Annotated in this window: 56 protein-coding genes and 1 other RNA gene (1 of these 57 running past the window's edge); 22 read left to right on the top strand and 35 right to left on the bottom strand. The window is 62.4% G+C overall.

Going from position 1 to position 56,294, the window contains the following annotated elements; genetic code table 11:
- An RNA gene (gene rnpB / locus PSOLE_RS07975) (RNase P RNA component class A) lies at positions 1-103 on the bottom strand; it reaches 245 nt to the left of the window's first position.
- Positions 104-358: 255 nt separating this feature from the next.
- Entirely contained in the window at positions 359-1,258 is a 900-nt protein-coding gene (rsmI, locus tag PSOLE_RS07970) for a 16S rRNA (cytidine(1402)-2'-O)-methyltransferase (protein ID WP_074855482.1), read from the bottom strand.
- A gap of 161 nt (positions 1,259-1,419) precedes the next feature.
- Here rsmI and PSOLE_RS07965 point away from each other — a divergent pair, with 161 nt between their 5' ends.
- The 4 genes from PSOLE_RS07965 to PSOLE_RS07950 are packed head-to-tail and all read left to right on the top strand — an operon-like array spanning position 1,420 to position 4,733.
- Positions 1,420-3,228, top strand: a complete 1,809-nt coding sequence (locus PSOLE_RS07965) for a penicillin-binding protein activator (protein ID WP_074855480.1) — start codon at positions 1,420-1,422, stop codon at positions 3,226-3,228.
- Complete coding sequence (locus PSOLE_RS07960) at positions 3,225-3,584, top strand: YraN family protein (protein ID WP_074855477.1); 360 nt, start codon at positions 3,225-3,227, stop codon at positions 3,582-3,584. Before PSOLE_RS07965 ends, PSOLE_RS07960 begins: the two co-directional genes overlap by 4 nt.
- A 25-nt stretch (positions 3,585-3,609) precedes the next feature.
- Positions 3,610-4,203 carry a phosphoheptose isomerase gene (locus PSOLE_RS07955; protein ID WP_074855474.1) on the top strand — a complete coding sequence of 198 codons (594 nt, stop codon included), beginning with the start codon at positions 3,610-3,612 and terminating at the stop codon, positions 4,201-4,203.
- Positions 4,200-4,733: a BON domain-containing protein gene (locus PSOLE_RS07950; RefSeq protein ID WP_003459305.1), complete on the top strand. Its 534-nt coding sequence runs from the start codon at positions 4,200-4,202 to the stop codon at positions 4,731-4,733. The genes PSOLE_RS07955 and PSOLE_RS07950 overlap by 4 nt, the downstream gene beginning before the upstream one ends.
- A 64-nt stretch (positions 4,734-4,797) precedes the next feature.
- Here the strand turns inward: PSOLE_RS07950 and PSOLE_RS07945 are convergent, their stop codons facing one another.
- The 7 genes from PSOLE_RS07945 to rplM all read right to left on the bottom strand — a co-directional run bounded on the left by PSOLE_RS07945 (position 4,798) and on the right by rplM (position 9,675).
- Positions 4,798-5,211, bottom strand: coding sequence for a ClpXP protease specificity-enhancing factor (locus PSOLE_RS07945; protein ID WP_003459302.1), 414 nt, complete (start codon positions 5,209-5,211; stop codon positions 4,798-4,800).
- A gap of 13 nt (positions 5,212-5,224) precedes the next feature.
- Positions 5,225-5,842, bottom strand: coding sequence for a glutathione S-transferase N-terminal domain-containing protein (locus tag PSOLE_RS07940; protein WP_003459301.1), 618 nt, complete (start codon positions 5,840-5,842; stop codon positions 5,225-5,227).
- Positions 5,843-6,001: 159 nt separating this feature from the next.
- A complete protein-coding gene (locus PSOLE_RS07935) occupies positions 6,002-6,781 on the bottom strand; it encodes a cytochrome c1 (RefSeq protein WP_074855472.1) in 780 nt (259 codons plus the stop codon).
- Positions 6,781-7,992, bottom strand: a complete 1,212-nt coding sequence (locus PSOLE_RS07930) for a cytochrome b (RefSeq protein WP_074855470.1) — start codon at positions 7,990-7,992, stop codon at positions 6,781-6,783. The genes PSOLE_RS07935 and PSOLE_RS07930 overlap by 1 nt, the downstream gene beginning before the upstream one ends.
- Positions 7,992-8,585: a ubiquinol-cytochrome c reductase iron-sulfur subunit gene (gene petA / locus PSOLE_RS07925; RefSeq protein WP_074855467.1), complete on the bottom strand. Its 594-nt coding sequence runs from the start codon at positions 8,583-8,585 to the stop codon at positions 7,992-7,994. The genes PSOLE_RS07930 and petA overlap by 1 nt, the downstream gene beginning before the upstream one ends.
- A gap of 254 nt (positions 8,586-8,839) precedes the next feature.
- Positions 8,840-9,232 (bottom strand): 30S ribosomal protein S9, encoded by a 393-nt coding sequence (rpsI, locus tag PSOLE_RS07920; RefSeq protein ID WP_003459292.1) that lies wholly within the window; start codon positions 9,230-9,232, stop codon positions 8,840-8,842.
- A 14-nt stretch (positions 9,233-9,246) separates the two neighbouring features.
- Entirely contained in the window at positions 9,247-9,675 is a 429-nt protein-coding gene (gene rplM / locus PSOLE_RS07915; RefSeq protein WP_017678951.1) for a 50S ribosomal protein L13, read from the bottom strand.
- Positions 9,676-9,922: 247 nt separating this feature from the next.
- On the opposite strand from rplM, the gene PSOLE_RS07910 reads away from it, so the two are divergent.
- Positions 9,923-10,960, top strand: coding sequence for an NADP(H)-dependent aldo-keto reductase (locus PSOLE_RS07910; protein ID WP_074855462.1), 1,038 nt, complete (start codon positions 9,923-9,925; stop codon positions 10,958-10,960).
- Positions 10,961-11,207: 247 nt separating this feature from the next.
- Here PSOLE_RS07910 and PSOLE_RS07905 read toward each other — a convergent pair whose 3' ends face one another.
- Positions 11,208-12,347, bottom strand: coding sequence for an acyl-CoA dehydrogenase family protein (locus PSOLE_RS07905; protein WP_074855457.1), 1,140 nt, complete (start codon positions 12,345-12,347; stop codon positions 11,208-11,210).
- Positions 12,348-12,489: 142 nt separating this feature from the next.
- Here PSOLE_RS07905 and PSOLE_RS07900 point away from each other — a divergent pair, with 142 nt between their 5' ends.
- Positions 12,490-13,497 (top strand): GlxA family transcriptional regulator, encoded by a 1,008-nt coding sequence (locus PSOLE_RS07900; protein WP_003459287.1) that lies wholly within the window; start codon positions 12,490-12,492, stop codon positions 13,495-13,497.
- 78 nt (positions 13,498-13,575) lie between these two features.
- Here the strand turns inward: PSOLE_RS07900 and zapE are convergent, their stop codons facing one another.
- The 3 genes from zapE to PSOLE_RS07885 all read right to left on the bottom strand — a co-directional run bounded on the left by zapE (position 13,576) and on the right by PSOLE_RS07885 (position 16,967).
- On the bottom strand, positions 13,576-14,670 hold the full coding sequence (gene zapE, locus PSOLE_RS07895) for a cell division protein ZapE (RefSeq protein WP_003459286.1): 1,095 nt from the start codon (positions 14,668-14,670) through the stop codon (positions 13,576-13,578).
- A 201-nt stretch (positions 14,671-14,871) separates the two neighbouring features.
- Entirely contained in the window at positions 14,872-16,218 is a 1,347-nt protein-coding gene (locus PSOLE_RS07890; protein ID WP_003459285.1) for a tryptophan--tRNA ligase, read from the bottom strand.
- Between the two features lie 119 nt (positions 16,219-16,337).
- Positions 16,338-16,967, bottom strand: a complete 630-nt coding sequence (locus PSOLE_RS07885; RefSeq protein ID WP_074855454.1) for an alpha/beta hydrolase — start codon at positions 16,965-16,967, stop codon at positions 16,338-16,340.
- A 121-nt stretch (positions 16,968-17,088) separates the two neighbouring features.
- On the opposite strand from PSOLE_RS07885, the gene PSOLE_RS07880 reads away from it, so the two are divergent.
- Complete coding sequence (locus PSOLE_RS07880; protein ID WP_074855452.1) at positions 17,089-17,520, top strand: YhcB family protein; 432 nt, start codon at positions 17,089-17,091, stop codon at positions 17,518-17,520.
- Between the two features lie 892 nt (positions 17,521-18,412).
- Here the strand turns inward: PSOLE_RS07880 and cysN are convergent.
- The 3 genes from cysN to PSOLE_RS07865 form a co-directional block, all read right to left on the bottom strand.
- On the bottom strand, positions 18,413-20,308 hold the full coding sequence (gene cysN, locus PSOLE_RS07875) for a sulfate adenylyltransferase subunit CysN (RefSeq protein WP_074855449.1): 1,896 nt from the start codon (positions 20,306-20,308) through the stop codon (positions 18,413-18,415).
- Between the two features lie 12 nt (positions 20,309-20,320).
- A complete protein-coding gene (cysD, locus tag PSOLE_RS07870) occupies positions 20,321-21,238 on the bottom strand; it encodes a sulfate adenylyltransferase subunit CysD (RefSeq protein WP_074855447.1) in 918 nt (305 codons plus the stop codon).
- A 132-nt stretch (positions 21,239-21,370) separates the two neighbouring features.
- The gene (locus tag PSOLE_RS07865) at positions 21,371-22,129 is read right to left on the bottom strand and encodes a Nif3-like dinuclear metal center hexameric protein (protein ID WP_084344014.1); all 759 of its coding nucleotides are present in this window, start codon (positions 22,127-22,129) and stop codon (positions 21,371-21,373) included.
- 110 nt (positions 22,130-22,239) lie between these two features.
- On the opposite strand from PSOLE_RS07865, the gene algW reads away from it, so the two are divergent.
- A complete protein-coding gene (algW, locus tag PSOLE_RS07860; protein ID WP_074855444.1) occupies positions 22,240-23,382 on the top strand; it encodes a Do family serine endopeptidase AlgW in 1,143 nt (380 codons plus the stop codon).
- A 324-nt stretch (positions 23,383-23,706) separates the two neighbouring features.
- On the opposite strand, the gene hisC is transcribed toward algW, so the two are convergent.
- From hisC to PSOLE_RS07810, 10 genes are all read right to left on the bottom strand, one after another.
- A complete protein-coding gene (hisC, locus tag PSOLE_RS07855; protein ID WP_074855443.1) occupies positions 23,707-24,759 on the bottom strand; it encodes a histidinol-phosphate transaminase in 1,053 nt (350 codons plus the stop codon).
- A 112-nt stretch (positions 24,760-24,871) separates the two neighbouring features.
- Positions 24,872-26,182: a histidinol dehydrogenase gene (gene hisD, locus PSOLE_RS07850; protein WP_074855442.1), complete on the bottom strand. Its 1,311-nt coding sequence runs from the start codon at positions 26,180-26,182 to the stop codon at positions 24,872-24,874.
- A 209-nt stretch (positions 26,183-26,391) separates the two neighbouring features.
- Complete coding sequence (gene hisG, locus PSOLE_RS07845) at positions 26,392-27,027, bottom strand: ATP phosphoribosyltransferase (protein ID WP_003459272.1); 636 nt, start codon at positions 27,025-27,027, stop codon at positions 26,392-26,394.
- Between the two features lie 191 nt (positions 27,028-27,218).
- Positions 27,219-28,484 carry a UDP-N-acetylglucosamine 1-carboxyvinyltransferase gene (murA, locus tag PSOLE_RS07840; RefSeq protein WP_003459269.1) on the bottom strand — a complete coding sequence of 422 codons (1,266 nt, stop codon included), beginning with the start codon at positions 28,482-28,484 and terminating at the stop codon, positions 27,219-27,221.
- A 22-nt stretch (positions 28,485-28,506) separates the two neighbouring features.
- Positions 28,507-28,746: a BolA family protein gene (locus tag PSOLE_RS07835; protein ID WP_003459267.1), complete on the bottom strand. Its 240-nt coding sequence runs from the start codon at positions 28,744-28,746 to the stop codon at positions 28,507-28,509.
- Between the two features lie 118 nt (positions 28,747-28,864).
- Positions 28,865-29,173 (bottom strand): STAS domain-containing protein, encoded by a 309-nt coding sequence (locus PSOLE_RS07830; protein ID WP_003459265.1) that lies wholly within the window; start codon positions 29,171-29,173, stop codon positions 28,865-28,867.
- Entirely contained in the window at positions 29,170-29,802 is a 633-nt protein-coding gene (locus PSOLE_RS07825) for an MlaC/ttg2D family ABC transporter substrate-binding protein (protein WP_039964321.1), read from the bottom strand. The genes PSOLE_RS07830 and PSOLE_RS07825 overlap by 4 nt, the downstream gene beginning before the upstream one ends.
- A gap of 14 nt (positions 29,803-29,816) precedes the next feature.
- Positions 29,817-30,287, bottom strand: coding sequence for an outer membrane lipid asymmetry maintenance protein MlaD (mlaD, locus tag PSOLE_RS07820; RefSeq protein ID WP_017678927.1), 471 nt, complete (start codon positions 30,285-30,287; stop codon positions 29,817-29,819).
- Positions 30,287-31,084, bottom strand: coding sequence for a lipid asymmetry maintenance ABC transporter permease subunit MlaE (gene mlaE, locus PSOLE_RS07815; protein ID WP_074855441.1), 798 nt, complete (start codon positions 31,082-31,084; stop codon positions 30,287-30,289). The genes mlaD and mlaE overlap by 1 nt, the downstream gene beginning before the upstream one ends.
- Positions 31,084-31,893 (bottom strand): ATP-binding cassette domain-containing protein, encoded by an 810-nt coding sequence (locus tag PSOLE_RS07810; protein ID WP_003459253.1) that lies wholly within the window; start codon positions 31,891-31,893, stop codon positions 31,084-31,086. The genes mlaE and PSOLE_RS07810 overlap by 1 nt, the downstream gene beginning before the upstream one ends.
- A 246-nt stretch (positions 31,894-32,139) precedes the next feature.
- Here PSOLE_RS07810 and PSOLE_RS07805 point away from each other — a divergent pair, with 246 nt between their 5' ends.
- The 10 genes from PSOLE_RS07805 (at position 32,140) to PSOLE_RS07760 (ending at position 39,265) form a co-directional block, all read left to right on the top strand.
- Positions 32,140-33,114: a KpsF/GutQ family sugar-phosphate isomerase gene (locus PSOLE_RS07805; RefSeq protein ID WP_074855440.1), complete on the top strand. Its 975-nt coding sequence runs from the start codon at positions 32,140-32,142 to the stop codon at positions 33,112-33,114.
- Positions 33,114-33,635: a KdsC family phosphatase gene (locus PSOLE_RS07800; protein ID WP_021488072.1), complete on the top strand. Its 522-nt coding sequence runs from the start codon at positions 33,114-33,116 to the stop codon at positions 33,633-33,635. Before PSOLE_RS07805 ends, PSOLE_RS07800 begins: the two co-directional genes overlap by 1 nt.
- 8 nt (positions 33,636-33,643) lie before the next feature.
- Entirely contained in the window at positions 33,644-34,210 is a 567-nt protein-coding gene (gene lptC, locus PSOLE_RS07795) for an LPS export ABC transporter periplasmic protein LptC (RefSeq protein ID WP_003459241.1), read from the top strand.
- Positions 34,197-34,736: a lipopolysaccharide transport periplasmic protein LptA gene (lptA, locus tag PSOLE_RS07790; protein ID WP_003459239.1), complete on the top strand. Its 540-nt coding sequence runs from the start codon at positions 34,197-34,199 to the stop codon at positions 34,734-34,736. The genes lptC and lptA overlap by 14 nt, the downstream gene beginning before the upstream one ends.
- Positions 34,736-35,461, top strand: coding sequence for an LPS export ABC transporter ATP-binding protein (gene lptB / locus PSOLE_RS07785; protein WP_003459236.1), 726 nt, complete (start codon positions 34,736-34,738; stop codon positions 35,459-35,461). The genes lptA and lptB overlap by 1 nt, the downstream gene beginning before the upstream one ends.
- Positions 35,462-35,739: 278 nt before the next feature.
- The gene (locus tag PSOLE_RS07780) at positions 35,740-37,233 is read left to right on the top strand and encodes an RNA polymerase factor sigma-54 (RefSeq protein WP_074855439.1); all 1,494 of its coding nucleotides are present in this window, start codon (positions 35,740-35,742) and stop codon (positions 37,231-37,233) included.
- 99 nt (positions 37,234-37,332) lie between these two features.
- Positions 37,333-37,641, top strand: coding sequence for a ribosome hibernation-promoting factor, HPF/YfiA family (hpf, locus tag PSOLE_RS07775; protein WP_003459233.1), 309 nt, complete (start codon positions 37,333-37,335; stop codon positions 37,639-37,641).
- A 12-nt stretch (positions 37,642-37,653) separates the two neighbouring features.
- Entirely contained in the window at positions 37,654-38,118 is a 465-nt protein-coding gene (ptsN, locus tag PSOLE_RS07770; RefSeq protein ID WP_003459232.1) for a PTS IIA-like nitrogen regulatory protein PtsN, read from the top strand.
- A 2-nt stretch (positions 38,119-38,120) separates the two neighbouring features.
- The gene (gene rapZ, locus PSOLE_RS07765) at positions 38,121-38,978 is read left to right on the top strand and encodes an RNase adapter RapZ (RefSeq protein WP_003459231.1); all 858 of its coding nucleotides are present in this window, start codon (positions 38,121-38,123) and stop codon (positions 38,976-38,978) included.
- A gap of 14 nt (positions 38,979-38,992) precedes the next feature.
- On the top strand, positions 38,993-39,265 hold the full coding sequence (locus PSOLE_RS07760) for an HPr family phosphocarrier protein (protein WP_003459230.1): 273 nt from the start codon (positions 38,993-38,995) through the stop codon (positions 39,263-39,265).
- 55 nt (positions 39,266-39,320) lie between these two features.
- Here the strand turns inward: PSOLE_RS07760 and pmbA are convergent, their stop codons facing one another.
- Positions 39,321-40,667, bottom strand: coding sequence for a metalloprotease PmbA (pmbA, locus tag PSOLE_RS07755; protein WP_074855438.1), 1,347 nt, complete (start codon positions 40,665-40,667; stop codon positions 39,321-39,323).
- A 129-nt stretch (positions 40,668-40,796) separates the two neighbouring features.
- On the opposite strand from pmbA, the gene yjgA reads away from it, so the two are divergent.
- Positions 40,797-41,315, top strand: coding sequence for a ribosome biogenesis factor YjgA (yjgA, locus tag PSOLE_RS07750; protein ID WP_074855437.1), 519 nt, complete (start codon positions 40,797-40,799; stop codon positions 41,313-41,315).
- Positions 41,316-41,327: 12 nt separating this feature from the next.
- On the opposite strand, the gene tldD is transcribed toward yjgA, so the two are convergent.
- From tldD to mreB, 8 genes are all read right to left on the bottom strand, one after another.
- Positions 41,328-42,770, bottom strand: coding sequence for a metalloprotease TldD (tldD, locus tag PSOLE_RS07745; RefSeq protein WP_074855436.1), 1,443 nt, complete (start codon positions 42,768-42,770; stop codon positions 41,328-41,330).
- A 2-nt stretch (positions 42,771-42,772) separates the two neighbouring features.
- Positions 42,773-43,621, bottom strand: coding sequence for a carbon-nitrogen hydrolase family protein (locus PSOLE_RS07740; protein WP_074855435.1), 849 nt, complete (start codon positions 43,619-43,621; stop codon positions 42,773-42,775).
- 49 nt (positions 43,622-43,670) lie between these two features.
- Positions 43,671-47,492: a YhdP family protein gene (locus PSOLE_RS07735; RefSeq protein ID WP_074855434.1), complete on the bottom strand. Its 3,822-nt coding sequence runs from the start codon at positions 47,490-47,492 to the stop codon at positions 43,671-43,673.
- A 17-nt stretch (positions 47,493-47,509) separates the two neighbouring features.
- Complete coding sequence (rng, locus tag PSOLE_RS07730) at positions 47,510-48,967, bottom strand: ribonuclease G (protein WP_004424804.1); 1,458 nt, start codon at positions 48,965-48,967, stop codon at positions 47,510-47,512.
- Positions 48,968-49,071: 104 nt separating this feature from the next.
- Entirely contained in the window at positions 49,072-49,674 is a 603-nt protein-coding gene (locus tag PSOLE_RS07725; RefSeq protein WP_017678912.1) for a Maf family protein, read from the bottom strand.
- A 48-nt stretch (positions 49,675-49,722) separates the two neighbouring features.
- Positions 49,723-50,211 carry a rod shape-determining protein MreD gene (gene mreD / locus PSOLE_RS07720; protein ID WP_004424808.1) on the bottom strand — a complete coding sequence of 163 codons (489 nt, stop codon included), beginning with the start codon at positions 50,209-50,211 and terminating at the stop codon, positions 49,723-49,725.
- Complete coding sequence (mreC, locus tag PSOLE_RS07715; protein WP_004424811.1) at positions 50,211-51,185, bottom strand: rod shape-determining protein MreC; 975 nt, start codon at positions 51,183-51,185, stop codon at positions 50,211-50,213. The genes mreD and mreC overlap by 1 nt, the downstream gene beginning before the upstream one ends.
- A gap of 131 nt (positions 51,186-51,316) precedes the next feature.
- A complete protein-coding gene (gene mreB, locus PSOLE_RS07710) occupies positions 51,317-52,354 on the bottom strand; it encodes a rod shape-determining protein MreB (protein ID WP_074855433.1) in 1,038 nt (345 codons plus the stop codon).
- Positions 52,355-52,581: 227 nt separating this feature from the next.
- On the opposite strand from mreB, the gene gatC reads away from it, so the two are divergent.
- From gatC to gatB, 3 genes are all read left to right on the top strand, one after another.
- Complete coding sequence (gatC, locus tag PSOLE_RS07705) at positions 52,582-52,869, top strand: Asp-tRNA(Asn)/Glu-tRNA(Gln) amidotransferase subunit GatC (protein ID WP_004424815.1); 288 nt, start codon at positions 52,582-52,584, stop codon at positions 52,867-52,869.
- A 15-nt stretch (positions 52,870-52,884) separates the two neighbouring features.
- Positions 52,885-54,336 carry an Asp-tRNA(Asn)/Glu-tRNA(Gln) amidotransferase subunit GatA gene (gene gatA, locus PSOLE_RS07700; protein WP_074855432.1) on the top strand — a complete coding sequence of 484 codons (1,452 nt, stop codon included), beginning with the start codon at positions 52,885-52,887 and terminating at the stop codon, positions 54,334-54,336.
- Positions 54,337-54,456: 120 nt separating this feature from the next.
- A complete protein-coding gene (gene gatB / locus PSOLE_RS07695) occupies positions 54,457-55,905 on the top strand; it encodes an Asp-tRNA(Asn)/Glu-tRNA(Gln) amidotransferase subunit GatB (protein ID WP_074855431.1) in 1,449 nt (482 codons plus the stop codon).
- Positions 55,906-56,294 lie beyond the last annotated feature (389 nt).

Raw genomic sequence — 56,294 nt, 5'->3', positions numbered from 1 at the left:
TTCCGTAGGCTCACGCCTCCCAGGCGTTACCTGGCACTCCGCCCTATGGAGCCCGGACTTTCCTCCCCCTTCTTGCGAAGGCAGCGACTGTCCGATCGACTCTCCGCCAGCAAGGTTAACAAAGCCGCAAGCCGCAAGCTACCGGCGGCAAGAAAAAGCAGCCTGGCGCGCCTAATGCCGATCAGATAAGGCCACCAAAGCGGCCTTTCGTGGGAGCCCCGCCCCGGGGCGAAGCTTTTCAATTGCGCATCGCCCTGGTTCGCGGCGGGGCGCCGCTCCTACGCACTGACAGCGTCGACGCTTAACTGGCTGGCATTAGCCTAGCGCGCCCTCTGCAGGGCTCGCTCCTGCGACAACCTCATCCCTTGCGTTCCAGAGCCACCTGATAAAGCACATTCTTGCGCACCCCAGTGATCTCTGCAGCCAAGGCTGCCGCACGCCTGAGCGGCATTTCCGACAGCAACAGATCGAGTACGCGCAACGCCTCGGCGCTGACCGCCTCCTCACCTTCCGGCGCCTGCCAGCCTGCCACCAGCACCACGCACTCGCCGCGCTGCTGATTACTGTCTGCCGCGACCCACTCGCACAGCTCGGCCAACGGTAACCCTTGCAGGGTCTCGAAGGTCTTGGTCAGCTCACGCGCCAACAAGGCAGGGCGATCATCGCCAAAGACTTCGCGCATGTCCTGCAGGCATTCGAGAATCCGGTGCGGCGCTTCGTAGAAAATCAGCGTGCGCGGCTCTTCGCGCACCTGCTCCAGACGCGCACGGCGCCCCGCCGCCTTGGCCGGCAGAAAACCTTCGAAGATGAATCGATCCGATGGCAAGCCAGCAGCCGAGAGCGCCGCGATCAGTGCGCAGGCCCCCGGCACCGGCACCACGGCGAAGCCGGCCGCACGCGCCTGGCGCACCAGGTGGTAACCCGGGTCGGAAATCAGCGGCGTGCCCGCATCGGAAATCAGCGCAACATCCTCTCCGGCCTGAAGGCGCGCCAGAAAGCGCCCGCCCTGATCGCGCTCATTGTGTTCGTGACAGGCAGCCAGCGGCGTCTGGATGCCAAAGTGCTGCAGCAGTCGCGCCGAATGCCGGGTGTCTTCAGCGGCGATCAGCGCCACCTCGCGCAGAATCCGCAAGGCCCGCGCGCTGATGTCATCCAGGTTGCCAATGGGCGTAGCGACCACATAAAGGCTGCCTGGCTGGACACTTGCGACGGCGGGCTGACTCACTGGAAACACCTCGTTAATTGAAAGAGTGCTCATTCTAGCCGGTTCCGCCCCGGCGGCATCGCACGGATGTCGCCCCTTGGGTACAATCGCCGCTCGTTTTGCTCAAGTATCAGGATGATAATTGCCGACAATACGTTCTTTGCGTGATATGGGTACAATCGCCGCTCGTTTTGCTCAAGTATCAGGATGACCCGATGATCGCTAGCCTGCGCCCTCTTTCCGCTCTGTTTCTGGCCGGCCTGCTCGCTGCCTGCGCCAGCTCGCCCTCCAACAACCTGGGCCAGCTGCCACGCACGCCACAAGCCAGCATCGAACAGATGCTCCAGCAGGCTGCCGAGAGCAAACCGGAACAGGCCGCCCTGCTGCGCCTCTCTGCCGCCGACCAGAGCTACCAGCAAAATGACGTGGCCCGCGCCACCCGCATTCTCGAGCAGATCGACATTGCCAGCCTGCAACCCGCCCAACAGATCTTCGCCAGCACCCTGAAGGCCGAGCTGGCAATGGCCCGCAAGCAACCCAAGAGCGCCCTGAAAGCGTTGCAGCACCCCAGCTTCGAACGCCTGGCTGAGCTGCCGATCGAGCAGCAGATCCGCACCCAACTGGTCCGCGCGCGCGCCCTGGAGGCCGACGGCCAGACCCTGGCCGCCGCACGCGAGCGCGTATTCATCGCCCCACTGCTGAGCGGCCAGGTCGCGGCCGACAACCACGAAAACATCTGGGCACTGGTATCCAGCCTGCCCGCGCAAACCTCGGCAGGCGCCGACAGCGACCTGGCCGGCTGGCTGGATTTGGCCCGCCGGACCAAAAGCAGCGCCACACTCGAACAGCAGCAGGCCGCCATCGATCAATGGATTGCGCAAAATCCGCAGCATCCGGCCGCCGAACAACTGCCGGAGGCACTGGGAAAACTGCGCGAACTGGCCAGCCAGCCGCTGACCCGCGTCGCCCTGCTGCTCCCCCAGGAAGGTCAGCTGGCCAGCGTGGCCCGCGCCCTGCGTGACGGCTTCCTCGCCGCTCATTACGAAGCTCAGCAAGCCGGGCAGAACCCGCCGGACATCAAGCTGTATGACAGCTCGCGCATCGGCTCGCTGGACGCCTTCTACCAGCAAGCGCAGGCCGACGGCGTGCAACTGGTGGTCGGGCCGCTGGAGAAACCACTGGTCAAGCAGCTCAGCGAGCGCGAGCAACTGCCTATCACCACCCTGGCCCTGAACTACAGCGACGCTGGCCAGGAAGGCCCGGCGCAACTGTTCCAGTTCGGCCTCGCCGCCGAGGACGAAGCGCGCGAAGTGGCACGTCGCGCCTGGAACGATGGCATGCGTCGCGCCGTGGCCCTGGTGCCGCGCGGCGACTGGGGCGACCGCGTACTGGACGCCTTCCGTCAGAGCTGGCAGGCCCAGGGCGGCACCCTGATCGCGGCCGAGCATGTCGACCAGCCGGTGGAGCTGGCGCGGCAGATCGCCGACTTGTTCCAACTGCGCGAAAGCGAGGCCCGCGCGCGCCGCCTGCAAAACACCCTGGGCACCAGCCTGGACGCACAACCGGCGCGGCGTCAGGACGTCGACTTCATCTTCCTCGCCGCCACCCCACAACAGGCCCAGCAGATCAAGCCAACCCTGGCCTTCCAGTACGCTGGCGACGTGCCCGTTTACGCCACCTCGCATCTGTTCACCGGCACCCACAGCCAGGCCCAGTACCAGGACCTCGAAGGTATTCGTTTCTGCGAAACCCCCTGGCTGCTCGACACCCACGCGCCGCTGCGCCAGGAAGTCAGCAACCAATGGCCGCAAGCGGGCGGCAGCCTCGGTCGCCTGTATGCGATGGGCGTCGACGCCTACCGCCTGGCACCACGCCTGGCCCAGCTCAAGGCGCTGCCGGAGTCACGCATCGACGGTCTGTCCGGCAGCCTCAGCCTCAACGCCAAGCAGCGCATCGAACGCCAACTGCCCTGGGCCGAGTTCCGCGGCGGCCAGGTTCAACGCCTCCCCGACAGCATCAATTGAGCGCACACAATGATCTGGGCCGTGCCGCCGAACAGGCGGCACGGCAACACCTGGAACGGAATGGCCTGCGCCTGATCGAACAGAACTGGAGCTGTCGCCGTGGCGAGCTCGATCTGGTCATGCTCGACGGCGATACAGTAGTATTCGTCGAAGTCCGCGCCCGTCGCCACAGCGCCTGGGGCGGTGCCCTGGAGAGCATCGATGCACGCAAGCGTGGCAAGCTGGTGATCGCCGCCGAGCTCTTCCTCCAGCAGCACTCGCGCTGGACCCGCCACCCCTGCCGCTTCGATGTGGTCGCCATCAGCACTGACGGCGCCGCTCGCCTCGACTGGATCAAGAACGCCTTCGATGCCTGACGGCCGTACATTCAAGGTTTAACCGATGGACATGCAATCCCGAATCCACCAGCTGTTCCAAGCCAGCATCGACACCAAGCAGCAGGCCATGGAAGTTCTGGCCCCCTACATCGAGCACGCCAGCCTGGTGATGGTGCAGGCCCTGCTCAACGAGGGCAAGATTCTTTCCTGCGGCAACGGTGGCTCCGCCGGGGATGCCCAGCACTTCTCCTCCGAACTGCTCAACCGCTTCGAGCGCGAGCGCCCGAGCCTGCCGGCCATCGCCCTGACCACCGACAGCTCGACCATTACCTCGATTGCCAACGACTACAGCTACAACGAGATCTTCTCCAAGCAGATCCGCGCACTGGGTCAGCCAGGCGACGTACTGCTGGCCATTTCCACCAGCGGCAACTCAGCGAATATCATCCAGGCCATTCAGGCTGCACATGATCGCGAAATGACCGTGGTTGCCCTAAGCGGCCGAGACGGCGGCGGCATGGCCTCGCTGCTGCTACCGGAAGATGTCGAGATCCGCGTTCCAGCCAAAGTTACCGCACGCATTCAGGAGGTCCACCTGCTGACCATCCACTGCCTGTGCGACCTGATCGACAGTCAATTGTTTGGGAGTGAAGAATGAAGCGTTCCGCCCTGATTCTGGCCGCCCTGGCCGTTACCCTGACTCTGGCAGGCTGCGGCAGCCGCAGCATCGGCAACAAGATCGATGACCAGTTCCTTGGCCCGGAGGTTGCGTCGCGCATCAGTAATGCGCACGCCGACCTGTCCAGCCCGACTTCGCGCATCGTGGTCACCAGCTATAACGGTGTGATCCTGCTCGCCGGACAGACCCCGCGCAGCGAGCTCAAGGATCTCGCGGCGCAAACCGCGCGCGCGGTACAGGGCGTAAAGAAGGTCTACAACGAACTGCAGGTGCAACGGCCGGCGTCCCTGCTGGCACGCAGCAACGACTCGCTACTGACCACCAAGATCAAGACACAGATGATTGCCGATAGCAGCGTACCGAGCGCACGGATCAAGGTCGTCACCGAAAACGGTATCGTCTACCTGCTCGGCCTGGTCACCCGCGAGGAAGCCAACGCTGCCACTCGCGTGGTACAGAGTGTATCGGGGGTACAGAAGGTCATACGCCTGTTCGAATACACGAACTAAGCCACAAGCTATAAGCAAAACGGGCGCCCTGGGCGCCCGTTTTCTTTTGTGCTGCTGCCGATGCCTATTTGACCACTTTCAGACTCGGCCGACCGCTGGGTCGCGACGACTCACCGCCGCCAGGCCCGTCATCATCCGGCCCCGGTTCTTCAGGGCCGCTGGCCACGGAAGGCTCCATGTCAAAAACCATGCCCTGGCCATTTTCCCGCGCGTAGATCGCCAGGATAGCCGCGACCGGAATGTACAGGCTGTGCGCGACGCCACCGAAGCGCCCTTCGAAGCTCACCGCCTGGTTATCCATATGCAGGTGACGCACGGCGCTGGGCGAGGTATTGAGCACGATCTGGCCGTCACTGGCGAAACCCGGCGGCACCTGCACCCCGGGATACTCGGCATTGACCAGCAAATGCGGGGTGCAGTCGTTGTCGACGATCCATTCGTAAAGGGCACGCACCAGGTAGGGACGACTGGAATTCATGACTTCCTCCTTCTCAGCGCATCGCGCGCTCGGCAGCGGAAAGACTGGCCTGAAAGGCCTCTCGGGCGAACTGGCGTTCCATGTAGTCGATCAGGGGCTTGGCCGGACGCGGCAGCTCGATAGCCAATACCGGCAAACGCCAGAGTATGGGCAATAGACAGCAATCGACCAGGCTCAATTCATCGCTGAGAAAGAATGCCTTGTCAGCGAACAGCGGCGACACACCCGTCAGGCTTTCGCGCAGCTCCTTGCGCGCCAGCTGACGCTCGGCTTCCTTGCTGCGCTTGTCGAGTATGCGATCAACCAGCGCGCACCAGTCACGCTGAATACGGTGCATCAGCAGACGGCTGTTGGCACGCGCCACCGGATACACGGGCAACAGGGGCGGATGCGGATAGCGCTCATCCAGGTACTCCATGACCACGGTCGATTCGTACAACGCCAGATCGCGATCAACCAGCGTCGGCACGCTGCCATAGGGATTGGCTTCGGCCAGCTTGGGCGGACAACGCCCCTGCTCGACATCGACGATCTCGACGCTGACACCTTTCTCGGCGAGCACCAGACGCACGCGATGGGAATAGTGGTCGGCGGGGTCGGAGTAGCAGGTCAACCGGTTGGTCACCGCCATGGCGATCCTCCTCGCTTTTTTGATTATCCGGAAACAGGAAAAATTGCCGGAGCAATTCTTTCGTCACAGACGACGACGCTCAGGGCAATCGCCGGAAATGGCAGGCCTGAAGCACCTGCGCGCCCCTCAGGGCGCGCAGGTTGCAGCAGCGTTGACGACTTAGTGAACGTCCTTCCAGTACTCACGTTTGAGCAGGTAGGCGAACACGAAGAAGAACGCCAGGTACAGCAGCACGTAGGTGCCGATGCGCTGGGACTTCAGCTTGACCGGGTTGGCCGAGTAGGCCAGGAAGGTCACCAGGTTCTTGATCTTCTCGTCGAACTCGGCCTCGCTCAGCGTGCCGGTGTTCGGTTCGATGGTCAGCTGATCACAGGCTTCATGCGTGATCGGCGTGCCAGTGAGCGGATCGAACTGCTTCTTGCCGTTCTCCACCACCTGGACCTGCTTGCAGCCGATAACCTGCTTACCCTGCAGAGCGACCAGCACGTTCGGCATACCCACGTTGGGGAAGACCTTGTTGTTGGCCCCCAGCGGACGCGAAGGATCATCGTAGAAGGTACGCAGATAGGTATACAGCCAGTCGTTACCACGCACACGAGCAACCAGGGTCAGATCGGGCGGAGCCGCACCGAACCAGGCCTTGGCGTCGTCAGGACGCATGCCGATCTTCATGTGATCGCCAATCTTGGCGTCGTTGAACACCAGATTGTCGAGCATGATTTCGTGCGGGATGCCGAGGTCATCGGCAACACGCTCGTAACGCTGGTACTGGGCGGCATGGCAGCCCATGCAGTAGTTGGCGAACGTACGCGCGCCGTCCTGCAGAGCAGCCTGGTCACGTAGATCGATGTCCACCTTGTCCAGCGGATAGTTACTGGCAGCGCCCATGGCCAGAGCCGGCAGCGCAGCGAAAACAAATGCAGCGAAGAGCTTTTTCATCAGCCAGTCACCCTTTCCGGAACCGGTTTGGTCTTCTCCATCCTGGTGTAGAACGGCATCAGGATGAAGTACGCGAAGTACAGGAAGGTGCACACCTGCGACAGCAGGGTACGACCCGGAGTCGGAGCCAGCACGCCCAGCACGCCGAGGATGACGAAGGAGATGCAGAACACCAGCAGCCAGATCTTGCTCATCCAACCCTTGTAGCGCATGGATTTGACCGGGCTACGGTCGAGCCAGGGCAGCACGAACAGAACGGCGATGGCTGCGCCCATGGCGATGACGCCGAGCAGCTTGTCCGGCACCGCACGCAGAATCGCGTAGAACGGCGTGAAGTACCAAACCGGGGCGATGTGCACAGGGGTCTTGAACGGGTTCGCCGCTTCGAAGTTCGGCTTCTCGAGGAAGTAACCGCCCATTTCCGGGAAGAAGAACACCACGAAGCAGAACACGAACAGGAACACCACTACGCCGACGATATCTTTCACGGTGTAGTAAGGGTGGAAGGCGATGCCATCGAGCGGTACGCCGTTTTCGTCCTTGTACTTCTTGATATCGACGCCGTCCGGGTTGTTCGAACCGACTTCGTGCAACGCCAGGATGTGCAGTACGACCAGGCCAAGCAGAACGATCGGCAGTGCGATCACGTGCAGGGCGAAGAAGCGGTTCAGGGTGATACCGGAGATCAGGTAGTCACCACGGATCCACTGGGTCAGGTCGTCGCCGATGACCGGAATGGCACCGAACAGCGAGATGATCACCTGGGCGCCCCAGTAGGACATCTGGCCCCAGGGCAGCAGGTAGCCCATGAAGGCTTCGGCCATCAGCACCAGGTAGATCAGCATGCCGAAGATCCACACCAGCTCGCGCGGCTTCTGGTAGGAGCCGTAGAGCAGACCGCGGAACATGTGCAGGTAGACCACCACGAAGAACGCAGAGGCGCCGGTGGAGTGCAGGTAGCGCAGGATCCAGCCGTACTCGACGTCACGCATGATGTATTCGACGGAGGCGAACGCGCCTTCAGCCGAAGGTTCGAAGCTCATGGTCAGCCAGATACCGGTAACGATCTGGTTGACCAGCACCAGCAGAGCCAGCGAGCCGAAGAAATAGAAGAAGTTGAAGTTCTTCGGGGCGTAGTACTTGGAGAGATGGTCTTCCCACATCTTGGTGGCGGGGAAGCGCGCATCCACCCATTCCATGAATTTGCTCATCAGGCGTTCTCCTGGTCCACACCGATGATGATCACATCATCCGTCTCGTAGGTGTGCGGCGGCACTGGCAGGTTCAGCGGCGCCGGCTGGGCCTTGTAGACACGCCCTGCCATGTCGTAGCGCGAACCGTGGCAAGGGCAGAAGTAGCCACCTACCCAGTCCGGCCCCAGATCGGCAGGCGCCACTTCCGGACGGAAGGACGGCGCACAACCCAGGTGGGTACACAGGCCTACCAGTACCAGCAACTCGGGCTTGATCGAGCGAGTTTTCTTGTCCACGTACTCCGGCTGCACCGAGGCAGCAGACTCAGGATCGGCAACACTGCCTTCGATCTTGGCCAGATTGGCAAGAATTTCCTCAGTACGGCGCACGATGAACACCGGCTGACCGCGCCACTCAGCAACCATCTGCTGACCTGCTTCGATCTTGCTGACGTTCACCTTCACCGGTGCACCGGCCGCCTTGGCCCTGGCACTGGGGAACCATGACCCCACGAACGGAGTCGCAGCACCTACCGCCCCTGCTGCACCCACCACGGAGGTGGCTGCAACCAGGAAGCGACGCCGGCCTGCATTCACGCCGTCATTGCTCATTCAGTCGTCTCCCATCAGCTTTGTGGCCTGTTGTTCAGGCCTCTACTAAGTAAAAATCGGGCCGCGCAAAAAATTCGCCAAATGGTAAAGAAAAGCCCCTTTTCTGACAAGGTAATTACCCTCGAAGAGACTGGCGAAAGCCTTGACACGTGCAGCTTGCGCGTCTGCGGCACGTTGTCGCAGCACTTTGCCACGCCCATAAAAAACGCCCAGCTCCGTAAGGAAACTGGGCGCTTTGGCAAGCGTAGTCGCGATTAACGCTTCGAGTACTGCGGACGCTTACGCGCTTTACGCAGACCGACTTTCTTACGCTCGACTTCACGGGCGTCGCGAGTGACGTAACCGGCTTTACGCAGCGGGCTGCGCAGGGTTTCGTCGTACTCGATCAGAGCGCGAGTGATGCCGTGACGGATGGCACCAGCTTGACCACTGACACCACCACCAGCAACGGTGACGAAGATGTCGAACTTCTCGACGGTCTCGGTCAGCTCCAGCGGCTGACGCACGACCATGCGAGCAGTTTCGCGACCGAAGAAGGTATCCAGGGTGCGATTGTTGATCGAGATGTTACCAGTACCCGGGCGCAGGAAAACGCGCGCGGTTGCGGTCTTGCGACGGCCAGTGCCGTAGTTTTGAGTCGCCGACATAATGAACTATTCCGTTAAATCTTCAGTTCTTGGGGCTGCTGAGCAGTGTGCGGGTGAACTGCACCCTTGTACACCTTCAGCTTACGGTACATGTCGCGACCCAGCGGGTTCTTCGGCAGCATGCCTTTGACCGCAGTCTCGATCACGCGCTCAGGAGCACGAGCGATCAGCTTCTCGAAGTTGATCTCTTTGATGCCGCCCGGGAAACCGGAGTGGGAGTAGTACTTCTTGTCGCTGGCTTTGGCACCAGTTACACGCACCTGCTCGGCATTGATCACGACGATATAGTCGCCGGTATCAACGTGCGGGGTGTACTCAGGCTTGTGCTTGCCACGCAGACGGCTCGCGATTTCGGTGGCCAGACGACCCAGGGTCTTGCCAGCAGCATCAACGACGAACCAGTCGCGTTTTACTGTTTCCGGTTTAGCAGTAAAAGTTTTCATTCTTTATAGCCTCAGGGGCCGCCCAGCAAAAATAGACGGCGGATCTTACTGGATAGTGCGTACTTTGACAAGTCAAAGGCAGCCGCATACGGACGCTATCGGGGGCTCGGGTCAGCGCGTCCACAATACGGCAAGATTCTTCGGCGGGCGGCGCATCACTTCCACCGCAGAAAGAGGTGCCGGATTATCCTGATTGCGAAAAAAAATTCAACCTGCTTGTATGACTCTTTTGCCAAGGGAGTACTCCATGGAATACCGCAAGCTGGGCCTAACCGATCTCAATGTCAGCGCACTGTGCCTGGGCACCATGACCTGGGGCGAGCAGAACAGCGAGAGCGAAGGCCATGCTCAGATCGAACGAGCCAAGGCCAGCGGCATCAACTTCATCGATACCGCCGAGATGTACCCGGTGCCGCCGCGCGCCGAAACCTACAGCCAGACCGAGCAGATCATCGGCAGCTATTTCAAGCAGCGCGGCGACCGCGTCGACTGGATTCTGGCCAGCAAGATCGCCGGCCCCGGCAACGGCATCAGCCACATCCGCGACGGCCAGCTGAAATTCAATCGCCAGCACATCGTCGCCGCCCTGGATGCCAGCCTCAAACGCCTGCAAACCGACTGGATCGACCTGTACCAACTGCACTGGCCGGAACGCCCGACCAACTTCTTTGGCCAGCTCGACTACAAGCACCAGGACGTTGAGTTCACGCCGCTGGAAGAAACCCTGGAAGTGCTCGACGAGCAGGTCAAGGCCGGCAAGATCCGCCATATCGGCCTGTCCAACGAAACCCCGTGGGGCACCATGAAATTCCTGCAGCTGGCCGAAAGCCGTAGCTGGCCGCGCGCCGTGTCGATCCAGAACCCTTACAACCTGCTCAACCGCAGCTTCGAAGTGGGCCTGGCGGAAGTGGCGATTCGCGAGCAGTGTGGCCTGCTGGCCTACTCACCGCTGGCCTTCGGCATGCTCAGCGGCAAATACGAAGGTGGTGCCCGCCCGGCCGGCGCGCGCATCAGCCTGTTCAGCCGCTTCGCCCGCTACACCAATCCGCAAGCCGAAGCCGCCTGTTCACGCTACGTGGCCCTGGCCCGCGAACACGGCCTGGATCCCGCGCAGATGGCCCTGGCCTTCGTCACCGCGCAGCCTTTCGTGACCAGCAACATCATCGGCGCCACTAGCCTGGAGCAACTGGACAGCAACCTGGCCAGCGCCGAGCTGAAGCTTTCCGAAGAAGTGCTCGCGGGTATCGAAGCGATCCACAAGGGGCAGCCCAACCCGGCCCCTTGACCCGCCACGCAACGAGAAAGCCCGGCAATGCCGGAATGCTGTTCACTTAAGGTTGCACACGCTTGGCTCCCCTCTCCCATTTATGGGAGAGGGGCTGGGGGAGAGGGCTGAAAACACCGCAAAACTGCCAGTTTTCCCCTCTCCCTAACCCTCTCCCCAAAGGGGCGAGGGGACTAATCGCGTCCGACCATTGCTTATGTGAACAGCATTACGGCAATGCCGGGCTTTTTCTTGCCATCAGCCGCCCTCAGACCAGGGAGCGAGCGATGATCTCCTTCATGATCTCGTTGGTGCCGGCGTAGATGCGTTGCACCCGCGCATCGGCCCAGGCCCGCGCCACCGGATATTCCCACATGTAGCCGTAGCCGCCATGCAGCTGCACGCACTCGTCGAGCACCCTGCACTGCAGATCGGTGCTCCAGTACTTGAGCATCGCCGCCGTCGGCACATCCAGCTTGCCTTGCAGGTGCAGCGCCAGGCAGCGGTCGATGAACACCCGACCGACCTGAATCTCCGTCGCCATCTCGGCGAGCTTGAAGCGGGTGTTCTGGAAGTCCGCCACGGCCTTGCTGAAAGCCTTGCGCTCACGGGTGTAATCCAACGTCCACTGCAGCGCGGCCTCCGCCGAAGCCAGAGCGCCGATGCCCACGGTCAGGCGCTCTTGCGGCAACTCCTGCATCAGGTAGGCGAAGCCCATCCCTGGCTGCCCCAGCAGATTTTCTTTGGGCACGCGCACGTCCTGGAAAAACAGCTCGGAGGTGTCCTGCGCCTTCATGCCGACCTTTTCCAGGCGCTTGCCCTTGGAAAATCCGGGGGTATTGGCCTCGACCAGGAACAAGCTGGTGCCCTTGGCACCCGCCTTGGGATCGGTCTTGGCCACCACGATCACCAGATCGGCCAGCCAACCATTGGTGATGAAGGTCTTCGAGCCATTGATCACGTATTCGTCGCCATCGAGCACGGCGGTGGTTTTCACGCCCTGCAGGTCGGAGCCGGCGCCCGGTTCGGTCATGGCGATGGCCGCGACCATTTCACCGCTGACCAGCTTGGGCAGGTAGTGCTGCTTCTGCGCCTCGCTGCCGTAATGCAGGATGTAGGGCGCGACGATGTCCGAATGCAGCGAGAAACCGATGCCGGTCAGCCCCAGGCGCCCGATCTCTTCGATCACCACGGTGCTGTAGAGAAAGTCGGCCGCCATGCCGCCGTACTCTTCGGGGATATGCGAACACAACATTCCCGCCTCGCCTGCCTTGTTCCATAGCGTGCGATCGATATGCCCGTCCTTTTCCCACTGATGGTGATGAGGCACAGCTTCCTGCTCGAGAAACTTGCGCACGCTGTCGCGAAACAGTTCATGGTCGGAGCTGAATAGGGTCCTGGGAATCATGGCGCTACCTGTGTCTGATGGTCGAAAAAGCAGACTCCGACTTTAGCCAAGCAAACGCTTGGTCGCACTGGACACAAGCGCCAAAAAATAAGACGATCCAGCCGCTGCATGACCACTTAGCCTTGAACAAGAATAAATACTTATGGTTATTCCTGAGCCGCGCACGGCGTTGCGCCGCGTCAGCATTCTCGCCACCGATGGCGTGTTCGCATCCACCCTGCTGCAGGCCAAGGACTTCTTCCACATGGCCGGCATTCGCTATGCCAAACAGCAGGGCCTGGACCTTGAGCCGCCGTTCGAGATCCACCTGGTCAGCCCCAACGGCCAGCCAGTCAACAGCTTCAGCAATGTACGCCTGCCGGTAGACGGCGGGCTGGATAGCTGCGACGTAATCATCCTGCCGGCTTTCTGGGACGACTTCGATGCCCTCAGCCGCCGCTATCCACAAGTACTGGACTGGCTCAGGCGCCAGCACGCCAGCGGTACGGCGATCTGCGGCGAGGCCAGCGGCGTATTCTGGATGGCCGAAGCCGGCCTGCTCGACGGCAAGGAAGCGACCACCTACTGGCGCTTCTTCCGCGAGTTTGCCGAGCGCTTCCCCAAGGTACTGCTCAATCAGGACAAGCACCTGTCCGATGCCGACAATCTGTACTGCGCAGGCGGCGTCACCTCGGCCTGCGACCTCTATATCTATCTGATCGAGCGTTATTGCGGCACTGGCGTAGCCCAGGGCGTGGCACGCGACATTCTCTACGAAGTGCAGCGCAGCTATACGCCGGGGCGCATCGGCTTCGGCGGCCAGAAACTGCATCAGGACGTTACCGTGCTGCAGATCCAGCATTGGCTGGAGGAGCACTATGCCGACAAGTTCCGTTTCGAGGACGTGGCGCGCGAACATGGCATGAGCATTCGCAATTTCATGCGCCGTTTCCAGGGGGCGACCGGCGACAAACCGCTGCACTATCTGCAGCGCCTGCGCATCGAGACGGCAAAGAGCCTGCTCTCCTCCACGCGCAAGAGCATCAAGACCATCAGCTACGAAGTCGGTTACGACGACGCCAGCTTCTTCGCCCGCCTGTTCCGCCAGCACACCGAGCTGTCGCCGAACCAGTACCGCCGGCAGTTCCAGCAGAAGGATTACCAGGGCTGAGCGCAACGCGCCGGGCTGACTCCCCCCGGAAACGCACAAGGCGACCTCGCAGGTCAACTTGTGCGTATCACTGCACCGTCAAGGCCGGTGTGGGCGCGAGAGGAACTCGTGTGATTGCATCTCCAGCAGACGGCTTAGCGTACGCTGGAACTCAAAGCTCAGACGACCGCCGGTATACAGATCCTTGAGCTCCACCTCAGCGGAGATGATCAGCTTGACGTTACGATCGTAGAACTCGTCCACCAGATTGATGAAGCGCCGCGCCATGTCGTCCTTGGCCACACTCATCTGCTCGACATTGGCCAGGATCACCGCATGGAAGATCTTGCCCAGCTCGATGTAGTCGTTCTGGCTGCGCGGGCCATCGCAGAGTTCACGGAACTCAAACCAGGCCACGTCCTCGCACACCCGCACGGCGTGAATCGCGCGGTTCTCGATCATCAGCGCCTCGTTCTCCACCATGTGGGTGCAGTCGGGCAGCAGGCTGCGGAAGCTGGTCAGCAGACTCTCCTCGGCAGCCGGGCCGAGCGGGAAGTGGAACAACTCAGCCTGCTCCAGCGCGCGAAGACGGTAGTCGACGCCGCTGTCGACGTTGACGATATCGGTGTGCTCCTTGAGCAAGGCGATAGCCGGCAGGAAGCGCGCGCGCTGCAGACCGTCCTTGTACAGGCCGTCCGGCACGATGTTGGAAGTAGCCACCAGAGAAACGCCGTTCTTGAACAGCTCTTCCATCAGCGTGGCGAGAATCATGGCATCGGTGATATCGCTGACGAAAAACTCATCAAAGCAGATCACCCGCGCCTCGTCGGCGAAGCGCTTGCCGATGATGGTCAGCGGGTTCTTCTCGCCCTTGAGGGTCTTCATTTCCTCGTGCACGCGCTTCATGAAGCGGTGGAAGTGGGTGCGCATCTTCTGCTCGAACGGCAGCGCATCGAAGAAGGTGTCGACCAGGTAGGTCTTGCCGCGCCCGACACCACCCCAGAAATACAGGCCCTTGACCGGCCCCTGCGGCTTCTTGCCGAACAGCTTGCCCATCAGCCCGGATTTGCCCTGCTCACGCGCGATCAGATCGTCGTACAGACGCTGCAGATGGCGGACGGCATTTTCCTGGGCCGCATCATGGAAGAAGTCGGGCCGCTTGAGATCGGCCTGATAACGCTCTAAGGGGGTCATGATTCGTTAGCCGGGCAAGTAAAAACGGGGGCGTCACTTTAGCGACGCCCCCGTTGATTGGCAATCGGTGCAAGCTAGGCACACTCCCTCTCCCATTTATGGGAGAGGGTCGGGGAGAGGGCAGGCCGACGACGCGGTGCACCGGACAACCCTCTCCCCCAGCCCCTCTCCCGCAAGCGGGAGAGGGGAGCAAAAGCCTCTTCATTCCTGCGGCGCCAGCGCCTCACGCAGACGGGCGATGGCATCTTCCAGCGCCTGACCGTCAGCGAACTCGGGGCTGCTGGCTACGCTCTCGCCATCGATCCATACCGCGAACACCTGGCCTTCGACGCGCACATCCAGCGGCTCGCCGGATTGCAGGCGTTTATTGATCATGCCGGCCGACTTGCCATCGGCGAAGGATTTCGACAGCAGCAGCTGCTCACCATCGGCATCGAGCAGACGGAAGCGGAAGCTGCCGTCTTCATCGCGGAAGCTGACGAAGCGTGCGCTCTTGGCGGCTTTCTTCTTTTCGCCAGTAGCGACTTGCACCTGTGCACGGAACGAGCGCAGGCCCACGGCCTCGCGCAACTCGCCGAGGAACGGCGTGGCGATCTTGCGTGCCTTGGCTGCACCAGCGAGGAGAATGTCTTCCAGATCGGCCGGCCGAGCGATCAGCGCGTTGTAGCGCTCGCGCGCCTCGCCCAGGGTATCTTCGAGCAACTGGTACAGACGGTTCTTCGCCTCGCCCCAGGCCAGGCCACCTTCCAGCTCGGCACGGAACTCGGCCTGCTGCGTGTGGCTGGCGAAGGCCTGGTACAGGGTGAACAGGTGCGAACCCTCGGCATCCTTGGGCTCACCCGGCAGCCTGGAGTCGGTGACGATGCGCGCCACGGCCTCCTTGAGCTGCTTGGCAGTGCCGAACAGCGGGATGGTGTTGTCGTAGCTCTTGCTCATCTTGCGTCCGTCGAGGCCTGGCAGCGTAGCCACCTCTTCCTCGATCACCACCTCGGGCAGGACGAACAGATCCTTGCCCTTGCCGAACAGGTGGTTGAAGCGCTGGCCGATATCGCGCGCCATCTCCACGTGCTGGATCTGGTCACGACCGACCGGCACCTTCTGCGCGTTGAACATCAGGATGTCCGCCGCCATTAGCACCGGGTAGCTGAACAGGCCCATGGTCACGCCGGCATCCGGGTCTTCGCCCTGTTCGACGTTCTTGTCCACCGAAGCCTTGTAGGCGTGGGCGCGGTTGAGCAGGCCCTTGCCGGCGACGCAGGTGAGCAGCCAGCACAGCTCGGGAATTTCGGGGATGTCGGACTGGCGGTAGAAGGTCGCCTTGTCGGTATCCAGGCCCAGCGCCAGCCAGGTGGCGGCGATCTCCAGACGTGAGCGCTGAATGCGCGCCGGGTCGTCGCACTTGATCAGCGCATGGTAGTCGGCAAGGAAGTAGAACGAGTCCATCTGCGGATCGCGACTAGCCGCGATGGCCGGACGGATGGCGCCGGCGTAGTTGCCCAGGTGCGGCGTGCCGGTGGTGGTGATACCAGTAAGAATACGGGTGGTCATAGTAATTCGCTTGTCTTGCTGCAATGACGTGGCAGGCCTTCATTTGCCGTCACTCCCGCGAAGGCGGGAGCCTAGGTGCTGCGGCCCTCTGGGTTCCCGCCTGCGCGGGAATGACGGTTTTATAGACGCGGCAGAAGAAGTTCCTTCAGGTCCGTCAGCTTGCCGTGAAAAAAGTGACCGCATTCTGCCACTTTCAGCAGCTCGTGGGCACGCCCGAGATTGGCCGACCAGTCGTACACGCCCTGCGGCTCGACCACTTCGTCGGTATCGGGCTGGATCATCACCAGCGGACACTGGCTGGCCGGCGGCGTATCGGCCGTAAGGCGATGCACCGCCGGGGCCACCATAAACAGCTTGCTCGGCACCTGTCCCTGCGCTTCCAGGCGCGCCCCCAGCGCCGCGGCGACGAAGCCGCCGAAGGAAAAGCCCAGCAGCGTGATGGGCAGGTTCGGATATTCCTCCTTGAGCCAGGCGGCGACGGCTTCGGCGTCGTCCACCTCGCCGGTGCCCATGTCATGGCTGCCGGCGCTGGCACCGACGCCGCGATAATTGAAACGCAATGTGTGATATCCACAGTCACGCGCGGTGCGCTGCAAGGTGCTCACCACCTTGTTGAGCATGGTGCCGCCCTGCACCGGATTGGGATGGCAAAGCAGCGCCACGCCTCGGGGGTCAGGCACTTCCAGCAGAAGGGCTTCGAGTTGACCCACCGGGCCTTGAATGAAAAGAGGGGTTTCGCGACTGAGCAACACTGAACTCCGTGACCCCGCAACGGGTCGACTCGTCTAGCAAACTGCCTGCGAGGTAAACGTATACAGCGCAGGTTCGAGCCGCTAACGTAAAGCAAAGCCGTTTTGAGAGGAAGGACTCGTGGAACAGACCGTTACAGCCTGGTTGATACCCGCCCTGACCCTGGTGGTCGGCATCGCCGTGGGCTTTCTGCTCGCCCGCCTGGCCCCTAATGCTGCACCGGGCCGTACGCAGCGGCAGATGGATGAAATGCAGGCACGCTTCGAGGCCTACCAGAACGAAGTGGTGACCCACTTCAACACCACCGCCAGCCTGGTGAAGAAACTCACCCAGAGCTACCAGGACGTGCAGGAGCACCTGTCCGACGGTGCCAACCGCCTGGCCCTGGATGAGCTGAGCCGTCAGCGCCTGCTGGCCACCCTGAACAGCACAGAAGCCGGCGAAAAGCGCGAGCGCCTGACCCCGCCGAAGAACTACGAAATGCCCAAGGACTACGCGCCGAAGAGTGACGGTCCCGGCATGCTGGACGAGAGCTACGGGCTGAAGAAGTAACCCGCCAGCCAGAAATACCGAGCCCCGCGATTGCGGGGCTTTTTTATGGTTCTTCGCATAGTTTGGAGAAAGTGCGGGTTGACACACCAGACTGGCAATTACGTGTGAGCTTTCGATGACTTGGCACTCTCCATTCACACGCCGCCTAGCCTGATAGGTTTCGCCCCTTACGGGCGACTTACTTTCTTTGCTTGTGCAAAGAAAGTAAGCAAAGAAACACACCCCTACATACGGCCCCGGCTGCGCCGGGGTTCCCTCGCTCCATCACCACTCCAGGGGCACGCTGCGAAGGGCCATCCATGGCCCATCGCAGCTCTCGCGACATCCATGTCGCTCAACCCCTTCCACGGCGATTCCACTCGGCCTCCTGAAGGGGACTTGGGTGTCGTCTGTGAGATCGCGGTGAAAGAGCAAAAGCCAGACGCCGCTGAGGTTAATTACGTGGAGATTACGCAAGCTCGCGACCTGGTCCCCTTCAGGAGGCCGAGTGGAGGTGTTGCGTAGGGGAGCGAGCCGCATGGATGCGGCGAGAGGCTTAATGGGCCAAGGATGGCCCATGTAAGCCGGCCTCCGGAGCGGCGCCGGAACGAGGGAAGTTTCGCGCAGCGAAACCCGGATGTCGGGGTGCCCTTCTTTGGCACACCTTTCTTGGGCAAGCAAGAAAGGTGTGGCGCCCGTAAGGGGCGCAACCCAAACGTTCAGGCGACGCGGAAATGGATAGTGCTAAGTCAGTAAGTGATACGCACACAAACTTGCCAGCCTGGTGTCAAGCGTATCCTCCTCGCGAAAATGCGAAGAACCTTTTTATTAGGTAAAGATCGCCGGCTCCGCGCGTGGCCAGGAATGAAAAAGCCCCGCATCACTGCAGGGCTTCTCGTTCAGCGCAAGAACATCAGATCGCGCCGCGGCTGCGCAGCAGGTCCAGAACCGCCTTGACGCCCTCCTCGACCGACTGCGTCTGGGTGTCGATCACCAGATCGGCATCCAGCGGCACGTCGTAGGGGAAGCCTTCGCCGGGAATATTGTCCCCCCCTGCGGCATACAGCCCCTGCGGATCACGCTCGGCGCAAATCTGCGGCGAAGCCTGAACGTAGACGGTTACCAGACGCTCGCTGCCGATCAGCGCCCTGGCCTGCTCGCGACCTTCGGCATCCGGGGCGACGAAGGCCGCCAGGGCGATCAGCCCGGCCTCGTTGAACTGACGCGCGACGTGCGCGGCACGACGCCAGTTCTCGGCGCGGCCGGCACGATCCTGCGGCAGGCCCTTGTTCAGGTCGTGGCGCAGATTCTGGCCATCGAGCACGTAAACCGCACGCCCCATGTCAAACAGCTTGCGCTCGACCGCATAGGCCAGGGTGCTCTTGCCGGCGCCGGACAGGCCGCTGAACAGCACGGTGGCCGGCTGCTGGCCGAAGCGCGAGGCACGCTCCTCGGTCGATACGTGCGCCAGACGGCCATGCTGACCGCCGCCATGGCTAACCGGATCGGCGATGATCATACCGGCGCCAACGGTGCCATTGGTCAGGCGGTCGATGACGATAAAGGCGCCGGTGGTGCGGTTGTACTCGTAGCCATCCAGAGCAATCGGCGCATCCAGGGCGACCTTGACCCGGCCAATTTCGTTGAGTTTCAACTCACTGGCAGCACCCTGTTCCAGGGTATTCACGTCGACGCGATGGACGATGCTCGGGATCGACCCCGGTACATAGCTGGTGGCGCGTTTGATGTCGTACTTCTTGCCCGGCAGCATCGGCTCTTCGCCCATCCACACCAGCATGGCCTCGAAGCTGTCGGTGACCTGCGGACGGTTGTCGGCATGCACCAGCATGTCGCCACGCGACACGTCGATCTCGTCTTCCAGGGTCAGGGTAATAGCCTGGCCCGGGCCGGCGTGCTCCAGCTCGCCCTCGAAGGTGACGATGGACTTGACCTTGCTGGTCTTGCCCGAAGGCAGCGCCATGACTTCATCGCCCTTGCGCACGATGCCACTGGCCAGGGTGCCGGCGAAACCGCGGAAGTTCAGGTTCGGGCGGTTGACGTACTGCACCGGGAAGCGCAGGTCATCGAAGTTGCGGTCGCCAGCGACCTCAACGCTCTCGAGAATCTCCATCAGCGACTGGCCGGTGTACCAGGGCGAGCGCTCGGATCTGTTGACCACGTTGTCGCCCTTGAGCGCCGACATCGGCACGAACTCGAGGGTGGTCGGGCGCAGGCCGATCTTCTCGGCGAAGGCCAGGTAGTCGGCCTTAATCTGCTCGAACACGCCCTGATCGAAGTCCTTGAGGTCCATCTTGTTGACGGCGACAACGATGTGCTTGATGCCCAGCAGGGAGGCGATGAAGCTGTGGCGCTTGGTCTGGGTCTGCACGCCGTAACGGGCATCGATCAGGATGATCGCCAGGTCGCAGGTCGAAGCGCCGGTGGCCATGTTGCGCGTGTACTGCTCATGGCCGGGGGTGTCGGCGATGATGAACTTGCGCTTGGCGGTGGAGAAGTAGCGGTATGCCACATCGATGGTGATGCCCTGCTCGCGCTCGGCCTGCAGGCCGTCGACCAGCAGTGCCAGGTCGATGTCATCGCCGGTAGTGCCGACCTTCTTCGAATCCTTGGTGATGGCTTCCAGATGATCCTCGTAGATCATCTTGGAGTCGTGCAGCAGGCGGCCGATCAGCGTGCTCTTGCCGTCATCGACGTTGCCGCAGGTAAGAAAGCGCAGCAGCTCCTTGCGTTCGTGCTGGGCCAGATAGGCGAGGATATCCTCGCTGATCAAATCAGACTGATGACTCATGATGAGGAATCCTTAGAAGTAGCCCTGGCGTTTTTTCTCTTCCATCGAACCGGCGGCGTCGTGATCGATGACCCGCCCTTGCCGTTCGCTGGTCTTGGTCAGGAGCATTTCCTGGATGATTTCCGGCAGCGTGGTCGCGGTGGACTCCACCGCGCCGGTCAACGGGTAGCAGCCAAGGGTACGGAAACGCACCATCTTCTTGGTGATGCGCGCCTTCTCTTCATCGGACAGGTGCTCGAGGATGCGCTCGTCGTCGATCATGATCAGCGTGCCGTTCTTCTCGATGACTTCGCGCTCGGCGGCGAAGTACAGCGGCACGATTGGAATCTGCTCGAGGTAGATGTACTGCCAGATGTCCAGCTCGGTCCAGTTGGACAGCGGGAAGACGCGGATCGACTCGCCCTTCTTCACCTTGCCGTTGTACACGTTCCACAGCTCGGGACGCTGGTTCTTGGGGTCCCAGCGGTGCTTGCTGTCGCGGAAGGAATACACGCGCTCCTTGGCGCGCGATTTCTCTTCGTCGCGGCGCGCGCCACCGAAGGCGGCGTCGAAGCCGTACTTGTCCAGCGCCTGCTTGAGGCCTTCGGTCTTCATCACGTCGGTGTGCTTGGCACTGCCGTAGGTGAAGGGGTTCATGTCCTGCGCCACACCGTCGGGGTTGATGTGGGTCAGCAACTCCAGGCCATACTCACTGACCATCTTCTCGCGGAAGCGATACATCTCCTGGAACTTCCAGCGGGTATCGACGTGCAGCACCGGGAACGGCAGCTTGCCAGGGAAGAAGGCCTTGCGCGCCAGATGCAGCATCACGGCGGAGTCCTTGCCGATGGAATAGAGCATCACCGGGTTGTCGAATTCGGCGGCCACTTCACGAATGATGTGGATGCTTTCCGCCTCCAGCTGCTTCAGATGGGTCAATTTGTCGAGCATGGCTACTCACGGTTTGCTGTTATGGGGCCGGCGGGCCGTGGACGAGCGCGCACTCTACCACAGCGTCTGCTTATACTCAGGGCGCCGGTTAGACCGAAACGATCTAGCGTTATGCCTGCCCGTACGGGCGATTCAGATCGGGTTGGGGCAGTCGATGAACAGGTGTTCGAGGGCGAAACGCCGTGCCAGATAATCACCCAGCGCCTGCACGCCGTAGCGCTCGGTGGCGTGATGACCGGCCGCGATGAAGCTCACGCCATTCTCACGCGCGCTGTGGAAGGTCTGCTCGGAGGCTTCGCCGGTCAGGTAAAGGTCGACACCGGCAGCAATCGCCTGGTCGATATAGCCCTGCCCGCCACCCGTGCACCAGCCGACGCGACGGATCAGCCCGCCGCCCGCAACCAGCAGCGGCTCGCGCCCGAGCACCTGCTGGATGTGCCGGGCAAAATCGGCGGCGCTCATCGGCTCGGCCAGTGAGCCGACAAGGCCAACGGTACGCGGGTTTTCCGGCTCCAGCGGGCCTTCGACGACGATGCCGAGTTGACGTGCAAGCTGCACGTTGTTGCCCACCTCGGGGTGCACATCCAGCGGCAGGTGATAGGCCAGCAGGCTGATGTCGTGCGCCAGCAGCGCTTTCAGGCGACGCTGCTTCATGCCGGTGACGCAGGGGTTTTCGCCCTTCCAGAAGTAGCCGTGATGCACCAGCAGCACATCGGCCTTGGCGTCGATGGCGGCCTCGATCAATGTCTGGCTCGCGGTAACGCCGCTGACGATACGGCTGACCTGCGGACGCCCCTCGACCTGCAGCCCGTTAGGGCAGTAATCGCTGATGCGTGACGCGTTCAGAAAAGCATCTGCTTCTTCCACTAGCGTGGACAGGGCAATGGCCATGAAGATTCCTCACAAGCTGTTGCGGGCCGCTGCCTAATTGGCGAGCGCCTCACTATAATGCGCCACCTTAAGGGCCGGATTTGGCCCCCGCAACCCTCAGGATTGTCTCGATGCCCCAGGCACTGCGTTTTCTCGGTTGGCCCCTGCTGGTCGGTGTGTTATTCGCACTGCTGCTGATCCAGCGCTACCCGGAGTGGGTCGGCTTGCCCCGCCAAGAAGTGCAGCTGGTACAGGCACCGCTCTACAGCCGCCTGCAGGAAGGCCCAGTGTCCTACTCCAAGGCAGTCGATACCGCATCGCCAGCCGTCGCCAACTTATACACCACCAAGCTGGTGAGCAAACCCGCCCATCCGCTGTTCGAAGACCCAACCTTCCGCCGCTTCTTCAGCGACAACCTGCCCCGCCAGCAACGTATGGAGTCGAGCCTCGGCTCGGCGGTGCTGATGAGCCGTGAAGGCTACCTGCTGACCAACAACCACGTGGTCAGCGGCGCTGACCAGATCATCGTCGCCCTCAAGGACGGCCGCGAAACCCTGGCACGGGTGATCGGCAGCGACCCGGAAACCGACCTGGCCGTATTGAAGATCGACCTGCCCAACCTGCCGGCGATCACCTTGGGGCGCTCCGACAGCATTCGCATCGGCGATGTGACCCTGGCCATCGGCAACCCCTTCGGCGTCGGCCAGACCGTGACCATGGGCATCATCAGCGCCACCGGGCGCAACCAGTTGGGCCTCAACACCTACGAAGACTTCATCCAGACCGATGCGGCGATCAACCCAGGCAACTCTGGCGGCGCACTGGTCGATGCGCACGGCAACCTGGTGGGCATCAACACGGCGATCTTTTCCAAGTCCGGCGGCTCGCAGGGCATCGGCTTCGCCATCCCGGTGAAACTGGCCATGGAAGTGATGCAGGCGATCATCGAACACGGCAAGGTGATCCGCGGTTACCTCGGTGTCGAGGTGCAGCCGCTGACGCCGGAGCTGGCCGAATCCTTCGGTCTCGATGGACGCCCCGGCATCGTCGTGGCGGGTGTCTATCGCGATGGTCCGGCGCAGAAAGCCGGCCTGCAGCCGGGCGATCTGATCCTCAGCATCGATGGCGAAGCGGCCAGCGACGGCCGCCGCTCGATGAACCAGGTCGCGCGTACCAAGCCAGGCGACAAGATTCGCATCGACGTGTTGCGCAACGGCAAACCGCTGCAGCTGACCGCCGAAATCGGCATCCGCCCGCCAGTCAACGACAACTGAGTTCTACGCAACGAAATAGCCGGCATCACGCCTAATGCCAGTCAGTTAAGTGCCTAAACGCTTGGTTTACGGGCGCTGCAATCGTATAGGAACGAATTTAACTGTTGCCCGGCGGTTCGACTTGTAGGGTGGGCTTCAGCCCACATTGGCCGCCGTTGGAGGACTGAAGCGGAGCGCCGCCCGGGCCACCCTACAAAAGCCAAAAACCTTATCTGATCGACATTAGGGTCTGTTGCCGTTTCGCGCACGCCCGCGTCGAAACGGCAACAGACCCTAGGCATCACGCCGGCTTTTTCGTGCACTGCAGCTAACAGTCGGGCGCCTTCAGAGCCCCCGCAACGCGTCCAGCAGCGCCTGATTCTGCTCCGGCGTACCGATGCTGATACGCAGGAACTGGGCGATGCGCTGTTGCTTGAAGTGACGCACGATCACCCCCTGCTCACGCAGCCCGGCTGCCAGAGTCGCGGCATCCTTGTCCGGATGACGGGCGAAGACGAAGTTCGCCGCCGAAGGCAGCACCTCGAAGCCCAGCCCCTGTAGACCGGCGACAACTACCTCACGACTGTCGATCACTTGCTGGCAGGTTTTCTCGAAATAAGCGCGATCCTCGAACGCCGCCGCAGCACCCGCGATGGCCATGCGATCGAGCGGATAGGAGTTGAAGCTGTTCTTGATTCGCTCCAGCGCCTCGATCAGATCCGGATGACCGACCGCAATGCCCACGCGCAAGCCCGCCAGAGAGCGCGACTTGGACAGGGTCTGGGTGACTAGCAGATTCGGGTACTTGTCGACCAGGGCGATGGCCGTCTGGCCGCCGAAGTCGATATACGCCTCGTCTACCAGCACCACGCTGTCCGGGCTGTTCTGCAGCAGGCGCTCGATGGCCTCGAGCGGCAGCAGACAGCCGGTCGGCGCATTGGGGTTGGGGAAGATGATGCCGCCATTGGGCCGAGCATAATCCTCCACGCGGATCTGAAACTGCTCGTCCAGCGGCACCTGTTGCTGCTCGATACCGTACAGGCCGCAATAAACCGGATAGAAGCTGTAGCTGACATCCGGGAACAACAAAGGCGCGTCATGCTGGAACAGGCCATGGAACGCGTGCGCCAGCACCTCGTCAGAGCCGTTGCCGACGAACACCTGATTGGTCTGCACGCCATAGTAGTCGGCCACTGCCTGCTTCAGGCGATCGCTGTTGGGGTCCGGGTACAAACGCAGGTTGTCGTTGACCTCGGCCTGCATCGCCGCAATGGCCTTGGGCGATGGGCCGTAGGGGTTTTCGTTGGTATTGAGCTTGACCAGCTTGCTCAGCTTGGGCTGCTCACCTGGCACATAGGGCACCAGGTCTTTGACAAAGGGGCTCCAGAATTTGCTCATCCGCCCTTCTCTCCTCGAAATGGTTCGATCTGCTTGATGTAGGAGCCGGCTTGCCGGCGATACTTTCAGGCACGGCTCGCCAGCGAGCTGGCTCCTACAGGTTCGGACTGGCCTATGGCTTGATACGGTACTCGGCGCTACGCGCATGCGCGGTCAGCGATTCGCCACGGGCCAGCACCGAGGCGCTCTTGCCCAGCTCCGACGCGCCATCCGGCGAGCAGAAGATGATCGACGAGCGCTTCTGGAAGTCGTACACCCCCAGCGGCGAGGAGAACCGCGCGGTGCCGGAAGTGGGCAGCACGTGATTCGGGCCTGCCACGTAGTCGCCCAGGGCTTCTGCTGTGTAGCGGCCCATGAAGATCGCACCGGCGTGGCGAATCTCGGGCAGCCAGGCTTCCGGATCGGCGACCGACAGCTCCAGGTGCTCCGGCGCGATGTGGTTGGCCACCTCGATGGCCTGCGCCATGTCGGCCACCTGGATCAGCGCGCCACGGCCTTCCAGCGAGGTGCGGATGATCTCGGCACGCTCCATGGTCGGCAGCAACTTGGCGATGCTCTCGGCGACGCGGTCGAGGAAGGCGGCATCCGGGCTGACCAGGATCGACTGAGCATCTTCGTCGTGCTCGGCCTGGGAGAACAGATCCATGGCGATCCAGTCCGGATCGGTCTGGCCGTCACAGACCACGAGGATCTCCGACGGGCCGGCGATCATATCGATGCCCACCTTGCCGAACACATGGCGCTTGGCGGTGGCCACATAGATGTTGCCGGGGCCAACGATCTTGTCCACCGGCGGCACGCTCTCGGTGCCGTAGGCCAACGCGGCCACAGCCTGGGCGCCACCGATGGTGAACACGCGGTCGACGCCGGCGATGGCGGCAGCAGCGAGAACGATCTCGTTGATCTCACCGCGCGGGGTCGGCACCACCATTACCACTTCCGGCACGCCGGCGACCTTGGCCGGAATGGCGTTCATCAGCACCGAGGACGGGTAGGACGCCTTGCCGCCCGGCACGTACAGGCCGGCGCGATCCAGCGGGGTGACCTTCTGCCCCAACACCGTGCCGTCGGCTTCGGTGTAGCGCCAGGAGTCCTGCTTCTGCTTCTCGTGGTAGCTGCGCACCCGCTCGGCGGCCACTTCCAGCGCCTGGCGCTGCTCGGCACTGATTCGGGTCAGGGCCAGTTCCAGGCGCTCGCGCGGCAGGATAAGGTCGGCCATGGAGGCGACCTGCAGACCATCGAAACGCTGGGTGTATTCGACAAGAGCAGCGTCGCCACGCTCGCGCACGGCCTGGATGATTTCCAGGACGCGCTGGTTGACGCCATCGTCGGAGACACTTTCCCAGGACAGCAGATGATCCAGATGACGCGCGAAGTCCGTATCGGCGGCGTTGAGTCGGCGGATGGCAACGGGTGCGGTCATAGCGAAAGCCTCATTAAATGGCGTTTTCTCGGGCGCCCGTAATGTAGCAAGCCCACCGTGCGGGCACCCAAGAAAAATGGCTATGACACGGATAGGCTGGAGAAAACTCTGAACAGTCACTCCCGCGAAGGCGGGAGCCCAGGTGCTGCATGTTCTGGGTTCCCGCCTTCGCGGGAATGACGACTGCTTCAGCGCTTACTCGAAAGAGATCAGTGCGGATGTCGCGCCTCGATGGCGCTACGCAGGGTGTCGATCAGGGACTGGATGCGCGCGTGCTGCATCTTCATCGAAGCCTTGTTGACGATCAGGCGCGAGCTGATGGTGGCGATCAGCTCCTGCGGTTCCAGACCGTTGGCGCGCAGGGTGTTGCCGGTGTCGACCACATCGATGATCCTGTCCGCCAGGCCCACCAGCGGCGCCAGTTCCATCGAGCCGTAGAGCTTGATGATATCGACCTGACGGCCCTGCTCGGCGTAGTAGCGCTTGGCGACGTTGACGAACTTGGTGGCCACGCGCAGGCGGCCTTTCGGCTCCGGCGCACCGACCTTGCCAGCCGTCATCAGCTTGCATTTGGCGATCTGCAAATCCAGCGGCTCATAGATGCCCTGGCCACCGTACTCCATCAGCACGTCCTTGCCCGCCACGCCGAGGTCGGCTGCGCCATGCTCGACGTAAGTGGGCACGTCGGTGGCACGTACGATCAGCAGGCGCACGTCATCCTGAGTGGTCGGGATGATCAGCTTGCGGCTCTTGTCCGGGTTCTCGGTCGGCTCGATGCCCGCCGCCGCCAGCAATGGCAGGGTGTCATCGAGAATGCGGCCTTTGGACAGGGCGATGGTCAGCATGGAACGGTTTCCTTGAGCGGTAGCGGCCTCCCGAGAAGGTTGGCCACACTATCTGCGATCTCGCGAGCTAGAGTCATGCAAGGCAAAAACAGGCGAGGAAGCGGAGTTTACAAGTTGCAAATGAGCATTCGACCGGGCTGGCGTTCCAGACTGTTTTTAACGCAGCAGAACCGACGCGCAGCAGATCGCCATCAACCCGGAACGCGGCGGATCTTGGCGCCGAGCAGTTGCAGCTTCTCTTCGATGCACTCGTAACCACGGTCGATGTGGTAGATGCGGTCGATCAGCGTATCGCCGTCAGCCACCAGCGCAGCCAGCACCAGGCTCGCCGAGGCGCGCAGGTCAGTCGCCATCACCGGTGCGCCCTTGAGCTTGTCGACCCCGGTAACCACGGCCGTATTGCCTTCGACCAGGATGTTGGCGCCCATGCGCAGCATCTCGTAGACATGCATGAAACGGTTTTCGAACACGGTTTCAATGATGGTGCCGGTGCCTTCAGCTACCGCGTTCAGGGCGATGAACTGCGCCTGCATATCGGTGGGGAACGCCGGATAGGGAGCGGTACGCAGGTTGACAGCCTTGGGGCGCTTGCCCTTCATGTCCAACTCGATCCAGTCCGGACCGGTGGTGATTTCGGCGCCTGCTTCCTGCAGCTTGGCCAGCACGGCCTCCAAAGTCGAAGGATCGGCGTCCTTGACCTTGACTCGACCACCGGTAACGGCAGCGGCCACCAGGTAGGTGCCGGTCTCGATACGGTCGGGCATGACGTTGAAACGCGCGCCATGCAGGCGCTCGACGCCGTCGATGATGATGGTGTCGGTACCGGCACCCTGGATCTTCGCGCCCATGGCGATCAGGCAGTTGGCCAGGTCGACCACCTCAGGCTCACGCGCGGCGTTTTCCAGCACGCTGCGGCCCTTGGCCAGGGTCGCGGCCATCATGATGTTCTCGGTGCCGGTCACGCTGACCACATCGAAGAAGAAATGCGCGCCACGCAGGCCACCTTCCGGCGCCTTGGCCTTGATGTAACCACCCTCGACATCGATGATCGCCCCCATGGCCTCGAGGCCACGGATGTGCAGATCGACCGGACGCGAACCAATGGCGCAGCCGCCCGGCAGCGCCACCTCGGCCTCACCGAAACGCGCAACCATGGGGCCAAGCACCAGAATCGAGGCGCGCATGGTTTTTACCAGCTCGTAAGGCGCGACCAGGGTCTTGATGGCGCGCGCGTCGACCTCGACTGCCAGCTTCTCGTCGATCACCGGCTCGATGCCCATGCGACCGAACAGTTCGATCATGGTGGTGATGTCGTGCAGGTGCGGCAGGTTGCAGATGGTGACGGGCTCGTCGCCCAGCAAAGTGGCCGCCAGAATCGGCAGTGCAGAGTTCTTCGCACCGGAAATGCGGATTTCGCCATCGAGGCGAACGCCGCCGGTAATGATCAGTTTATCCATAGGAATCTCGTCGCCCGCAGGCTCAGGAACGCGCGGCCCAATCGGCCTGGCTGAAGAATTTCATGGTCACCGCATGGATGCTGCCATCGGCGATCCAGGCATTGAGGTGAGCATAGATCTGCTGCTGACGCTTGACCGGACTGAGGGCGGCCAGTTCGTCGCTGATCAGGTTGAGCTGGAAGTTACAGCCTTCGCCTTCGACTTCCACCTGGGTATTCGGGAGTTTTTCCTCTAGGAGGCTTTTTACTTCTGCAGCCTGCATGCTCGACCTCGACTGACGCATTCGGGCTACCAGCGCCCGCGGGTCGGCCATCATACAAAAAAGCCTCCCGCCTGCGAACCCCGCCAGCACCGGCACAGACGCAACGACGGGAAACGCTTCACGCTTGCAGCGGCAGCAACTCCAGCAAGCCGCTGACCTGAGCGATCTCGCGCATGTCGTCGGGCAGCGCGCTGATGGTCAGCTCACGCCCGGCCTTGCGCGCATCGCGCATGAACGCCAGCAACAGCGCCAGGCCGACGCTGCTGGACTTTTCCACCGCGCTGCAGTCGAGCGTCAGACGCGTCGCGCTGCTGGCGGCGATCAGGCGCGCGCCCTGCTCACGCAGCAGCGGACCGGTGCTGTAATCGAGCACACCGCTGAGCTGCAATTGCCCAGCAGCGCGCTCGCCAATGCTCGCCTGACTCACGATTCGCCTCGAGCCTGACGCGCCCTGGCCACTGTGTCAGCCCAGGTGTCGATGACCTTGTCGAGATCGTTGCGGTTGTTCTGCATCGACTGGGCGAACTGATCGCGGAACAGCTTGCCGACGTTGATGCCGTTGATCACCACGTTACGCAACTTCCAGCGACCATCGATCAACACCATGGTGTAGGACAGCGGGTAGACCACGCCCTTGCCATCACGAATTTCCATGCCGACCGAGGTGCGCTCGCCCTCGGCCCCGCCGCTGGCTGGCAGCACACGAATGTCCTGGTTGTTGTACTCGAGCAGGGCGTTGCCATAGAACTGCATCAGGCTGCGCTTGAAGTTCTCCTGAAAGCGGCTCATCTGCTCAGGCGAAGCCTGACGCGAATAGCGCACGGTCATCACGCCACGGGCGATGCCTTCGACATCCACCACCGGGCCGAGAATCTCGTTGAGCGAGTCGTAGAAGGCATTGGGATTGTTGCGGTACCGCTCCTTATTGGCCTTGAGGTCCGCCAGCAGGGTTTCGGTGGTTTGCTGCACCACTTCATGGGCGCTTGGTGCAGCGATGGCCAGCAGCGGCATGGCAGCCAGCAACACCAGCAGGGAATTACGCACGGTTTTGAACATGTCAGGAGCCCTCATCAATTGGCCTCATCTTTATTGACCGAATTGAGCAGGAATTTGCCAATCAGGTCTTCCAGCACCAGCGAGGACTGCGTGTCGTGGATGGTGCTGCCGTCCTTGAGCACCTCCTCGTCACCACCAACGCTGATGCCGATGTATTTCTCACCGAGCAGCCCCGCAGTCAGGATCGACGCAGTGGAATCCTCAGGCAGGTTATTGACGCCGCCATCGAGCTCCAGGGTCACCCGGCCCATGTAGCTGTCACGATCCAGATCGATCGCAGTGACCTTGCCGATGCTCACGCCGGCCATGGTGACCTTGGCGCGCACGGTCAGCCCGGCGATGTTGTCGAAATAGGCGTAGACCTTGTAGGTATCGCCAGCACTGCCGACGCTCAGGCCGCTGACGCGCAGGGCCAGCAACAGCAGGGCCAGCACACCGGCCATGAGGAACAGGCCGACACCAATCTCCAGCGTGCGGTTTTGCATCAGAAATCTCCAAACATCAAAGCGGTCAGAATGAAATCCAGGCCAAGCACGGCCAGCGAGGCGTACACCACGGTGCGCGTGGTCGCACGGCTGATGCCTTCGGAAGTGGGTTCACAGTCGTAGCCCTGGAACACGGCGATCCAGGTCACCACGAAGGCGAAGACGATGCTCTTGATCACGCCGTTGAGCACGTCGTCATAAAAGGAAACACTGTTCTGCATGTTGGCCCAGAACGAGCCCTCGTAGACGCCCAGCCAATCCACGGCGACCATCGCCGCACCCCAGATACCGACCACGCAGAAGATCATCGCCAGCAGCGGCATGGAGATGAAGCCGGCCCACAGCCGCGGTGCGACGATGTACTTGAGCGGGTCGACGCCGATCATCTCCAGACTGGAGAGCTGCTCGGTGGACTTCATGTTGCCGATTTCGGCGGTCAACGCGGAACCGGCGCGACCGGCGAACAGCAGCGCGGTGACCACCGGGCCCAGTTCACGCAGCAGGGTCAGGGCGACCATCTGCCCCACAGCCTGCTCCGAGCCATAGCTGACCAGAATGTTGTAGCCCTGCAGGGCCAACACCATACCGATGAAAATGCCGGACACGACGATGATCGCCAGCGACATCACGCCAATCGCGAACAGTTGCTTGATCAACAGTTGAAAAGGCTTGCCAGCGCGGCTGCGCCCGAACAGAGCGTTGACCAGAAACAGGACAGAGCGCCCCAGGGTCGCGACCACATCGATACCCGCACGACCGAACAGGCGCAGCCGTTCGAGCGGTGAAATTCTGCGCATCAACCTCTCCCCAACAGATCTTCGCGGTAGTCCGGCGCTGGAAAATGAAACGGCACCGGACCATCCGGGATGCCCTTCATGAACTGGCGAATGCGCGGGTTATCCGACTCCATCAACTCGGCCGGTGTGCCCTGCCCCAGCACCTGTGCATCACCGACGACATAGATGTAGTCGGCGATACTGGCGGTTTCTGCAAGATCGTGAGAAACCACCACACTGGTGATCCCCAGCGCATCGTTGAGCAGGCGGATCAGGCGCACCAGGACGCCCATGGCGATGGGGTCCTGACCGACGAAAGGCTCGTCATACAGCAGAATCTGCGGATCGAGTGCAATGGCTCGGGCCAGCGCGACACGGCGCTTCATGCCCCCAGACAACTCGTCCGGCATCAGCTCCAGCGCTCCGCGCAGGCCAACGGCCTGCAACTTCATCAGGACGATGTCGCGGATCATTTCTTCCGGCAGTTGGGTATGCACACGCAGTGGAAAGGCCACGTTCTCGAACACATCGAGGTCGGTGAACAGTGCACCGCTCTGAAACAGCACGCCCATCTGCTTGCGCATGTCGAACAGCTCGTCGCGCGACAGCTTCGGCAGGCTGACGCCCGCTACACGAACATCACCGGCCGAAGGACGCAGCTCGGCAGCGATCAGACGCAGCAGCGTGGTCTTGCCGCAGCCGGACGGCCCCATGATGCCGGTCACCTTGCCGCGCGGTATGCGGATATCGACCTGGTCGAAAATCGACCGCGCGCCGCGCTGAAAGCTCACGCCCTGCAACTCGATCGCGTACTCGTGCTCGGCGCTCATCTGAACTCCTTGAAAATCAGGCCTTCCTGGCAGACGCCGCCTCCAGAAGCGAGGACACGCGCCAGCCAGAGGGGGCCAAAATGGCCGCGAACTATAGCATTTGCCGAACATCTCGCCCAATAGCACCACGGCGCAGCGTTCAGACTTGCGACAGCTTCGGCACTGCCCTGCATACGGCAAAGGTGAGCACGACAAGCTTTTCCCGTTATAATCCTCGTCTTTTTTCGCCCGACAGCCTTGCCCAGCATGAACCAGACCCGTGACCTGATTGATTCCGCGCAGCGCACCATCCGCCTCGAACTTGAAGCGGTACAGGAGCTATTGCCCCGCATCAATGCCGATTTCATCAAGGCCTGCGAGCTGATTCTCAGTTGCAAGGGACGCGTGGTAGTAGTCGGCATGGGCAAGTCCGGGCATATCGGCAACAAAATCGCTGCGACCCTGGCCAGCACCGGCACCCCCTCTTTCTTCGTCCACCCGGCAGAAGCCAGCCATGGCGACATGGGCATGATCACCAAGGACGACATCGTCCTGGCGCTGTCGAACTCGGGCTCGACCGCCGAGATCATCACCCTGCTGCCGCTGATCAAACGCCTCGGCATCGGCCTGATCAGCATGACCGGCAACCCGGATTCTCCATTGGCCAAGGCCGCCGATGTCAATCTCGATGCGCGCGTCTCGCAGGAAGCCTGCCCACTCAACCTGGCGCCGACCTCCTCGACCACCGCCAGCCTGGTACTGGGCGACGCACTGGCCATCGCCCTGCTGGAAGCGCGCGGCTTCACCGCCGAAGACTTCGCGTTTTCCCATCCGGGCGGCGCCCTTGGCCGGCGCCTGCTGCTCAAGGTAGAGAACGTGATGCACGCAGGCGATGCCCTGCCACGTGTACGCCGCGGCACCAGCCTGCGCGACGCCCTGCTGGAAATGACCCAGAAAGGCCTGGGCATGACCGTGGTTCTGGAAGAAGACGGCCGCCTCGCCGGCATCTTCACCGACGGCGACCTGCGCCGCACCCTGGACAAGGGTATCGACGTGCGCCAGGCATTGATCGACGAGGTGATGACCCCGCACGGCAAGACCGCTCGCGCCGAGATGCTCGCGGCCGAGGCCCTGAAGATCATGGAAGACCACAAGATCAATGCGCTGGTGGTGGTCGACGACCTGGACAACCCGGTCGGCGCCCTCAACATGCATGACCTGCTACGCGCCGGAGTGATGTGATGAACGACCTGCTGCAACGCGCCCGCGCCATCAAACTGGCGATCTTCGACGTCGACGGCGTGCTGACCGACGGCCGCCTGTACTTTCTCGAAGACGGCAGCGAGTTCAAGACCTTCAACACACTCGACGGTCACGGCATCAAAATGCTGATCAACTCAGGTGTGCGCACCGCCATCATCAGCGGGCGCAAAACCCCGGTGGTCGAGCGCCGCGCCAATAACCTGGGTATCCAGCACCTGTTCCAGGGTCGTGAAGACAAACTCGTGGTACTCGACGGCCTGCTCGCCGAACTCGGCCTAAGCTATGAACAGGTCGCCTATCTTGGTGACGACCTACCAGACCTTCCGGTGATTCGCCGTGTCGGATTGGGCATGGCCGTAGCCAGCGCCGACAGCTTCGTGCGCCAGCACGCCCATGGCGTCACCCAGGCACGCGGCGGCGACGGTGCGGCACGGGAATTCTGCGAACTGATCATGCGTGCCCAGGGCACACTGGATGCGGCCCAGGCCGCCTACCTGTAGAGAACAGCATGCCGCGTAAAATCCTCAACACTCTGATCTTTGCTCTGATTGCAGTCGTCGTGGCCGCACTCGGCTACTGGAACCTTGCCCCGGACAGCGCACGCCAAGCCCAGCGGGCCAGCGACAACAACGTCGTTGACTTCTATGCAGTGGGCGCGCGCACCGTGCAGTTCCAGGATGACGGCAAACTGCACTACCGCATGACCGCGGACAAGCTCGAGCACATCAAAAGCACCGACATCACCCTGATCGACGCCCCCAAGCTGGAGCTCTATCGCGGCACCGAGCTGCCCTGGGAAGTCACCAGCCAGCGCGCCGAAGTCTCGCCTGGCGGCGTCGAGGTAGAACTGATCGACGACGTGCGCATCGCCCGCACCGACGCCAAGAACCGTCCAACCATCATCACCAGCAGCCGCATGACCGTTATTCCTGACAAGGAATATGCGCAGACCGAGCAAGCCGTTAGAATCGTCGCGGCCAACGGGGTAACCACGGCACAAGGAATGAAAGCGTACTTGAATGACGGCAGGATGCTCCTGCAGTCCAACGTAAGAGGCCAGCATGAGGTTCGTTAATACCCTCCCCCTGATTCTCAGCCTCGGCGCCGCATTGGGAAGCGCGGCTGCCTGGGCACTGCCATCGGATCGTGATCAACCGATTCGCATCCAGGCCGACAGCGCAGAACTGGATGACCGACAAGGTGTAGCCGTCTACCGCGGCGATGTGATCATCACTCAGGGCACCCTGAAGATCACGGGTGACACCGTCACCATCACCCAGACCGCCAGCGGCGATATCGACGTCTTCACCTCGGTGGGCAACCTGGCCTACTACGAGCAGAAGCCAGCCGTGGACAAGGACATCGTCAAGGCCTACGGCAAGACCATCCAGTACTTCGCCAGCAATGAGCGCATCGTACTGATCGACCAGGCCAAGGTGATTCAGGAAGGCAATACCTTCGAAGGCGAGAAGATCGTCTATGACACCCGCCGCCAGATCGTCAACGCCGGCCGCGCAACAGGCGGCAACATCAGCACGCCGCGCCCGCGTATCGACATGGTCATCCAACCGAAGAACAAACCCGCGGATCAGCAGCAGTAATGGCCATTCTCAAAGCCCAACACCTGGCGAAAAGCTACAAGAGCCGCCAGGTCGTGCGTGACGTCAGCCTGAGCATCGAAAGCGGTCAGATCGTTGGCCTGCTCGGCCCCAACGGCGCCGGCAAGACCACCTGCTTCTACATGATCGTTGGCCTGGTACGCGCCGACCAGGGCCGCGTGCTTATCGACGACCTCGACGTCAGTCATCAGCCCATGCACGGTCGCGCGCGCGCCGGCATCGGCTACCTGCCGCAGGAAGCCTCGATCTTCCGCAAGCTGTCGGTGACCGACAACATCATGGCCATCCTCGAAACGCGCAAGGACCTGGACCGCGCCGGGCGCCAGGCGGAACTGGAAAGCCTGCTGCAGGAATTCCATATCCACCATATCGCCGACAGCCTCGGCATGAGCCTGTCCGGCGGTGAGCGACGCCGCGTAGAGATTGCCAGAGCCCTGGCCACCAACCCCAAGTTCATTCTGCTCGACGAACCCTTTGCCGGGGTCGACCCGATCTCCGTCGGCGATATCAAGCAGATCATCCATCACCTCAAGACCAAGGGCATCGGCATCCTGATCACCGATCACAACGTGCGCGAAACCCTGGACATCTGCGAGACCGCCTACATCGTCAACGATGGACAGCTGATCGCCGAAGGTGACGCCGAGACCATCCTCGCCAACCAGACGGTGAAAGAGGTTTACCTGGGCCACGAATTCCGCCTGTAGCAGGCTGCGTGAAAACTACTGCACTCGGTGATGCTGCGTTAAAAACAGGCTCAAAATGCTCATTTACAGTCGTAAACTGCGCTTTCTCGCTTGTTTTTGCCTTGCCTCACCTTCGCTCGCTACGCTTTCACACAACCTGTAGGTCGCTCACTATTTCGCTACAGAAATATTGCAACCCCTAGGCAAAAACGAGAAATTCAGGCATATAATTTGCTTCCTGGCGGCGCTTCGGCGCCCTGATGTGGAAGGCGTAACTCGCCAGTAAATTAAGGTCTGCAATGAAACCATCGCTAGTCCTCAAGATGGGCCAGCAGCTGACGATGACCCCGCAGCTGCAACAGGCTATCCGCCTCCTCCAATTGTCTACCCTGGACCTGCAACAGGAAATCCAGGAGGCGCTGGAGTCCAATCCCATGCTCGAGCGCCAGGAAGACGGCGACGACTTCGACAACAGCGATCCAATGGCCGATGGCGCCGAAAGCGCCACTCCGAACCCGAACAAGGAAGACAGCTACCAGGAAACCACCCCCACGGTGGACAACCTGGAAGAAGGCGAGTGGGGCGAGCGCATCCCCAACGAGCTGCCGGTCGATACCGCCTGGGAAGACATCTACCAGACCAGCGCCAGCAGCCTGCCCAGCAACGACGATGACGAGTGGGACTTCACCACCCGCACTTCCAGTGGCGAGAGCCTGCACAGCCATCTGCTCTGGCAACTGAATCTGGCCCCCATGTCGGACAAGGATCGCCTGATCGCAGCGACCCTGATCGACTGCATCAACAACGACGGCTACCTCGAAGAAACCCTCGAGGAAGTGACCGAATCCTTCGACCCCGAGCTGGATGTCGAACTGGACGAAGTGGAGGTGGTGCTGCACCGCATCCAGCAGTTCGAACCGGCCGGTATCGGCGCCCGCGACCTGCGCGAGTGCCTGCTGCTGCAACTGCGTCAGTTGCCCGCCAACACCCCCTGGCTGAACGAAACCCAGCGCGTGGTCGGCGACTATCTGGAACTGCTCGGCAGCCGCGATTACGCCCAGCTGATGCGCCGCACCAAGCTCAAGGAAGACGAACTGCGCCAGGTCATCGACCTGATCCAGCGCCTGAATCCGCGTCCGGGTTCGCAGATCGAGTCCAGCGAACCGGAATACGTCGTGCCCGACGTTATCGTGCGCAAGCATAACGAACGCTGGCTGGTGGAGCTGAACCAGGAAGCCATGCCGCGCCTGAGGGTCAACCCGCAGTATGCCGGCTTCGTCAAACGCGCAGACTCCAGCGCCGATAACACCTTCATGCGCAACCAGTTGCAGGAGGCCCGCTGGTTCATCAAAAGCCTGCAGAGCCGCAACGAAACGCTGATGAAGGTGGCCACGCAGATCGTTGAGCACCAGCGTGGCTTCCTCGACTACGGCGACGAGGCGATGAAGCCTCTGGTGCTGCACGACATCGCCGAAGCCGTGGGTATGCACGAGTCGACGATTTCACGCGTTACCACGCAGAAATTCATGCACACCCCGCGTGGCATTTACGAGCTGAAATATTTCTTCTCCAGCCACGTCAGCACCTCCGAAGGCGGCGAATGCTCGTCCACCGCGATCCGCGCGATCATCAAAAAACTGGTTGCAGCAGAAAACGCGAAAAAGCCGTTGAGCGACAGCAAGATCGCTGGTTTACTGGAGGCACAAGGCATCCAAGTCGCCCGTCGGACGGTCGCCAAGTATCGCGAGTCCCTCGGCATAGCGCCCTCGAGTGAGCGCAAGCGACTGATGTAGGCCAGATTGACTGAAGGCCTCAGGCCTTCAGGCCAACGTGTTCCGGCGGTGGGTCGAACCAGACCCGCCTCTTACACAAGCCAGTGAGGAGAAAGCGGTATGCAAGTCAACATCAGTGGACATCAGCTGGATGTGACCGACGCCCTGCGTGACTATATCGGCGAGAAACTGGGCCGACTGGAACGCCACTTCGACAAGATCACCAACGTACAGGTGACCATGGAGGTCGAGAAACTCAAACAGAAGATCGAAGCCACCCTGCACATCGCCGGCGGCGAAGTCGTCGCCAACGCCGAACACCAGGATATGTACGCTGCCATCGACCTGTTGGCCGATAAACTCGACCGTCAACTCATCAAGCACAAGGAAAAGCAGCTCGAACGCCTGCAAGGCGCCACGGCCCGCTAACATTCCCTATCCATGATCCGACTTGAAAATATCCTGACCCCCGGCCGTTCCCTGGTGAACGTGCCGGGCGGCAGCAAGAAACGCGTGCTAGAACAGATCGCCAACCTGGTTGCGCGTGATCTACCCGACCTGGATGCCCAGGACATATTCGAAAGCCTCATCGCCCGCGAGAAGCTCGGCTCTACCGGCTTCGGCAACGGCATTGCCATTCCCCACTGCCGCCTGGCTGGCTGCAGTGCCCCGATCAGTGCAGTCCTGCATCTGGAGACGGCAGTCGACTTCGACGCCATCGACGGCGTGCCGGTCGATCTGCTGTTCGTGCTGCTGGTGCCGGAGGCGGCCACCGATGCCCACCTCGACCTGCTGCGCCAGATCGCCAGCATGCTTGATCGCCAGGATGTACGTGAACGTCTGCGCCAGGCCAAGAGCGGCGAAGATCTCTATCAGGTCGTCGTGGACATTCAGAACGGTCAATAAACATGCGCCTGATCATCGTCAGCGGTCGCTCGGGCTCGGGCAAGAGCACCGCCCTCGATGTACTTGAGGACAACGGTTTCTACTGCATCGACAACCTGCCGGCCGGTCTGCTGCCGGACCTCGCCGAGCGCTTCCTGCCGCACAGCGACATGCTGCTGCCGCAAGTGGCCGTTTCCATTGATGCACGCAACCTGCTGAGCCAGCTCAAGCGCTTCCCGGAGCTGCTCGAAGAAGTACGCAAACGTAATATCCGCTGCGATGTGCTGTATCTCGATGCCGAAGACGAAACCCTGCTCAAGCGCTTTTCCGAAACCCGCAGACGCCACCCGCTGACCAACGATAAGCGCTCGCTGGCCGAAGCCATTGCGTACGAAAGTCTGCTGTTGGCGCCGATCACCGATCGTGCCGATCTGAAGATCGACACCACTCGCCTGAATCTCTACCAGCTGCGCGATACGCTCAAACTGCGCCTGCTCGGCCAGACACAGACCGGAACCGCCTTTCTCGTCGAGTCCTTCGGCTTCAAGCGCGGCATGCCGGTGGACGCCGATCTGGTGTTCGATGCGCGCTGCCTGCCCAATCCCTACTGGAAGCCGGAACTGCGCGACTACTCCGGCCTGGATCAACCGGTGATCGACTACCTGGCTGCGCAGCCGGAGGTCGAGGAGATGTATCAGGACATCCTCGCCTATCTGGAAAAATGGCTGCCACGCTTCGCCGCCAGCAACCGCGCCTATGTCACCATCGCCATTGGCTGCACCGGTGGTCACCACCGCTCGGTGTACCTGGCCAACCGCCTGAGCCAGGCACTCAAAGACTCGCTGAAGAACGTCCAGGTGCGTCACCGCGACCTCAGCTAAGGAATCCTGCCGCGATGCCAGCACGTGAAATCACCATCATCAACAAACTTGGTCTGCATGCCCGCGCCGCGGCGAAGTTCGTCGGTGTAGCGAGCACCTACCCCTGCCAAGTGCGCATCGGCCGCAGCGCCGACAGCCTGGTAGACGGCAAGAGCATCATGGCGGTGATGATGCTGGCTGCCGGCAAGGGCACCAATGTGCACCTGCTGACAGAAGGCGAGCAGGACGAAGAAGCGATGGCCGCCCTGGTAGGCCTGATAGAGAACTACTTCGACGAAGGCGAGTAATACCTCCAGCCAAAACGAAGGCCACCCACGGGTGGCCTTGTCGTTACTGCCGACTTCAACTGCCGGCGACGGTCATCTTCTCGATCAGCACCGAGCCGGTGCAGATATTGCCACGCCGCTCCAGGTCACAACCGACTGCAACGACCTGGCGGAACATGTCGCGCAGATTGCCGGCGATGGTTACCTCCTGCACCGGGAACTGGATCTCGCCGTTCTCCACCCAGAAGCCCGCCGCGCCGCGCGAGTAATCACCCGTCACCAGATTCAGCCCCTGGCCCATCAGCTCGGTAACCAGCAAACCGCGCCCCATGCGCCGAATCAGCGCCTGCTGATCCTCATCGCCATGGGTGATGAACAGGTTGTGCACACCTCCTGAGTTGGCAGTGCTCGGCAAACCCAGCTTGCGCCCGGAATAGGTGCTAAGTACGTAGGACACCAGCTCTCCCTTCTCCACGAACGGCTTGGCATAAGTGGCCAGGCCATCACCATCGAAAGCCGCGCTGCCCAGTGCGCGCGGCAGGTGCGGACGCTCGTCTAGAGTCAGCCACTCGGGAAAAAGACGCTGGCCGAGTGCGCCCTCGAGGAAAGAGGAGTGACGATAGAGATTGCCGCCCGAGATTGCCGCCAGCAGGTGACTGAACAACCCGCCGGCAAGCTCGGCAGCGAACAGCACCGGCACCTCACAGGTCGGTACCGGTCGTGCACCAAGGCGGCTGACCGCACGCTCGGCAGCCCGCTGGCCGATACCCTTAGCATCAGCCAGTAGTTCACCCTGACGGTTGACGTCATACCAGTAGTCGCGCTGCATCTGCCCTTCTCCTTCGGCGATCATCACGCAGCTCAGGCTATGGCGGGTGCTGGCGTAACCGCCGACGAAGCCGTGGCTGTTGCCGTATACGCGACAGCCTTGGTGGGTATTGAGGCTGGTGCCATCGGCGTTCTTGATCCGCGTGTCAGCGGCGAAAGCCGCAGCTTCACAGGCCAGCGCCTGCTCCACCGCCTGCTCCGGGGTGATCGACCAGGGGTGATAGAGATCCAGCTCAGGCAGCTCTCGGGCCATCAGTGCGGCATCGGCCAGGCCGGCGCACTCGTCCTCGCTGGTATGTTTGGCAATCGCCAGGGCCGCCGCCACGGTCTCACGAATGGCCTCGCTACCGGTGGCCGAGGTGCTGGCCGAGCCCTTGCGCTGGCCCACATACAGGGTGATGCCGAAACCCTGGTCGCGATTGAATTCGACGGTCTCCACTTCGCCCTGGCGCACCGTGGTGGACAGACCCTGACCAGCCGATACCGTCACCTCGCAGGCACTGGCACCCTGGCGCCTGGCCTCGGCGAGAATGGCCTCGACCTGCTCTTGCAGCACTGGCAAGGCCTGCGGCCCGATGCGTTCTACTTCACTCATAACCACTCCCGATTCTCTTGGCGCAGGCACTCTTTGTACGAAACCCAAGGCCTGCTCTCGACTGCCCGTCCGCGGGCCGGCAGTCACGGTTACTGCTATCATGGCGGCGTTTCCCTCTGGACCCACCCCATGTCTGATTCCTACGACGACTTCTCCCTGGAGAAGAGCAAATCCCAGGTCAAACGCGAACTGCATGCCCTGCAGGACCTTGGCGAGCGACTGACCACGCTCAAGGCGGATCTGCTGGCCAAGATGCCACTGACCGATGCCCTACGCCGCGCGCTCGCCGAAGCGCCGAAACATACCGCCAATGCCGCGCGCAAACGCCACATCCAGTTCATCGGCAAGCTGATGCGCGAACAGGATGTCGACGCGATCATTGCCATGCTCGACCAGGTGGACAGCTCCACCCGCGAGTACAACGAACGCTTCCATGCCCTCGAACGCTGGCGCGACCGCCTGATCGCCGAAGGCGACAGCGCGCTGGAAAGCTTCGTCGAGCTCTACCCCGAGGCTGACGTCCAGCACCTGCGCGGCCTGGTCCGTCATGCTCAGCACGAAGCGGCGCGCAACAAGCCGCCAGCCGCCGCGCGCAAGGTGTTCAAGTACATCCGCGAGCTCGACGAAATCCACCGCGGCCTGCGCTGAACCTGCTTCGCTTTACGCACCGGTGCCGCCAACTGTGATCGCGTCGATCTTCAGCGTCGGCTGGCCGACGCCCACCGGCACCGACTGACCGTCTTTGCCACAGGTGCCGACGCCGCTGTCCAGCGCCAGGTCATTGCCGACCATGGACACCCGGCTCATGGCCTCCGGGCCATTGCCAATCAGGGTGGCGCCCTTGACCGGCGCAGTGATCTTGCCGTCCTCGATCAGGTAGGCCTCACTGGTGGAAAAGACGAACTTGCCGCTGGTGATGTCCACCTGGCCGCCGCCAAGGTTGGCGCAGTAGATGCCCTTTTTCACCGAACGGATGATTTCTTCCGGGTCGCTCTCGCCCGCCAGCATGTAGGTGTTGGTCATACGCGGCATCGGCAGGTGCGCATAGGATTCACGACGACCGTTGCCGGTAGCGGCCACACCCATCAGACGCGCGTTGAGCTTGTCCTGCATGTAACCCTTGAGTACGCCATTCTCGATCAGTGTGGTGCATTGGGTCGGCGTGCCTTCGTCGTCGACGCTGAGCGAACCACGCCGCCCGGCCAGGGTGCCGTCGTCGACGATGGTGCACAAGCTGGACGCGACCTTCTGCCCGACCTGGCCGCTGTAGGCTGAACTGCCTTTGCGGTTGAAGTCGCCTTCCAGGCCGTGGCCGACTGCTTCGTGCAGCAGCACGCCGGACCAGCCGGCGCCCATCACCACCGGCATGCTGCCGGCGGGTGCTGCGATGGCTTCAAGGTTGACCAGCGCCTGGCGCAGCGCCTCGCGGGCATAGCCCATGGCGCGGTCTTCTTCCAGAAAATAGCGGTAGTCGGTACGTCCGCCGCCGCCATGGCCACCGCGCTCGCGGCGCCCGTTCTGCTCGACGATGACGCTGACATTGAAGCGCACCAGCGGGCGGATATCAGCGCTGAGGCTGCCGTCGTGGGCCGCCACCAGAATGCGATCCCAAACCCCGGCCAGGCTCACGGTAACCTGCTTGATGCGCGGATCCAGCGCGCGCGTGGCACGGTCGATACGCTGCAGCAATTCAACCTTCTCGGCGCGGTCCATGACGTTCAGTGGGTTGTCTTCGGCATACAACTGGGTCACCTGCGGGCTGACGAACGCCTGCACGCGGCCCTGTTGGCCGGCGCGCGAGATCGAACGTGCGGCCCGGGCAGCTTGCGTCAGGGCATCGAGGCTGATGGCGTTGCTGTAGGCAAAACCGGTCTTCTCGCCCGACTGGGCGCGCACACCGACCCCCTGATCGAGATTGAAACTGCCTTCCTTGACGATGCCATCCTCCAATACCCAGGTTTCCGAAACCTGGCTTTGAAAGTACAGGTCGGCGGCATCGATACCTGGGCCTGCGACGTCACCCAGCACGCTGCTGAGGCTGTCGAACGTCAGGTTACCGGGCGCAAGCAGGTGCTCGCTGACGGATTGCAACATCGTATTCATGGTCACTCCACAACGATCGGACGCGGTACGTCCGATGAAAAGAATCGGCGGTGCTGCTGCACCGGCATGCGTTGGCGAATGTTCGCCTGCTCGGCGGCATCACGGGCAGCCAGCAGAGCACCGTCGCCCTGATCCTGCTCGACCACTACCTTACCCCAGGGGTCGATGATCGCCGAATGGCCAAAGGTCATGCGCTGCCCCGGGTGCTCGCCGCCCTGGCCGGCGGCCAACAGGTAGCACTGGGTTTCGATGGCACGGGCGCGGGTCAGCACCTGCCAATGCGCCGCGCCAGTCACGGCGGTGAACGCCGCCGGCACGCTGATCAGCTCGGCGCCGGCTTCACGCAGCGCAGTGAACAGCTCGGGGAAGCGCAAGTCATAACATACGCTCAGGCCCAGACGCCCGACCGGCGTATCCGCCACCACGACGCGTTGGCCATGGGCGAAATCATCGGACTCGCGATAACGGCCACGGTTGTCGGCCACCTCGACATCGAACAGATGCAGCTTGTCGTAACGGGCCACACGCTCGCCCTGATCGTCGATCAACAATGAGCAGGCGTGCGGTTTGCCGTCGGCATCATCATCCGGCGGTAGCGGCAAGGTGCCGGCCACTATCCATAAACTGAGGTCACGAGCAGCGCGTTTCAACCAGGGCAGGATCGGCCCCTCGCCCAACGCCTCGGCCCGCCCGATGGCAGCCAGGTCGCGGCGGCCCATGGCAGCGAAATTCTCGGGCAGCACGACAAGGCGCGCACCGCCCTGGGCTGCACGCTCCAGCATGCGCCGCGCCAGGCGCAGATTGGTTTGCACGTCATCCTGGCTGACCATCTGGATTACAGCGAGATTCATGGCGACACTCTTCAGGGCTTGATGCAACAGCCTACGCCAAGAAGCGACTTCATTGCGGTTTTTCGAAGGGTTTGTCGAAGCTGATCTGCGGATCCTGCAGCGGGCCCTTGACGTCGTACTGGACGCTGGCGAAACGCGCAACCTTGTCACCGAGCAACTTGTCGGCCACGAACAACGCCCCGCCAATGGCCGGCGCGCCGACAATAAGTGCTGCCAGTGGCAAGTTGTTGGTCACCGGCAGGGTCACCAGCAGCTTGGCGTCGATGCGCTCATCGCGCATGTCCAGATTGCCATTGAGCTCCAGGTTGCTCGACGGCCCCGTCAGGGTGATCGGCTCCCGGGTGACGAACAGACCATTGGTGGCCTGCAGGTTGCCCTTGACCCGGTCGTAACTCAGCCCCTTGCCCAGCAGGTCGGAGAAGTCCAGGCGCAGACGCCGGCCAATCGAGTTGAAGTTGAGCAGGCCGAATACCCGCAGCGCCTGGGCCGAGCCCTGTACTTCGACGAACTGGCCCTTGCGTAGCGAAGGATCGAGATTGCCGGAGAAACGCCGGAGCGAGAACCACGCCGGAGAACCGGGCCAGGTAGCATCGGCGTCTACCCGGAAACTTTCGCTGGTAACGCTGGGGGCATAATCCCAGGCTTGCAGAATGTCGCCGAGATCCTTGCCCTGCAGACGCCCCTTGTACCAGCTTTGGGTGTTGCCAGGCGTGCCTCGCCAGCCACCACTACCACCAATCTTCAGCCCCTGCAGATCGAGGTCGAGTTCATCGAAACGCACGCCCTGCGCCTCGGGCCTGACCTTGAGCGACCAGGCGCCCAGCACCTTGTCGCCACGCTGTACACGCTGAATACGGATATCCATGGCCGGCAGCGTGCCGGGATCGAAATCGGCCAGGGGATCAGGCGCATCGACGACCTTCGCCGCTTCGGCGTCAGGCGCCGGCAGGCGTACATACTGCAGGTCGATGGCAATCGGCGTGTCCGCACGATCGGCCAACAGCACACGCCCGGCGGCCAACTCACTGTCGATCTGCAAGGCCCAGGCCTGGCCTTCTCGCGCCAGGCCAAGCGTCAGTTGCTCGACCTCCTGACCAAAACCACGGAAGCGTCCGACATCCAGCCGTGCACTGCGTAGCAGGCGCTGGCTATCAGCATCCAACCTGACCGGATGATTGCTGCCGAGTTGCTTCCAGGCATCGAGATCCAGTTCGTCCAAGCGCCCGCGCACGCGCAGCCCCTGGCCAGGCGGCAACCCCGCCGGGGCACCACCGAGCACCAGTTCACCCCGCCCCTCAGCCAGCGCGCCTGGAGGTGCGGCCAGATTCAGGCTGGCCAGATCACCATATTCGGCCCAGTAGCGGCGCTCACGACCGGCCAGGGTCATGCGCCAGCTGGCATCACGCGCCTGCTGCGCCGTCTTGCCGAACGGGGCTGGTAGCTCGACCGCCACACCACGCAGGTTGGAGTCGACGCGTAATTGACTGTCATCGCCATCCAGGGTCAGGCGCAGGCGATAAGGCAGCAGTCCGCTGGCCGGCAGCTTCTGCGGCCCGCCCAGCCATTGGCTGAGAGTTTCGACCTGCACCTGGCCACGCAGATCGAAACGTGTAAGCGCCTTGCCACGCGCACCCTCGGCGCTGATCTTGCCGCGTACCGGGCGACCGAAGACCTCGGCACGCACATCCGGCGCGCTCAAGCCAGCGGCACTGTTGAAGCGAAACGCCCCCTGCAGGTTGCTCAGCTGCAAATCAGGATTGGTCAGCTTGAGGCGCGCCCCCTCGGTGGCGAAGTCCACCACCACAACAGGTGGCCCCCCTTTTTGCAGCGGAATATCCAGTTGCAGGCGCCCGGCCAGAGGCCCCTCGCCCTGCCAGCCGTCGAAGATTTCCGCTGTTCCCAGTGGTGCCTCCTGCAACAGCTTGATGGCATCACTCAGGCTGCCCTGCACCTCACCATCGAGCTGCAGGCGCGGCGGCTTGCCGTCGTGCAACAGTGGAATATTGGCCACGACATTACTGACCGTACTTTCCTGCAAGCGCCCGCTCTGCAGACGCACGCGCACTGCATCATCCTCGATCAGCACCTCACCCACGCCCTCGCGCAGCGACGGCCAACCGGGCTGGAAGGCCAGCTCGGCATCCTTGACCTTGAAGAACAGGCTGAGGCTGCGTGCCCCCAACGGTGCGCCCTTGTTCAGCGAGCCCTGATACTGGAAGTAACCTTCTTCGACATGGCCAGCACGAATAGCAGTCTTCAGCCATTGGTCGAGCTCGGCGCTCATACCCGGCGCGCGACTCGGCAGGTACTTCTCGGTGTAGGCCACATCGCCGTCGCGCATGCCGACACGCAGGTCCATGTAGTCCTCGGCCTCTGGGTCGCGCAGCAGGCGGATCAGCATGTCACCGGCGACCTGCCCCTCCTCGCCATCCACGCGCATATAGGGGCTGTACAGGGTCAGGCCGGTTTCATTCCAGTCCCAGCTCAAGCGCGCCTGGGCATGACGATAGCGCCAGGGCTTGGGGAACAGTTGATCCAGATGCAGGGCGAAATTTTCGCTGTTCAGGCGCAGCTCGCCCTGGAACATATTGCCCGAGGCACTGCCACTGACGTTCTCGGCAGCCGGCGCACCGTGGTAGGCCTGGATGCCCACCCTGTCCAGATTGGCGGCGAACTGCAGGCGCTCGGCGCCTTCACGTTGCGGGTAATAGTCGAGCAGCAGGTTGTTGACCGCGCCCACCGGCGCCAGCGCGACCAGGACATCGCGGGCTGCATCAGGCATCGGCACCAACGCCTGCACCAGCGGCGCCCAGGCCGCCAGATCGAGGCGATCGGCGCTTAGCGCCCAACGCTCGTCAACCTCGCCCACGTCCTTCTGATTCAGGTTCAGGTGTAGATCGCCGATGCGCTGCTCACCATGGGTCAAAGCCAGGGAGTCGATCTGCGCCCGCACACCCTGCTTGTCTTGAGTGAAGAAGGCGTTGAAGGCCAGGCCCTTGAGCGTCACTGCTTCATGCTTGGCCTGGCCGCCGGCCAGCTCGGGGGCGTGCAGACGCAAGGCGCCCCTGTCCAGGACCAGACCACGGCCCTCCAGCCACAGCTCGCCGCCAGCCTGCAGGCGCTGTAGCTGCCAGTCGCCAAGTAGCGATTTCGGCAGCCAGGCGGCCCAGTCGCTCTGCGGCAGGCTCAGATAAAGCTCGGACTGCGCCTCGCGCCAGGTTTTGGGCTGCATGCGCGTGCGCAGTCGCAGCGCCACCGGCTGACCATCGGGCAGCAACAGGCGCCCATCGAGGCGCTGGCTGTTGTTGCCATAGCGCAGGCTCAAGCTAACGTAGCTGAGCAGCAGCGGTGCCTGATCGAGCGGCTGCAGCACCACGCGACTGTCGAGCAGACTGATGCGGTGCACGATCTGCAACTGTTCCAGCAGCTGTTCGACATCCAGCTCGGGACCGCTGCGCTGTGGCATCCCTTGCACCCGCCAGCCACCATCGGCGTTCTGCTGCACGTTCAGCTGCAGCCCGTCGAACTGCAGGTGGGCGATGCGCGGCTGGCGTGCCAACAGGCTGCCGCCCACATCCGGTACCAGTCGTACGCGCTCCAGGCTCAGGCCTTCCTCTTCGCTGCCCAGGCGCACGTCATGCGCCTCCAGCACCGGGGCAAAGCCCTGCCAACGACCTTCGAGGCGACCGATACGTACCGGCACACCCAGCTGCGCCGTGACACGATCTTCCAGTTCGAGCCGGTATTCAGCCACCAGCGGCACCAGCTCACGGCCCAGGCTGACGTACAGCGCGGCCAGCACCAGCACGGCGGCGCAAAGACCCAGGCCCCAGCGCAGCAGCGCCGCAAACAGGCGCGCCAGAGCGTTCACCTCGACAGTCCCCGTGCTCAGAGCAGCACCACGTCGTACTGTTCCTGGGAATACATGGTTTCCACCTGGAACTTGATGGTACGTCCAATGAAGGCTTCCAGATCAGCGACGTTGCCCGACTCTTCATCGAGCAGGCGATCGACCACCTTCTGATTGGCCAGCACGCGATAGCTTTCCGCCTGGTAGGCGCGGGCTTCACGCAGAATCTCACGGAAGATCTCGTAGCAAATGGTCTCCGGCGTCTTCAGCTTGCCGCGACCCTGACAGGCGCTGCAGGGCTCGCAGAGAATCTGCTCGAGACTTTCGCGCGTGCGCTTGCGGGTCATCTGCACCAGGCCGAGCTCGGTGATGCCGATGATGTTGGTCTTGGCGTGATCACGCTCGAGCTGCTTTTCCAGGGTGCGCAGCACCTGGCGCTGATGCTCTTCATCTTCCATGTCGATGAAGTCGATGATGATGATGCCGCCCAGGTTGCGCAGGCGTAGCTGACGGGCAATGGCGGTGGCTGCCTCGAGATTGGTCTTGAAGATGGTTTCTTCGAGGGTGCGATGGCCGACGAAGGCGCCGGTGTTGACGTCGATGGTGCTCATCGCCTCGGCGGGGTCGACCACCAGGTAACCGCCGGACTTCAGCGGCACCTTGCGCTCCAGTGCGCGCTGGATTTCGTCCTCGACACCGTACAGGTCGAAGATCGGCCGCTCGCCAGGATAATGCTCGAGACGATCAGCGATCTCCGGCATCAATTCGGCGACGAACTGCGTGATTTTCTGGAAGTTTTCCCGCGAGTCCACGCGAATCTTCTCGGTCCGCGGGCTGACCAGGTCACGCAAGGTACGCAGCGCCAGGGACAGATCCTCGTAGATCACCGTGGGCGCCTTGCAGTTCTGAATCTGCGCACCGATCTGGTCCCAGAGGCGGCGCAGATAACGGATGTCGATCAGGATTTCATCAGCACCTGCGCCCTCGGCAGCGGTGCGCAGGATGAAGCCGCCGGCCTCCTCGATGCCTTCGGCTGCGACGCAATCGGCGACCACCTGCTTGAGGCGCTCGCGCTCTGCTTCGTCTTCGATCTTCAGGGAAATACCGACATGACTGGTGCGTGGCATGTACACCAGATAACGCGAAGGGATCGACAACTGAGTGGTCAGACGCGCCCCCTTGCTGCCGATAGGGTCCTTGGTGACCTGCACCACCAGGCTCTGCCCTTCGTGGACCAGGGCGCTGATCGGCTCCACCGCAGTGCCCTCGCGGGCGGAAATCTCGGAAGCATGAATGAAGGCTGCACGCTCCAGGCCAATATCGACGAAGGCCGCCTGCATGCCGGGCAGCACACGCACCACCTTGCCTTTGTAGATATTGCCGACGATGCCGCGCTTCTGCGTACGCTCGACGTGCACTTCCTGCAGCACGCCGTTTTCCACCACCGCCACGCGCGACTCCATCGGCGTGATATTGATCAGAATCTCTTCGCTCATGCATCCATCCTGGTGATCATGCCGGCCGGGCCACTGCACCGCCCCGCGGACTCAAGCTTTCGGGCACGTCCAAAAAACTACCAATGCAGCCACCGCCTGGGGTCTTAGCGCGGCCCTTGCGCCGGCAACTGCCAGCAGGCAATACCAAATTCGCCAAGCAGCTCTGCAGTTTCGCACAGCGGCAGACCGACCACTGCCGAATAGCTGCCCTGCAAGCCGCTGACGAACACGGCTGCCAACCCCTGGATACCATAACTGCCCGCTTTGTCACATGGCTCGCCGCTGGCCCAGTAGGCCTCGATTTCCGCCTCGCTGATAGGACGAAAGCTCACCTCGCTGCTGACCACTCGCACCGCCTCGCGGCCACCACCGACCAACGCCACGGCCGTCAGCACCTGATGGCTGCGCCCGGACAGGGCCTGCAGCATGGCGCGCGACTCATTGAGGTCCGCCGGTTTGCCAAGAATGCGTCCATCGAGCACCACAGCGGTGTCGGCGCCCAACACCACGGCATCGTCACGCCCGCCCAAGGCGAGCAGACCGGCGCGCGCTTTGTCACGCGCCAGACGCTCTACATAGGCTGCTGGCGGCTCATCTGGCAATGGGGTTTCGTCTATCGAAGCGATTTGCGTGACGCAAGGCACAGCGATCTGAGCCAGCAATTCACGACGACGGGGCGAGGCGGAGGCCAGAAACAGCTCGGCCATGCGGGTATCTCCCTTGCGAACCTCGGCCAGCCGTGCGGCAGGCCGCGTTCAGTTGACGTTGAGGCGCAGGTGCAGACCGCGCAAGATGGCGCAGATCCAGGGCCACAGCAGAGCGCTGACCAGTGCCGGCAGGACGAAGGCCAGGGTTGGAGGACGACTACCGGTCAGGGCGTTGAGCCACAGCTGAACCAGCTGGGCGAGACCGAACACCACCATCAGCACCATGCTCTGCTGCCACATGGGGAACATGCGCAGGCGCTGGTGCAGACTCAGCACCAGAAAGGTGATCAGGGTGAGGATCAAGGCGTTCTGCCCGAGCAGGGTGCCGAACAGCACGTCCTGCGCCAGGCCAAGAATCCAGGCGGTGGTCATGCCGACACGATGCGGCAGAGCCAGTACCCAATAGGTGAGAATCAAGGCGACCCAAAGCGGGCGACCGATCTGCATGAACTCGGGCAACGGCGAAACACTGAGCAACAAACCGAGCGCCAGGCTCAGCCAGATCACCCAGCCGTTACGGGGCTGTACGCCAGCCATCAGTTACTCTCCTGTGCGGGGGCGTCAGCGGCCGGTGCGTCAGCGGCCGGCTCGCCATTGCGCGCCTGCTCGGCTTCGCGGTCGGCGGCTTCCTGGGCCTCGGCGGAATCGTTGGCGCGCTCCTCGGGCGTGCGCCGGTCGGAGAACACCAACAGCAGATAACGGCTGCGATTGAGCGCAGCGGTCGGTACGGCACGGACGATGGCGAAAGGCTGGCCGGAGTCATGAATCACTTCCTTGACCGTGGCCACCGGGTAGCCGGCCGGGAAGCGCTGGCCCATGCCGGAACTGACCAGCAGATCGCCCTCCTTGATATCGGCGGTATCGGCGACGTGACGCAGCTCCAGGCGCTCCGGGTTGCCGGTACCGACGGCGATGGCACGCAGACCGTTACGGTTGACCTGTACCGGGATGCTGTGGGTGTTATCGGTGAGCAACAGCACCCGCGAGGTGTAGGGCATGATCTCGACCACCTGGCCCATCAGCCCGCGCGCATCGAGCACCGGCTGCCCGAGGAACACGCCATCCTTCTCGCCCTTGTCGATCAGGATGCGGTGGGTATAGGGATTGGGATCGACGCCGATCAGCTCAGCAACCAGCACTTCTTCATCCACCAGCGCCGCGGAGTTGAGCAGTTCGCGCAGACGCACGTTCTGCTCGGTCAGCGCTGCCAGCTTCTGCAGGCGACGCTGCAGCAGCAGAGCCTCGGCCTTGAGCTTCTCGTTCTCGGCCATCAGTTCGCTGCGCGAGGAAATCTGCTGAGTTGCCCCATCCCAGACGCGTACGGGCACATCGGCCAGCCAATAGAAAGGCGTGAGCACCAGCCCCATCTGGCTGCGCAGCGGCTTGAGCGTCTCGAAGCGGGCATCGACCACCATCAGCACCGCCGACAGTACGGCAAATACCAGCAGACGAATGCCCAGCGAGGGACCTTTGGCGAAGAGCGGCTTAATGACCTGCTCCTCGTGCGCCACAGGGGCGAAAAGCGCGCGAATTCATGCGAAAGGCAAACCGGTCAGGCGAAGGTTGGGCCGAGTGTACTGCAATGCTCGAATATGCGCGTGCCGCCCGAGGGCGGCACGACGGCGAGCCACTAGCGAACCCCTTACTCGGTGGAGAGCAGGTCCATGGCGTGGCGATCCATCATTTCCAGGGCCTTTCCGCCGCCACGGGCGACGCAGGTCAGCGGGTCTTCGGCAACGATCACCGGCAGGCCGGTTTCCTGGGAGAGCAGCTTGTCCAGATCACGCAGCAGCGCGCCACCACCGGTCAGCACCAGGCCGCGCTCGGCGATGTCCGAGGCCAGCTCGGGCGGCGACTGCTCCAGCGCGCTCTTGACCGCCTGGACGATGGTCGCCAGCGACTCCTGCAGCGCTTCGAGCACTTCGTTGGAGTTGAGGGTAAAGCTGCGCGGTACGCCTTCAGCCAGGTTACGGCCGCGCACGTCAACTTCGCGGATCTCGCCGCCCGGGTAGGCGGTGCCGATTTCCTGCTTGATGCGCTCGGCGGTACCTTCACCGATCAGCGAACCGTAGTTGCGGCGCACGTAGGTGATGATGGCTTCGTCGAAGCGGTCGCCGCCGACGCGAACGGACTCGGCATAGACCACGCCATTCAGGGAAATCAGGGCGATCTCGGTGGTACCGCCGCCGATGTCGACGACCATCGAGCCACGGGCTTCCTCGACCGGCAAGCCGGCGCCGATGGCAGCGGCCATCGGTTCTTCGATCAGGAACACTTCACGGGCACCAGCACCGAGCGCCGATTCACGAATGGCCCGGCGCTCGACCTGGGTCGACTTGCACGGTACGCAGATCAGCACACGCGGCGAAGGCTGCAGGAAGCTGTTTTCATGAACCTTGTTGATGAAGTACTGCAGCATCTTTTCGCAGACGCTGAAGTCGGCGATCACGCCGTCTTTCATCGGGCGAATCGCGGAAATGTTGCCAGGCGTACGACCGAGCATGCGCTTGGCCTCGGTGCCGACGGCCACAACACTCTTCTGGTTGCCGTGGGTGCGGATGGCGACTACGGACGGCTCATCCAGGACAATACCGCGCTCGCGTACATAAATAAGGGTATTGGCAGTGCCCAGGTCGATCGACAGATCGCTGGAAAACATGCCACGCAGTTTCTTGAACATTAGGAAGGGACCCTAGGCAACGCGTGGGTGAAGGCCAGGCGCGCAAAACGCGCAGGTAAAAAGTGCGGCAAACTCTAACAACGGCAGGGATTTTGAGCAAGGCGGCAATATGGTAGATTGCCTGTTTTTCCGGGCCTTGTAGCTGCACATCGCGGCCTTTGACCGCCGGCTCGCGACATCCGTTCCCTGCATGCCCTCTAAGTCACACTTCCACTGGAGAACCCCCGATGGCGCTTGAACGCTCCGAGGTGGAAAAAATCGCCCACCTGGCCCGCCTGGGTCTGAATGACGGCGATATTCCGCAAACCACCGAGACCCTGAACAACATCCTCGGCCTGATCGATCAGATGCAGGCGGTCGATACCCAGGGCATCGAACCCCTGGCCCACCCGCTGGAAGCGACCCAGCGCTTGCGTGCCGACGTGGTCACCGAGCGCAACCAGCGCGACGCCTACCAGGCCATCGCCCCGGCCGTGGAAAGCGGCCTGTATCTGGTTCCCAAAGTCATCGAGTAAGGAAAGCCTTCCGCCATGCATCAATTGACCCTGGCCGAGATCGCCCGCGCACTCGCCGACAAGCAATTCTCCTCTGCCGAACTGACCCAGAGCCTGCTGGCGCGCATCAATCAGCTCGACCCGCAGCTCAACAGCTTCATCACCGTCACCGAAGAGCTCGCGCTGGAACAGGCCAAGGCAGCAGACGCCCGTCGCGCTGCCGGCGAAAACAGCCCGCTGCTCGGCGCACCGATCGCCCACAAGGATCTGTTCTGCACCAACGGCGTGCTGACGTCCTGCGGCTCGAAGATCCTCACCGGTTTCAAGGCGCCCTACGACGCCACCGTGGTGGAAAAACTCAAGGCCGCCGGCACCGTCACCCTGGGCAAGCTGAACATGGACGAATTCGCCATGGGCTCGGCCAACGAATCCAGCCACTACGGCCCGGTGAAAAATCCCTGGGATCTGACCCGCGTACCGGGCGGCTCCTCGGGCGGCTCGGCAGCCGCCGTTGCCGCCCGCCTGTTGCCGGCCGCCACCGGCACCGACACCGGCGGCTCGATCCGTCAGCCGGCTGCGCTGACCAACCTCACCGGGATCAAGCCGACCTACGGCCGCGTCTCGCGCTGGGGCATGATCGCCTACGCCTCCAGCCTCGACCAGGGCGGTCCGCTGGCCCGTACCGCCGAGGATTGCGCCCTGCTGCTCGGCGCCATGGCTGGTTTCGATGCCAAGGATTCGACCAGCGTCGATCAGCCGGTCGATGACTACCTCGCGGCGCTGGCCCAGCCGCTGGCCGGCCTGCGTATCGGCCTGCCCAAGGAATACTTCGGCACCGGCCTGGATGCACGCATCGGTGAGAAGGTCATGGCCGTAGTCGAAGAGCTGAAAAAGCTCGGCGCCACCGTCAGGGACATCTCGCTGCCGAACATGCAGCACGCCATTCCCGCCTACTACGTGATCGCGCCGGCCGAGGCCAGCTCCAACCTGTCGCGTTTCGACGGCGTGCGCTTCGGCTACCGCTGCGAGAACCCGAAAGACCTGCAGGATCTGTACAAGCGCACGCGCGGCGAGGGCTTCGGCGCCGAGGTCAAACGCCGCATCATGGTCGGCACCTATGCGCTCTCCGCCGGCTACTACGATGCCTACTACATCAAGGCCCAGCAGATTCGCCGGCTGATCAAGAACGACTTCGTCGCCGCCTTCAAGGAGGTCGACGTGATCCTCGGCCCGACCACGCCGAACCTGGCCTGGAAACTCGGCGAGAAGAACGCCGACCCGGTGTCCGCCTACCTGGAAGACATCTACACCATTACCGCCAACCTGGCCGGCATCCCCGGCCTGTCGATGCCGGCCGGCTTCATCGACGGCCTGCCGGTGGGTGTGCAGTTGCTCGGCAACTACTTCGAGGAAGGTCGTCTGCTCAACGTCGCGCATCAGTACCAGCAGGTCAGCGACTGGCATAAACACGCACCCAAAGGCTTCTAAGGCAAAGGCCAGCCCCCTGTAGGAGCCCGCTTGCGGGCGATAGCAATGGATCGCCCGCAAGCGGGCTCCTACGGATCAAGAGGCGGCAGCCGTTTGCAACGCATTCGAGGAACACTAAAGATGCAATGGGAAACCGTGATCGGGCTCGAGATTCACGCTCAGCTCAGCACCCAGTCGAAGATCTTCTCGGCCAGCGCCACCACCTTTGGCGCCGAGCCCAACACCCAGGCCAGCCTGGTCGACCTCGGCATGCCCGGCACCCTGCCGGTACTGAACGCCGAAGCCGTGCGCATGGCCTGCCAGTTCGGCCTGGCGATCGACGCCGAGATCCCCGAACGTAACATCTTCGCGCGCAAGAACTACTTCTACCCGGACCTGCCCAAGGGCTACCAGACCAGCCAGATGGATCACCCCATCGTCGGCAAGGGCTTCCTCGACATCACCCTGGAAGACGGCACCGTCAAGCGCATCGGCATCACCCGTGCGCACCTGGAAGAGGACGCCGGCAAGAGCCTGCACGAAGACTTCCACGGCATGAGTGGTATCGACCTGAACCGCGCCGGCACGCCGCTGCTGGAGATCGTTTCCGAGCCGGACATTCGCTCGGCCAAGGAAGCCGTGGCCTACGTGAAGGCCATTCACGCACTCGTCCGTTATCTGGGCATCTGCGACGGCAACATGGCCGAAGGTTCGCTGCGCTGTGACTGCAACGTGTCAGTACGGCCGAAGGGCCAGGCCGAGTTCGGCACCCGCGCCGAGATCAAGAACGTCAACTCCTTCCGCTTTATCGAGAAGGCCATCAACTTTGAGGTGCAGCGCCAGATCGAGCTGATCGAGGACGGCGGCAAGGTGGTGCAGGAAACCCGCCTGTACGATCCGAACAAGGATCAGACCCGCTCCATGCGCAGCAAGGAAGAAGCCAACGACTACCGTTACTTCCCCTGCCCGGACCTGCTGCCGGTGGTAATCGAGCGCAGCTTCCTCGACGAACTGCGCGCCGGCCTGCCAGAGCTGCCGCCGCAGAAGCGCGAGCGCTTCGAAAGCCAGTTCGGCCTGTCCAGCTACGACGCCAGTGTGCTCAGCGCCAGTCGTGAGCTGGCCGACTACTTCGAAGTGGTCGAAAAGACCTGCGGCGACGCCAAGCTGTCGGCCAACTGGGTGATGGGCGAGCTGTCCAGCCTGCTCAACAAGGACGGCCTGGAGATCGAGCAGTCGCCAGTGTCTGCCGAACAACTGGGCGGCATGATCCTGCGCATCAAGGACAACACCATCAGCGGCAAGATCGCCAAGATGGTGTTCGAGGCCCTGGCCGCCGGCGAAGGCGCCAGCGCCGATGAGATCATCGAGAAGAAAGGTCTCAAGCAGGTCACCGACAGCGGCGCCATCGAGGCCATGCTCGATGAAGTGCTGGCCGCCAACGCCGAGCAGGTCGAGCAGTACCGCGCCAGCGACGAAGCCAAGCGCGGCAAGATGTTCGGCTTCTTCGTCGGCCAGGCCATGAAAGCCTCCAAGGGCAAGGCCAACCCGGGGCAAGTGAACGAACTGCTGAAGAAGAAGCTCGAAGGCTGAGCCAGGCCGGCTCGCTTACGCTAGCTGCAATGACGCCGGGCTCGCCCGGCGTTTTTCATGGAGACCGCGAATATGACGATGCGCAGCCCGGATGCAATCCGGGAACCTTCACTGCCCCGGATTGCATCCGTATATGGACTCCTCCCGTTTTGCCAGTGAAATAATCTGCCTCTGAACCTAGGTACGACTGCTTCCGTATATTCGACTTCTGATAAGGCGTTAGCCTTGAGCCATGATGAATTTCGCTCCTGTGCGCCTAACCGGGCTAGCGGCCTTGCAAAGCAGAGGGCCGATGGATGCAGCAGGTTTCACACAGGTCGGTGCGACCGGTTCGTCATCAGTTCATGTCACTGTGCAATCGAGTGGATCTCTACTACGGTTGCGTCTCC

Source organism: Pseudomonas oleovorans subsp. oleovorans (assembly GCF_002197815.1).
GTDB lineage: Bacteria > Pseudomonadota > Gammaproteobacteria > Pseudomonadales > Pseudomonadaceae > Aquipseudomonas > Aquipseudomonas oleovorans.
The sequence above is the reverse complement of the archived record's forward strand: the minus strand, read 5'-3'. Positions and strand labels throughout refer to the sequence as shown.

Bases quoted from the DNA above. Each gene is read 5' to 3' on its own strand.
- PSOLE_RS07725 (WP_017678912.1), bottom strand. From the start codon at position 49,674: ATGGCCGAGCTGTTTCTGGCCTCCGCCTCGCCCCGTCGTCGTGAATTG.
- rapZ (WP_003459231.1), top strand. From the start codon at position 38,121: ATGCGCCTGATCATCGTCAGCGGTCGCTCGGGCTCGGGCAAGAGCACC.
- hisC (WP_074855443.1), bottom strand. From the start codon at position 24,759: ATGAGCAAATTCTGGAGCCCCTTTGTCAAAGACCTGGTGCCCTATGTG.
- PSOLE_RS07955 (WP_074855474.1), top strand. From the start codon at position 3,610: ATGGACATGCAATCCCGAATCCACCAGCTGTTCCAAGCCAGCATCGAC.
- PSOLE_RS07800 (WP_021488072.1), top strand. From the start codon at position 33,114: ATGAACGACCTGCTGCAACGCGCCCGCGCCATCAAACTGGCGATCTTC.
- PSOLE_RS07780 (WP_074855439.1), top strand. From the start codon at position 35,740: ATGAAACCATCGCTAGTCCTCAAGATGGGCCAGCAGCTGACGATGACC.
- pmbA (WP_074855438.1), bottom strand. From the start codon at position 40,667: ATGAGTGAAGTAGAACGCATCGGGCCGCAGGCCTTGCCAGTGCTGCAA.
- murA (WP_003459269.1), bottom strand. From the start codon at position 28,484: ATGGATAAACTGATCATTACCGGCGGCGTTCGCCTCGATGGCGAAATC.
- mlaD (WP_017678927.1), bottom strand. From the start codon at position 30,287: ATGCAAAACCGCACGCTGGAGATTGGTGTCGGCCTGTTCCTCATGGCC.
- PSOLE_RS07865 (WP_084344014.1), bottom strand. From the start codon at position 22,129: ATGGCCATTGCCCTGTCCACGCTAGTGGAAGAAGCAGATGCTTTTCTG.
- PSOLE_RS07930 (WP_074855470.1), bottom strand. From the start codon at position 7,992: ATGAGCAAATTCATGGAATGGGTGGATGCGCGCTTCCCCGCCACCAAG.
- PSOLE_RS07810 (WP_003459253.1), bottom strand. From the start codon at position 31,893: ATGAGCGCCGAGCACGAGTACGCGATCGAGTTGCAGGGCGTGAGCTTT.
- PSOLE_RS07835 (WP_003459267.1), bottom strand. From the start codon at position 28,746: ATGCAGGCTGCAGAAGTAAAAAGCCTCCTAGAGGAAAAACTCCCGAAT.
- mreB (WP_074855433.1), bottom strand. From the start codon at position 52,354: ATGTTCAAGAAACTGCGTGGCATGTTTTCCAGCGATCTGTCGATCGAC.
- PSOLE_RS07935 (WP_074855472.1), bottom strand. From the start codon at position 6,781: ATGAAAAAGCTCTTCGCTGCATTTGTTTTCGCTGCGCTGCCGGCTCTG.
- petA (WP_074855467.1), bottom strand. From the start codon at position 8,585: ATGAGCAATGACGGCGTGAATGCAGGCCGGCGTCGCTTCCTGGTTGCA.
- lptA (WP_003459239.1), top strand. From the start codon at position 34,197: ATGAGGTTCGTTAATACCCTCCCCCTGATTCTCAGCCTCGGCGCCGCA.
- rsmI (WP_074855482.1), bottom strand. From the start codon at position 1,258: ATGAGCACTCTTTCAATTAACGAGGTGTTTCCAGTGAGTCAGCCCGCC.
- hisG (WP_003459272.1), bottom strand. From the start codon at position 27,027: ATGCTGACCATCGCCCTGTCCAAAGGCCGCATTCTCGATGACACCCTG.
- gatA (WP_074855432.1), top strand. From the start codon at position 52,885: ATGCATCAATTGACCCTGGCCGAGATCGCCCGCGCACTCGCCGACAAG.
- PSOLE_RS07950 (WP_003459305.1), top strand. From the start codon at position 4,200: ATGAAGCGTTCCGCCCTGATTCTGGCCGCCCTGGCCGTTACCCTGACT.
- hisD (WP_074855442.1), bottom strand. From the start codon at position 26,182: ATGACCGCACCCGTTGCCATCCGCCGACTCAACGCCGCCGATACGGAC.
- tldD (WP_074855436.1), bottom strand. From the start codon at position 42,770: ATGAATACGATGTTGCAATCCGTCAGCGAGCACCTGCTTGCGCCCGGT.
- cysN (WP_074855449.1), bottom strand. From the start codon at position 20,308: ATGAGTCATCAGTCTGATTTGATCAGCGAGGATATCCTCGCCTATCTG.
- mlaE (WP_074855441.1), bottom strand. From the start codon at position 31,084: ATGCGCAGAATTTCACCGCTCGAACGGCTGCGCCTGTTCGGTCGTGCG.
- PSOLE_RS07805 (WP_074855440.1), top strand. From the start codon at position 32,140: ATGAACCAGACCCGTGACCTGATTGATTCCGCGCAGCGCACCATCCGC.
- zapE (WP_003459286.1), bottom strand. From the start codon at position 14,670: ATGACCCCCTTAGAGCGTTATCAGGCCGATCTCAAGCGGCCCGACTTC.
- rplM (WP_017678951.1), bottom strand. From the start codon at position 9,675: ATGAAAACTTTTACTGCTAAACCGGAAACAGTAAAACGCGACTGGTTC.
- PSOLE_RS07760 (WP_003459230.1), top strand. From the start codon at position 38,993: ATGCCAGCACGTGAAATCACCATCATCAACAAACTTGGTCTGCATGCC.
- PSOLE_RS07900 (WP_003459287.1), top strand. From the start codon at position 12,490: ATGGTTATTCCTGAGCCGCGCACGGCGTTGCGCCGCGTCAGCATTCTC.
- gatC (WP_004424815.1), top strand. From the start codon at position 52,582: ATGGCGCTTGAACGCTCCGAGGTGGAAAAAATCGCCCACCTGGCCCGC.
- rng (WP_004424804.1), bottom strand. From the start codon at position 48,967: ATGAGCGAAGAGATTCTGATCAATATCACGCCGATGGAGTCGCGCGTG.
- lptB (WP_003459236.1), top strand. From the start codon at position 34,736: ATGGCCATTCTCAAAGCCCAACACCTGGCGAAAAGCTACAAGAGCCGC.
- ptsN (WP_003459232.1), top strand. From the start codon at position 37,654: ATGATCCGACTTGAAAATATCCTGACCCCCGGCCGTTCCCTGGTGAAC.
- PSOLE_RS07965 (WP_074855480.1), top strand. From the start codon at position 1,420: ATGATCGCTAGCCTGCGCCCTCTTTCCGCTCTGTTTCTGGCCGGCCTG.
- PSOLE_RS07910 (WP_074855462.1), top strand. From the start codon at position 9,923: ATGGAATACCGCAAGCTGGGCCTAACCGATCTCAATGTCAGCGCACTG.
- PSOLE_RS07940 (WP_003459301.1), bottom strand. From the start codon at position 5,842: ATGGCGGTGACCAACCGGTTGACCTGCTACTCCGACCCCGCCGACCAC.
- gatB (WP_074855431.1), top strand. From the start codon at position 54,457: ATGCAATGGGAAACCGTGATCGGGCTCGAGATTCACGCTCAGCTCAGC.
- mreD (WP_004424808.1), bottom strand. From the start codon at position 50,211: ATGGCTGGCGTACAGCCCCGTAACGGCTGGGTGATCTGGCTGAGCCTG.
- cysD (WP_074855447.1), bottom strand. From the start codon at position 21,238: ATGCTCGACAAATTGACCCATCTGAAGCAGCTGGAGGCGGAAAGCATC.
- PSOLE_RS07890 (WP_003459285.1), bottom strand. From the start codon at position 16,218: ATGACCACCCGTATTCTTACTGGTATCACCACCACCGGCACGCCGCAC.
- PSOLE_RS07905 (WP_074855457.1), bottom strand. From the start codon at position 12,347: ATGATTCCCAGGACCCTATTCAGCTCCGACCATGAACTGTTTCGCGAC.
- PSOLE_RS07945 (WP_003459302.1), bottom strand. From the start codon at position 5,211: ATGAATTCCAGTCGTCCCTACCTGGTGCGTGCCCTTTACGAATGGATC.
- hpf (WP_003459233.1), top strand. From the start codon at position 37,333: ATGCAAGTCAACATCAGTGGACATCAGCTGGATGTGACCGACGCCCTG.
- algW (WP_074855444.1), top strand. From the start codon at position 22,240: ATGCCCCAGGCACTGCGTTTTCTCGGTTGGCCCCTGCTGGTCGGTGTG.
- PSOLE_RS07740 (WP_074855435.1), bottom strand. From the start codon at position 43,621: ATGAATCTCGCTGTAATCCAGATGGTCAGCCAGGATGACGTGCAAACC.
- yjgA (WP_074855437.1), top strand. From the start codon at position 40,797: ATGTCTGATTCCTACGACGACTTCTCCCTGGAGAAGAGCAAATCCCAG.
- rpsI (WP_003459292.1), bottom strand. From the start codon at position 9,232: ATGTCGGCGACTCAAAACTACGGCACTGGCCGTCGCAAGACCGCAACC.
- lptC (WP_003459241.1), top strand. From the start codon at position 33,644: ATGCCGCGTAAAATCCTCAACACTCTGATCTTTGCTCTGATTGCAGTC.
- PSOLE_RS07825 (WP_039964321.1), bottom strand. From the start codon at position 29,802: ATGTTCAAAACCGTGCGTAATTCCCTGCTGGTGTTGCTGGCTGCCATG.